The sequence below is a fragment of the Actinomadura sp. NPDC048021 genome, assembly GCF_040653135.1.
Lineage (GTDB): Bacteria > Actinomycetota > Actinomycetes > Streptosporangiales > Streptosporangiaceae > Spirillospora > Spirillospora verrucosospora.
In genome coordinates, this window is the sequence record NZ_JBEZJQ010000023.1 from 55,945 (window position 1) to 112,280 (window position 56,336).

51 protein-coding genes, 1 tRNA gene and 2 pseudogenes (2 of these 54 only partly in view) are annotated in these 56,336 nt (G+C 73.0%); 34 read left to right on the top strand and 20 right to left on the bottom strand.

The genetic code is table 11. The annotated features are described in order from the left end of the window. On the bottom strand, positions 1-867 hold the 5' portion of the coding sequence (locus tag AB0C87_RS31415; RefSeq protein ID WP_360580825.1) for a DUF222 domain-containing protein. Its footprint begins 630 nt before the window's first position; 867 of the gene's 1,497 nt are visible here — the first part of the coding sequence; its start codon is at positions 865-867; its stop codon lies off the left edge, out of view. Positions 868-1,130: 263 nt separating this feature from the next. Here AB0C87_RS31415 and AB0C87_RS31420 point away from each other — a divergent pair, with 263 nt between their 5' ends. Continuing rightward, a complete protein-coding gene (locus tag AB0C87_RS31420) occupies positions 1,131-1,787 on the top strand; it encodes a hypothetical protein (RefSeq protein WP_360580827.1) in 657 nt (218 codons plus the stop codon). 443 nt (positions 1,788-2,230) lie between these two features. On the opposite strand, the gene AB0C87_RS31425 is transcribed toward AB0C87_RS31420, so the two are convergent. Genes AB0C87_RS31425 through AB0C87_RS31435 form a run of 3 tightly spaced genes read right to left on the bottom strand, consistent with a single transcriptional unit; the run spans position 2,231 to position 3,461 of the window. Continuing rightward, positions 2,231-2,416 (bottom strand): DUF397 domain-containing protein, encoded by a 186-nt coding sequence (locus AB0C87_RS31425; RefSeq protein ID WP_360580829.1) that lies wholly within the window; start codon positions 2,414-2,416, stop codon positions 2,231-2,233. After that, positions 2,413-2,610 carry a DUF397 domain-containing protein gene (locus tag AB0C87_RS31430; RefSeq protein WP_360580831.1) on the bottom strand — a complete coding sequence of 66 codons (198 nt, stop codon included), beginning with the start codon at positions 2,608-2,610 and terminating at the stop codon, positions 2,413-2,415. The genes AB0C87_RS31425 and AB0C87_RS31430 overlap by 4 nt, the downstream gene beginning before the upstream one ends. After that, positions 2,607-3,461, bottom strand: coding sequence for a helix-turn-helix transcriptional regulator (locus AB0C87_RS31435; protein ID WP_360580833.1), 855 nt, complete (start codon positions 3,459-3,461; stop codon positions 2,607-2,609). The genes AB0C87_RS31430 and AB0C87_RS31435 overlap by 4 nt, the downstream gene beginning before the upstream one ends. A 234-nt stretch (positions 3,462-3,695) precedes the next feature. Between AB0C87_RS31435 and AB0C87_RS31440 the strand changes: the two genes are divergently transcribed. Continuing rightward, positions 3,696-4,172, top strand: a complete 477-nt coding sequence (locus AB0C87_RS31440) for an ATP-binding protein (protein ID WP_360580835.1) — start codon at positions 3,696-3,698, stop codon at positions 4,170-4,172. After that, positions 4,169-4,543 carry a VOC family protein gene (locus AB0C87_RS31445; protein ID WP_345178598.1) on the top strand — a complete coding sequence of 125 codons (375 nt, stop codon included), beginning with the start codon at positions 4,169-4,171 and terminating at the stop codon, positions 4,541-4,543. The genes AB0C87_RS31440 and AB0C87_RS31445 overlap by 4 nt, the downstream gene beginning before the upstream one ends. A gap of 91 nt (positions 4,544-4,634) precedes the next feature. Here the strand turns inward: AB0C87_RS31445 and aceE are convergent, their stop codons facing one another. Next, complete coding sequence (gene aceE / locus AB0C87_RS31450; RefSeq protein ID WP_360580837.1) at positions 4,635-7,424, bottom strand: pyruvate dehydrogenase (acetyl-transferring), homodimeric type; 2,790 nt, start codon at positions 7,422-7,424, stop codon at positions 4,635-4,637. Between the two features lie 319 nt (positions 7,425-7,743). On the opposite strand from aceE, the gene AB0C87_RS31455 reads away from it, so the two are divergent. The 6 genes from AB0C87_RS31455 (at position 7,744) to AB0C87_RS31480 (ending at position 11,265) form a co-directional block, all read left to right on the top strand. After that, positions 7,744-7,941: a DUF1918 domain-containing protein gene (locus tag AB0C87_RS31455; protein WP_360580839.1), complete on the top strand. Its 198-nt coding sequence runs from the start codon at positions 7,744-7,746 to the stop codon at positions 7,939-7,941. 73 nt (positions 7,942-8,014) lie between these two features. Next, positions 8,015-8,422: a YjbQ family protein gene (locus AB0C87_RS31460; RefSeq protein ID WP_345178594.1), complete on the top strand. Its 408-nt coding sequence runs from the start codon at positions 8,015-8,017 to the stop codon at positions 8,420-8,422. Positions 8,423-8,752: 330 nt separating this feature from the next. Further along, positions 8,753-9,181: a DUF3052 domain-containing protein gene (locus AB0C87_RS31465; protein WP_185026216.1), complete on the top strand. Its 429-nt coding sequence runs from the start codon at positions 8,753-8,755 to the stop codon at positions 9,179-9,181. 19 nt (positions 9,182-9,200) lie between these two features. Continuing rightward, positions 9,201-9,668: a peroxiredoxin gene (locus tag AB0C87_RS31470; RefSeq protein WP_345178593.1), complete on the top strand. Its 468-nt coding sequence runs from the start codon at positions 9,201-9,203 to the stop codon at positions 9,666-9,668. Positions 9,669-9,749: 81 nt separating this feature from the next. Further along, entirely contained in the window at positions 9,750-10,100 is a 351-nt protein-coding gene (locus AB0C87_RS31475) for a hypothetical protein (protein WP_185026212.1), read from the top strand. Positions 10,101-10,206: 106 nt separating this feature from the next. Then, complete coding sequence (locus AB0C87_RS31480) at positions 10,207-11,265, top strand: ion channel (protein ID WP_345178591.1); 1,059 nt, start codon at positions 10,207-10,209, stop codon at positions 11,263-11,265. A 162-nt stretch (positions 11,266-11,427) separates the two neighbouring features. On the opposite strand, the gene AB0C87_RS31485 is transcribed toward AB0C87_RS31480, so the two are convergent. Then, a complete protein-coding gene (locus AB0C87_RS31485; RefSeq protein WP_345178679.1) occupies positions 11,428-12,378 on the bottom strand; it encodes a phosphoribulokinase in 951 nt (316 codons plus the stop codon). Positions 12,379-12,557: 179 nt separating this feature from the next. Between AB0C87_RS31485 and AB0C87_RS31490 the strand changes: the two genes are divergently transcribed. Next, positions 12,558-13,214 (top strand): response regulator transcription factor, encoded by a 657-nt coding sequence (locus AB0C87_RS31490; protein WP_185026208.1) that lies wholly within the window; start codon positions 12,558-12,560, stop codon positions 13,212-13,214. Continuing rightward, complete coding sequence (locus tag AB0C87_RS31495) at positions 13,211-14,359, top strand: GAF domain-containing sensor histidine kinase (RefSeq protein WP_360580842.1); 1,149 nt, start codon at positions 13,211-13,213, stop codon at positions 14,357-14,359. Before AB0C87_RS31490 ends, AB0C87_RS31495 begins: the two co-directional genes overlap by 4 nt. 62 nt (positions 14,360-14,421) lie before the next feature. Here the strand turns inward: AB0C87_RS31495 and AB0C87_RS31500 are convergent, their stop codons facing one another. Continuing rightward, a complete protein-coding gene (locus tag AB0C87_RS31500; RefSeq protein ID WP_360580843.1) occupies positions 14,422-15,600 on the bottom strand; it encodes a saccharopine dehydrogenase NADP-binding domain-containing protein in 1,179 nt (392 codons plus the stop codon). 210 nt (positions 15,601-15,810) lie between these two features. Here AB0C87_RS31500 and AB0C87_RS31505 point away from each other — a divergent pair, with 210 nt between their 5' ends. Beyond that, entirely contained in the window at positions 15,811-15,987 is a 177-nt protein-coding gene (locus AB0C87_RS31505; protein WP_345178588.1) for a hypothetical protein, read from the top strand. A gap of 21 nt (positions 15,988-16,008) precedes the next feature. On the opposite strand, the gene AB0C87_RS31510 is transcribed toward AB0C87_RS31505, so the two are convergent. Next, positions 16,009-16,893, bottom strand: coding sequence for a LysR substrate-binding domain-containing protein (locus AB0C87_RS31510; RefSeq protein ID WP_360580845.1), 885 nt, complete (start codon positions 16,891-16,893; stop codon positions 16,009-16,011). A gap of 210 nt (positions 16,894-17,103) precedes the next feature. Between AB0C87_RS31510 and AB0C87_RS31515 the strand changes: the two genes are divergently transcribed. The 12 genes and pseudogenes from AB0C87_RS31515 (at position 17,104) to AB0C87_RS31570 (ending at position 24,827) form a co-directional block, all read left to right on the top strand. Beyond that, positions 17,104-18,537, top strand: a complete 1,434-nt coding sequence (locus AB0C87_RS31515; protein ID WP_345178586.1) for a form I ribulose bisphosphate carboxylase large subunit — start codon at positions 17,104-17,106, stop codon at positions 18,535-18,537. 1 nt (position 18,538) lies between these two features. Then, the gene (locus AB0C87_RS31520; RefSeq protein WP_353832770.1) at positions 18,539-18,967 is read left to right on the top strand and encodes a ribulose bisphosphate carboxylase small subunit; all 429 of its coding nucleotides are present in this window, start codon (positions 18,539-18,541) and stop codon (positions 18,965-18,967) included. Then, positions 18,964-19,962 carry a CbbX protein gene (cbbX, locus tag AB0C87_RS31525; protein ID WP_345178583.1) on the top strand — a complete coding sequence of 333 codons (999 nt, stop codon included), beginning with the start codon at positions 18,964-18,966 and terminating at the stop codon, positions 19,960-19,962. Before AB0C87_RS31520 ends, cbbX begins: the two co-directional genes overlap by 4 nt. A 115-nt stretch (positions 19,963-20,077) precedes the next feature. Then, on the top strand, positions 20,078-20,986 hold the full coding sequence (locus AB0C87_RS31530) for a PAC2 family protein (protein WP_345178581.1): 909 nt from the start codon (positions 20,078-20,080) through the stop codon (positions 20,984-20,986). A 64-nt stretch (positions 20,987-21,050) separates the two neighbouring features. Continuing rightward, entirely contained in the window at positions 21,051-21,470 is a 420-nt protein-coding gene (locus AB0C87_RS31535) for a CBS domain-containing protein (protein ID WP_345178580.1), read from the top strand. Next, positions 21,467-22,102: a dienelactone hydrolase family protein gene (locus AB0C87_RS31540; protein ID WP_360580848.1), complete on the top strand. Its 636-nt coding sequence runs from the start codon at positions 21,467-21,469 to the stop codon at positions 22,100-22,102. Before AB0C87_RS31535 ends, AB0C87_RS31540 begins: the two co-directional genes overlap by 4 nt. Before the next feature lie 168 nt (positions 22,103-22,270). Then, complete coding sequence (locus tag AB0C87_RS31545) at positions 22,271-22,663, top strand: nuclear transport factor 2 family protein (RefSeq protein ID WP_345178577.1); 393 nt, start codon at positions 22,271-22,273, stop codon at positions 22,661-22,663. Between the two features lie 212 nt (positions 22,664-22,875). Continuing rightward, positions 22,876-23,103, top strand: a pseudogene (locus AB0C87_RS31550) (AraC family transcriptional regulator); the annotation flags it as partial. A 211-nt stretch (positions 23,104-23,314) separates the two neighbouring features. Further along, on the top strand, positions 23,315-23,533 hold the full coding sequence (locus AB0C87_RS31555; RefSeq protein WP_360580901.1) for a helix-turn-helix transcriptional regulator: 219 nt from the start codon (positions 23,315-23,317) through the stop codon (positions 23,531-23,533). Positions 23,534-23,610: 77 nt separating this feature from the next. Next, positions 23,611-23,736, top strand: a complete 126-nt coding sequence (locus tag AB0C87_RS31560; RefSeq protein ID WP_360580903.1) for an aldehyde dehydrogenase family protein — start codon at positions 23,611-23,613, stop codon at positions 23,734-23,736. 43 nt (positions 23,737-23,779) lie between these two features. After that, positions 23,780-24,616: pseudogene (locus AB0C87_RS31565) on the top strand (aldehyde dehydrogenase family protein); the annotation flags it as partial. A gap of 136 nt (positions 24,617-24,752) precedes the next feature. Beyond that, a tRNA-Val gene (locus AB0C87_RS31570) sits at positions 24,753-24,827 on the top strand. A 56-nt stretch (positions 24,828-24,883) separates the two neighbouring features. On the opposite strand, the gene AB0C87_RS31575 is transcribed toward AB0C87_RS31570, so the two are convergent. From AB0C87_RS31575 to AB0C87_RS31585, 3 genes are all read right to left on the bottom strand, one after another. Further along, positions 24,884-25,429: a tyrosine-type recombinase/integrase gene (locus AB0C87_RS31575; protein ID WP_360580851.1), complete on the bottom strand. Its 546-nt coding sequence runs from the start codon at positions 25,427-25,429 to the stop codon at positions 24,884-24,886. Positions 25,430-26,493: 1,064 nt separating this feature from the next. Then, positions 26,494-27,411: a hypothetical protein gene (locus AB0C87_RS31580; protein WP_360580852.1), complete on the bottom strand. Its 918-nt coding sequence runs from the start codon at positions 27,409-27,411 to the stop codon at positions 26,494-26,496. Positions 27,412-27,767: 356 nt separating this feature from the next. Continuing rightward, a complete protein-coding gene (locus AB0C87_RS31585; RefSeq protein ID WP_360580854.1) occupies positions 27,768-28,100 on the bottom strand; it encodes a hypothetical protein in 333 nt (110 codons plus the stop codon). A gap of 1,146 nt (positions 28,101-29,246) precedes the next feature. On the opposite strand from AB0C87_RS31585, the gene AB0C87_RS31590 reads away from it, so the two are divergent. Beyond that, entirely contained in the window at positions 29,247-29,924 is a 678-nt protein-coding gene (locus tag AB0C87_RS31590; RefSeq protein WP_360580856.1) for a hypothetical protein, read from the top strand. A 206-nt stretch (positions 29,925-30,130) separates the two neighbouring features. After that, a complete protein-coding gene (locus tag AB0C87_RS31595) occupies positions 30,131-30,748 on the top strand; it encodes an SMI1/KNR4 family protein (RefSeq protein ID WP_360580858.1) in 618 nt (205 codons plus the stop codon). Between the two features lie 33 nt (positions 30,749-30,781). On the opposite strand, the gene AB0C87_RS31600 is transcribed toward AB0C87_RS31595, so the two are convergent. After that, positions 30,782-31,744, bottom strand: a complete 963-nt coding sequence (locus AB0C87_RS31600; RefSeq protein WP_360580860.1) for a hypothetical protein — start codon at positions 31,742-31,744, stop codon at positions 30,782-30,784. A 385-nt stretch (positions 31,745-32,129) separates the two neighbouring features. Between AB0C87_RS31600 and AB0C87_RS31605 the strand changes: the two genes are divergently transcribed. Continuing rightward, positions 32,130-32,570 (top strand): hypothetical protein, encoded by a 441-nt coding sequence (locus AB0C87_RS31605; protein WP_360580862.1) that lies wholly within the window; start codon positions 32,130-32,132, stop codon positions 32,568-32,570. A 115-nt stretch (positions 32,571-32,685) separates the two neighbouring features. Here AB0C87_RS31605 and AB0C87_RS31610 read toward each other — a convergent pair whose 3' ends face one another. From AB0C87_RS31610 to AB0C87_RS31620, 3 genes are all read right to left on the bottom strand, one after another. Beyond that, positions 32,686-33,270 (bottom strand): DUF1877 family protein, encoded by a 585-nt coding sequence (locus tag AB0C87_RS31610; RefSeq protein WP_360580864.1) that lies wholly within the window; start codon positions 33,268-33,270, stop codon positions 32,686-32,688. A gap of 94 nt (positions 33,271-33,364) precedes the next feature. Continuing rightward, positions 33,365-34,051, bottom strand: coding sequence for a DUF899 family protein (locus AB0C87_RS31615; RefSeq protein WP_353832759.1), 687 nt, complete (start codon positions 34,049-34,051; stop codon positions 33,365-33,367). A 114-nt stretch (positions 34,052-34,165) separates the two neighbouring features. Continuing rightward, the gene (locus tag AB0C87_RS31620; protein ID WP_360580866.1) at positions 34,166-35,545 is read right to left on the bottom strand and encodes an alpha/beta hydrolase-fold protein; all 1,380 of its coding nucleotides are present in this window, start codon (positions 35,543-35,545) and stop codon (positions 34,166-34,168) included. 76 nt (positions 35,546-35,621) lie between these two features. On the opposite strand from AB0C87_RS31620, the gene AB0C87_RS31625 reads away from it, so the two are divergent. Continuing rightward, positions 35,622-36,581, top strand: coding sequence for a helix-turn-helix domain-containing protein (locus AB0C87_RS31625; protein WP_353832758.1), 960 nt, complete (start codon positions 35,622-35,624; stop codon positions 36,579-36,581). A gap of 44 nt (positions 36,582-36,625) precedes the next feature. Here AB0C87_RS31625 and AB0C87_RS31630 read toward each other — a convergent pair whose 3' ends face one another. Further along, complete coding sequence (locus AB0C87_RS31630) at positions 36,626-37,678, bottom strand: right-handed parallel beta-helix repeat-containing protein (protein ID WP_353832757.1); 1,053 nt, start codon at positions 37,676-37,678, stop codon at positions 36,626-36,628. Between the two features lie 422 nt (positions 37,679-38,100). On the opposite strand from AB0C87_RS31630, the gene glnII reads away from it, so the two are divergent. Beyond that, positions 38,101-39,114: a glutamine synthetase GlnII gene (glnII, locus tag AB0C87_RS31635; protein WP_345178555.1), complete on the top strand. Its 1,014-nt coding sequence runs from the start codon at positions 38,101-38,103 to the stop codon at positions 39,112-39,114. A 282-nt stretch (positions 39,115-39,396) separates the two neighbouring features. Further along, the gene (locus tag AB0C87_RS31640; RefSeq protein ID WP_360580868.1) at positions 39,397-39,912 is read left to right on the top strand and encodes a hypothetical protein; all 516 of its coding nucleotides are present in this window, start codon (positions 39,397-39,399) and stop codon (positions 39,910-39,912) included. Here AB0C87_RS31640 and AB0C87_RS31645 read toward each other — a convergent pair. The 3 genes from AB0C87_RS31645 to AB0C87_RS31655 form a co-directional block, all read right to left on the bottom strand. Beyond that, on the bottom strand, positions 39,893-40,720 hold the full coding sequence (locus AB0C87_RS31645) for a hypothetical protein (protein ID WP_360580870.1): 828 nt from the start codon (positions 40,718-40,720) through the stop codon (positions 39,893-39,895). The genes AB0C87_RS31640 and AB0C87_RS31645 overlap by 20 nt on opposite strands. A 66-nt stretch (positions 40,721-40,786) precedes the next feature. After that, positions 40,787-41,230, bottom strand: coding sequence for a universal stress protein (locus AB0C87_RS31650; RefSeq protein WP_345178550.1), 444 nt, complete (start codon positions 41,228-41,230; stop codon positions 40,787-40,789). Between the two features lie 32 nt (positions 41,231-41,262). Continuing rightward, positions 41,263-42,993, bottom strand: a complete 1,731-nt coding sequence (locus tag AB0C87_RS31655; RefSeq protein WP_353832755.1) for an HD domain-containing protein — start codon at positions 42,991-42,993, stop codon at positions 41,263-41,265. Positions 42,994-43,269: 276 nt separating this feature from the next. On the opposite strand from AB0C87_RS31655, the gene AB0C87_RS31660 reads away from it, so the two are divergent. The 4 genes from AB0C87_RS31660 to AB0C87_RS31675 are packed head-to-tail and all read left to right on the top strand — an operon-like array spanning position 43,270 to position 55,940. Further along, a complete protein-coding gene (locus AB0C87_RS31660; RefSeq protein ID WP_360580872.1) occupies positions 43,270-49,998 on the top strand; it encodes an SDR family oxidoreductase in 6,729 nt (2,242 codons plus the stop codon). Continuing rightward, on the top strand, positions 49,995-54,254 hold the full coding sequence (locus tag AB0C87_RS31665) for a beta-ketoacyl synthase N-terminal-like domain-containing protein (RefSeq protein ID WP_360580874.1): 4,260 nt from the start codon (positions 49,995-49,997) through the stop codon (positions 54,252-54,254). The genes AB0C87_RS31660 and AB0C87_RS31665 overlap by 4 nt, the downstream gene beginning before the upstream one ends. A 40-nt stretch (positions 54,255-54,294) precedes the next feature. Further along, complete coding sequence (locus tag AB0C87_RS31670; protein WP_353833302.1) at positions 54,295-55,506, top strand: nucleotide disphospho-sugar-binding domain-containing protein; 1,212 nt, start codon at positions 54,295-54,297, stop codon at positions 55,504-55,506. A gap of 44 nt (positions 55,507-55,550) precedes the next feature. Continuing rightward, entirely contained in the window at positions 55,551-55,940 is a 390-nt protein-coding gene (locus AB0C87_RS31675; protein WP_345178541.1) for a RidA family protein, read from the top strand. Positions 55,941-55,952: 12 nt separating this feature from the next. On the opposite strand, the gene AB0C87_RS31680 is transcribed toward AB0C87_RS31675, so the two are convergent. After that, positions 55,953-56,336, bottom strand: the 3' end of a protein-coding gene (locus AB0C87_RS31680) for a DUF87 domain-containing protein (RefSeq protein WP_353833301.1). The gene runs 2,328 nt beyond the window's last position; 384 of the gene's 2,712 nt are visible here — the last part of the coding sequence; its start codon lies off the right edge, out of view; the stop codon is at positions 55,953-55,955.

A 56,336-nucleotide genomic window follows, 5' to 3' on the forward strand; every position in this document is an offset into this window, starting at 1 on the left:
GGCGAGGCGACGCGCCTGAGCTGCCGGGATCGGGGTGCCGTCGGCGAGGCGGGCGGGTGCCTGGCCGCCGGTGAGGGTGTCCAGGTCGCAGATGAGGGTGACCTTGGTTGCTTTGTGTCCACCGGCCAGGACGCTGCTCAGTGCGGCAGCCGTCCGCTCGGCCGAGTCTCGGTGGTCATCGGGCCCGGCGGGTTTCGTCAGCGGGCCCAGGGTGCCGTCCCAGACGGCGGCGTCCTCGGCGTTCAGCCAGCCGTTGATGTAGCGGCCGCCGTCGAGGGAGCGGGTTCCGGTGATCCAGGACCGCTCATACCCGCGCTGCACGTCATCGGGAGCTGTCTCCTGCCCGTCGCGTTCGGCGATGACCTCGCGGATCCGCCGTCCGAGCACCGCCACCTTCCCCGCCGAGAACCCCTGCCCGACCTTCTCCAGCAGCAGCGTCTCGGCCCTCGCGCAGTCGTCATCATCCAATCGGGCGACGGCGTCGGCCACCGTTGAGGCGTACCCGTAGGACAACTCACCGCTTGAGAGCAGGGCGGACACGGTGGGGAGCCGGTGGAGTTGGCGGGCCAGGTTGACGCGTTCCTTGGCGCGCGCATCGCGCATGCCCAGCCGGGACCGCAGCCACGTCTGCGTGGACGGAAACCCCCACCGGTGCGTCTCGCCGGTCGCGTCGACCTGGGCGATGAACCCGGCCAACGCGGCTTCGTGGGCGTCGGACGCTGCGGCTAGCGTCTCGGCGAGTTTCATGCACGCCGCAGCGGACTCGGGGGCGGGGCGGCTGGCGAGTTCGGCGGCGATCGCGACGGCGGCGTCCACCAGTTCCTGGGTGGACGCCACGCCGAGATCCATATCCGTGACCGAACACATGCACAGAGTATATCGAGCAGGTGTGCTAATAGATGCGAAATTGAAGACCGATTATTGTTACTGCGAGGATAGGCGAAATCCGTAGAAGGTGGAATCTGATGTGCATGCTTATGGAAGTCGGGCATTCCTCTTAATGTGACCAACGCCTGAGGGTTCTGTCGCGCCTACCGGAAACGTTTCCCGATGAGCTCCGCCAACGTCCGCACCCACGCCCGTTCCGTGTCGATGGGGTGGGTAAGACTGGGGACCTCAGCCGAGAAGCCGTGCCAGTCCTGCGGATCGCTGTCGTCGTCCTCCGGCTCATGGCGATGGCGTGGAGGGGCGGAGGCGTTCCTGGCGCCAAGCTCGGACGCGGGGCGATGATGGTCTTTGTGCGTGTTGAGGACGACCTGCTCTGGGAGGCCGCCGACCGGAACGGCTGGGGCCTACGGTGGCTCCGCCATGTCGTGGCAGCGGCCGCCCTCGCCGGCTTCGGCGGCCTGCTATGGCTGGGCGGCGAGCCGTTCGTCTCCGTCGCGGCGTTTTGCGGAGCATCGCTCCACGCGATCTGGAGCACCGCCTACTGGCTGCGGGACCGACGGCGCTTGGTCCGGGTGACCGTCGTCGACGACGGCATGCGCCGCATCCGCTTGCACCGCGCCAACGGGCGGACCGCCGACCACGACCCCCGCATGGTGCACACGGTGCACATCACTCACCGAGGTCACGACTACGACCCCGACCATCCGTCGCTACTCGGCCCGGGAGCGGGAACTGCGACACTGCGGCTGCGGATCGCGGGCCGGCAGTTCACCAGCCGTTGGGCCGGGCTCAACTCCGCAGAGCTTGATCGGGTGGAGCAGTCCTGGCGCACCGTCTGTCCGGAGGCCGCCATGGATGGCAAACGCATACCGGGGAAGTTCGCGGGCTACTCCTACTGACCCTTGGCTGCTCAGATCAGTCTCTGCTGAGTAGTCGAGGCCGAACTGCGGGCTACGCCTCCGCCACCGGGTGTCGATAGGCGCTGCCGCTGGTGGACGGGTCGCTGGCAGGGCGGCCGCGGCGCAAGACCTCGCCCCCGGACGTGCCCGGGCCTTCCACGAGCGCGGCCAGCGTGGCGGCACCCGCGGGACGTTGCCGGGCGAACGGGGACCTTCGGTGTGACATTCCGCTGGCGCTGAGCTTCCTGGGCACCGAAGGCCAGACCGCCTACTCCTGCCTGGAGCGTGTCTTCGGGGACGTCTGCAGGACGTCCGGCCGGCGGTGCCGAAAGACGAGGACGAGCGCCGTGAGCCCGTCGGTTTCAGCTCCGGTGGGCTCGGGTCTCGCCACTTTTGCGGTGGCCGCGCTTCGGCGCTGCTCCTGCGCTAGCGAGTTGTGGTGGTCATGGCCGGGATGCCAGATGGGCCAGGAGACTGGTGAAGCGTTGGCGCGTGAGGGTGAGGTGTCCGGCGGCGGGGTTCTTGCTGTCGCGGATGCCGATGTGGCCGTTGAGGTTGGCAACTTCGATGCACTCGCCTTCGTCTGGGCCGCTGTGGGTGCTCTTGCGCCAGCAGGGCGGGGTGGTCATGGCCGTGCGGCGAGGCGGGTGATGAGGGCGGCGAAGGTCTGGCGGGTGAGGGTGAGGTGTCCGGCGGCGGGGTTCTTGCTGTCGCGGATACCGATGTGGCCCGTCAGATCGGCGACCTCTACGCATTCATTCTCGTGGGCGCCGCTGTGGGTGCTCTTGCGCCAGTGGACCCGGGTTGATTCGGGGGTGTTCATGGTCGTGACGCTATCTCGTGGATGAGCCTTAGCGAAGCGGTCCTACTTAGGGCCGCTGAGAGCAGCCGTTCGAAGATCTCCTCATGGGCTGCGACCTCGTTCTCGTCCTCTACGAAGACGCTTTTGGTGAGTTGATCGCCCACGCACACGGTGAGCCGTCCAGGTGGTCGCAGCGAGAGGAGATGGAACGGTGTGATGAGGCCGAGGTACTCGCTCGCTCTGCTGGGCAGTACGCGGAGATCGACGTGATCGAGCCGAGCGGCACCAGCCAGCCTCTGAACCTGCGCATGCATGATGGCGACATCGCCACCGACCTGATTGTGAAGTACGGCCTCCGCGATGATCGGCACGTAACGGGGCGGGTCAGGACGACGCAGCACTCGCTGGCGAGATATTCGAAAGTCGACCAGCGTCTTGATCTTGTGCGGGTGTTTGGCGTTTCCAAGCGCGATGATCTTTCGGGCGTAGTCGGGGATCTGGAGGAGCCCTGGGACGATATTGGACTGGAAGGTCCGAATCTCGGTTGAGTCCTCCTCCAAGCTGGCCAGGTCGAGAGCAGCGGCCGAGATCCTGTCCTCGTACGTTCGTTCCCAGTTGCCGGGCTTGTGGGTGGCGAGGTGGAGGAGGGATTCGCGGAGGGGGCCGTCTTCGATCTCGTAGAGGTCGAGTAAGTCGCTGAGTTCCTCGGGGGCGATGGCCTGGAGGCCGTTCTCGACCATGCTCATCCAGCCCTGGGAGCGGCCGAAGCGGCGGGCCACGGTGGCGACGGTCAGGTTGTGGTGGTCGCGGGCTTTGCGGAGCGCCGAGCCGATCCGGCGCTGGCGAACGGTGGGGGCGTTCCCGGAAGGCATCTTTCAAGGGTGTCACCGAGTGTGGCGATCCGTACACGGAATGGCGGCCGGTTGAACGTTCAGTCGGAGAACGTTCATGCCCCAGGACACGAGGGCTTCGGGCGGTGAGTGTGGCGGGCGACTCCGAATCGAAGGGAGGCGCACGATGGGAGCGCCCGAGACGAGAAGGACCCCGCCGAGACGGGAGGCGCCGCCCACTTCGGCCCGGCGTGGAGTGTCGTGGGTGGCGGGGTGGTGAGCGGCGAACTCGTCGTGCTTGGCGCGGTGACGCTGCCGGGCGTCCACCGGTCGGTCCGGAACGCGCGGCGATTTCTGCGGGACATGCTGCCCCCTGGGCATCCTGTGCTGGACGATCTGATGACGGTCGGGAGCGAGACCGTCTGCAACGCCATCGCCCACACGGCCTCGGGTGACGGCGGCTGGGTCACGGTGAGCCTGCTGGTGAGGGACGGCGTTCACCGCCTGGAGGTCGCCGACGACGGGGCGGACGGCAGACGCCCCCGCGTAAAGGCGGAGGACGGGTCCGAGAGCGGGCGCGGGATGCGGGTCGTCGAAGCCCTCTCCGACCGCTGGGGGTACCGGACGGACGGCGACCGCACGGTGGTGTGGGCGGAGTTCCGGTTCGCGAAGTCTTTTGAAAACTCCGACAGGGGGCTGTCGCGGGCCTCTTCCACGCTGAGGGCAGCAGCGTTCGAAGGAGGAGACCAATGACCGTTCCCGCGTTCAACACCGTCACGTGGTTCCAGGTGGGCACCGACGCGCCGGAGGAGGCCCGCCGCTTCTACGGCGACATGTTCGGCTGGAAGTTCGCGCTCGACCCCGACGGCGACGGCTACGACCTGGTCAGCTACCCGGGCTCCGACGTGCCCTCCGGCGGCATCTCCCACGAGCCGGACGCGTCCCGCAACCACGCGATGTTCCTGGTCCTCGTGGAGGACGTCGACGCCGCCTGCGACCAGACCGTGAAGTCCGGCGGCAAGGTCGCCATGCCGCCGCTGAGCACGGGCAACGGCCTCAAGTTCGCGTACCTGCAGGACCCGTCCGGCAACACCTTCGGCGTCTTCACGCCCGCGTCGTCCTGACGCCGGACGCGGAAGGGCCCCGGGGAACCAACCCCGGGGCCCTTCGCGCGCGAGCCGGTGATCGCGGCCTACACCTCCGCGATCACCGGGCTCAGGCGTCGCCGCCGGTGTTGCTCTCGGCGCTGCCGACGCCGCCCGCGAAGACGTCGCTGACCTCGGCGTTCAGCCGGTAGCGCCGGATCGCCTCCGTCAGGGTCTCCGGCTTGATCTCGCCGTGGCGGGCGAGGCGGGTGAGCACCGCGAGGACGATCGACGCGGCGTCCACGTGGAAGAACCGCCGGGCGGCGGCGCGGGTGTCGGAGAACCCGAACCCGTCCGTGCCGAGGGAGGTGTAGTCGCCGTGCACCCACGGCGCGATCTGGTCGGGCACGGCGCGCATGTAGTCCGACACCGCGACGATCGGCCCGGCGACGTTGTCGAGGACCCGGCTGACGTACGGGACGCGCTGGTCGGCGTCGGGGTTCAGCAGGTTCCAGTCGTCGCACTCGCGGGCCTCGCGGGCCAGCTCGTTCCACGACGTGGCCGACCACACGTCCGCGGCGACGCCCCAGTCCTCGGCGAGCAGCCGCTGCGCTTCGAGGGCCCACCGGCCGCCGACGCCGGAGGCGAGGATCTGCGCCCGGGGCGCCTCGCCGTTCCCGGAGGCGACCTCCGGGGCCGCCTTGTGCCGGTACAGGCCCTTGAGGAGCCCGTCGACGTCGAGGTTCTCGGGCTCGGCGGGCTGCTGGTAGGGCTCGTTGTAGACGGTGAGGTAGTAGAAGATGTCCTCGCCGTGGGGGTGCTCCTCGGACGACCCGTACATGCGCCGCAGCGCGTCCTTCACGATGTGGGCCAGCTCGAACGCCCACGTCGGGTCGTAGTGGACGCACGCGGGGTTGGACGCCGCGAGCAGCGGGGAGTGGCCGTCGGCGTGCTGGAGGCCCTCACCGGTGAGCGTCGTGCGGCCGGCGGTGGCGCCGAGCAGGAACCCCCGGCCCATCTGGTCGCCGAGCGCCCACATCTGGTCGCCGGTCCGCTGGAACCCGAACATCGAGTAGAAGATGTAGACCGGGATCATGTGCTCGCCGTGGGTGGCGTAGGCGGTGGCCGCCGCGATGGTGGAGGCCATCGACCCCGCCTCGCTGATGCCCTCGTGGAGCATCTGGCCGCTTTCGGCCTCCTTGTACGACAGCAGCAGCTTGCGGTCCACGGCGTCGTAGGTCTGCCCGTGCGGCGAGTAGATCTTGGACGTGGGGAAGAGCGAGTCCATGCCGAACGTGCGGTACTCGTCCGGCGCGATCGGTACGAACCGGGCGCCGATGTTCTCGTCCTTGATCAGGTCCTTGAGCAGCCGGACGAACGCCATGGTCGTCGCGATGTTCTGCTTGCCGGACCCCTTCCTCAGCTCGCTGTAGACGGGGTCGCCCGGCAGCTTGAGCGTCTTGGCCCGCACGACCCGCTTCGGCAGGAACCCGCCCAGGGCCGCGCGGCGCTCGCGCATGTACTGGATCTCTTCGGAGTCCTCGCCGGGGTGGTAGTACGGCGGCAGCGGCTGCTCCAGCGCCGAGTCGGGGATGTCCAGGTAGAGGCGGTCCCGGAACTCCTTCAGCTCGGCCTTGGTGAGCTTCTTCATCTGGTGGGTGGCGTTGCGGGCCTCGAAGTCCGAGCCGAGCGTCCAGCCCTTGATGGTGTGCGCGAGGATCACGGTCGGCTGCCCGACGTGCTCGCGGGCCGACTTGAACGCCGCGTACACCTTGCGGTAGTCGTGCCCGCCGCGCGACAGCTTGCGCAGGTCGTCGTCCGACAGATGCTGGACGATCTTGCGCAGCCGCGGGTCGTCGCCGAAGAACTTCTCCCGGATGTACTCGCCGGACTCGACGGAGAACGTCTGGAACTGGCCGTCGGGCGTCGTGTTCATCTGGTTGACCAGGACGCCGTCGACGTCCTGCGCGAGCAGCGGGTCCCAGTCGCGGCCCCAGATGACCTTGATGACGTTCCAGCCGGCGCCGCGGAAGAACGACTCCAGCTCCTGGATGATCTTCCCGTTGCCGCGCACCGGGCCGTCGAGCTGCTGGAGGTTGCAGTTGACGACGAAGGTGAGGTTGTCGAGCTCCTCGCGGGCGGCCAGGCCGATCGCGCCGAGCGACTCCGGCTCGCCCATCTCGCCGTCGCCGAGGAACGCCCACACGTGCGAGCGGGACGTGTCCTTGATCTTGCGGTTGTACAGGTACCGGTTGAACCGGGCCTGGTACACCGAGTCGATCGCGGTCAGGCCCATGGACACCGTGGGGAACTCCCAGAAGTCCGGCATGAGCCGCGGGTGCGGGTAGGACGACAGGCCGCCGCCGGGGTGCGAGTGCTCCTGCCGGAACCCGTCGAGCTTCTCCTCGGGCAGCCGTCCTTCGAGGAACGCGCGCGCGTAGATGCCGGGAGCGGCGTGGCCCTGGATGAACACCTGGTCGCCGGACTCGCCGTGGTCCTTGCCGCGGAAGAAGTGGTTGAACCCGACCTCGTAGAGCGAGGCGGCGGAGGCGTAGGTCGCGATGTGGCCGCCGACGCCGAGTTCGGGGCGGTTCGCCCGCGACACCATGATCGCGGCGTTCCACCGGATGTAGGCGCGGATGCGCCGCTCCACGTGCTCGTCGCCGGGGAACCAGGGCTCCGACTCCGGCGGGATCGTGTTGATGAAGTCGGTGCTGCGCAGGCCGGGCACCCCGACCTGGAGTTCGCGCGCCCTCTCCAGGAGCCGCAGCATCACGTAGCGCGCCCTGCCGCGGCCCTCGGTCTTGATGACCGTGTCCAGCGACTCCAGCCACTCCCGGGTCTCGTCCGGGTTGATGTCGGGCAGCTGGCTCGGCAGCCCGTCGCTGATGATCGAAAAGCGTTGACGTCCGGAAGCCACGGGGTCCCCTCTGTCCTTACCGTCTGTGCAGGTCAGACCTGGGCCGCCGCGCGGGAGGCCGCCGGTCCCGGCAGACTGTTCGTCGCCTTGGTATGTGATCCATCGTCGCCGGTTATCACGGCTAACGCATCTCTACCAATCAGTAACCATCCTCCCCGGTCAGGACGGGGACCGACCCGGCCGGAACCGCCTTTTTCACTCGGCCGGGAGATTCCCTCCGGCGGAGGGCGGGGAACGTATGAGGCGGGGAGCGAACGAGCGCTCACATGCCCGGCGCGGTCCGTCCCGGCGGCGGGCCGGCGAGCTTGGGGGTGGAAGGATGAACGGAAAGACCGGAGACCGGCTTCACGTGCACGGCAACGTGGTGGGGCAGCCCGACCGGACCGGCGAGATCATCGAGGTGCGGGGCCCGGACGGCGGCCCGCCCTTCCTGGTCTGCTTCGACGACGGCCACGAGGGGCTGGTGTACCCGGGGCCCGACGCGGTCATCGAGCCGCGCGCGAAGGCGTCCCGCTAGGTGCGCGCCGCCGGCCGCGGATCCGTCCGGGCGCGGATGCGTCCGGGGCCGCGGATGGGGTAGACACGGGACCATGGAGAGCACCGTGGTCCGGGTGGCCACCGGTACCGGCGAGGCCGTGCACGACATCACGGCGGAATGCGAGCGCTTCGCCGCCTCGGCGGGCGGCGACGGGCTGCTGCACGTCTTCGTCCCGCACGCCACCGCGGGTGTGGCGATCATCGAGCTGGGCTCCGGCAGCGACGACGACCTGCTGGCGGCCCTGGGCGACCTGCTGCCCGCGGACGACCGCTGGCGGCACGCGCACGGATCGCGGGGGCACGGGCGCTCGCACGTCATGCCCGCGCTCGTGCCGCCGTTCGCGACCCTGCCGGTCGTCGGCGGGCGGCTCGCGCTGGGGACGTGGCAGTCCGTGGCGCTGGTCGACCTCAACGTCGACAACCCCGACAGGCAGGTCAGGTTGTCGTTTCTCAAAGGATGAGCGCAGCGAACCGGGGGGTGTGGGGGGTCGTCCCCCCACAAGGAGCAGAGATGAGTAGCGTTGGAGCTGTGGAGGGGCGTCTCCTTCGCAGTGCGGGAATGAGCAGCGCGAACCCTCCGGGGGTCACCGTGGGTGGGCGCCCTGTGACGGGGATCTTCGTAATCGGGCCAATGGGGCCACCAAAAGCCGGGAAGACACTTGCGCAAGGGGCCCACACTTGTGTGGACTGTCCGGCAAACACCGCACAGGTGCGGACGGGCCACCCGTCCCGGGGGGCCGAGAGCCATACGGGCACGGACCGTGCGGACTGACGACAATGGGAGGACTTTCGTGAGCGCGACCGCGGGTCAGGCGCAGTCTGAGCGCAGCCTGGCCGAACGGCTCGGCCTGAAGGCGGGCCAGGTGGTGCAGGAGATCGGCTACGACGAGGACGTCGACGAGGAGCTCCGCCGCTCCGTCGAGGAGCTCACGGGGAACGAGCTGGTCGACGAGGACTACGAGGACGTGGTCGACATCGTGCTGCTGTGGTGGCGCGAGGAGGACGGTGACCTGTTCGAGGGCCTGACCGATGCCATGATCCCGCTGACCGGGGGCGGCAACATCTGGCTGCTGACGCCGAAGGCGGGCCGCGACGGGCACGTCGAGCCGAGCGACATCGGCGAGGCCGCGCAGACCGCCGGCCTCTCGCAGACCAGCAGCGTCAGCGCCGCCAGGGAGTGGTCCGGCACGCGGCTCGTCGCACCCAAGGGCCACAAGTAGAGCCGGGGCTGGAGACGATTTGTCGGTCAACGTAGGCGACGCCGCGCCGGACTTCGAACTGAAGGACCAGCACGGCGCGCCGGTGAAGCTGTCGGACTTCCGCGGCGGCAAGAACGTGATGCTGGTGTTCTATCCGCTGGCGTTCAGCGGCGTCTGCACGGGAGAGCTGTGCGCGCTGCGCGACGAGCTGTCGAGCCTCGTCGCGGGGGCCGGCGCCGACGTGCAGGTGCTCGCGGTCTCGGTCGACTCGATGTTCGCGCTGCGGGCCTGGTCCGACCAGGAGGGCTTCAGCTTCCCGCTGCTGGCCGACTTCTGGCCGCACGGCGGGACGGCGCAGCGCTACGGCGTGTTCGACGAGGCCAAGGGCGTGGCGCTGCGCGGCACCTTCATCATCGACACCGAGGGCGTGGTCCGCTGGAAGGTCGTGAACGCGATCCCGGACGCACGCGACATCGACGAGTACCGCAAGGCGCTCGCCGGGCTCTGAGCTGAACGGACCGGTTCCGGCACACCTCACGGCCCTCGGGACCGGGTGGCCGGAACCGGCCCCCGCACCCCTGGAGGTGTGATGCCCTGCTTCCGCTGCGGGGCGCGGCAGACCGACCCCGTGCGCGGCGCGAGCCCGTGGAAGCGCGGGGTCCGGGCGGACCACCAGGTCCTGATCTGCCCCCGGTGCCAGGCCGTCCACGACTGGGCGGACGCCCTGGATCGCTGCTCGGAGTGCGGCTCGGCCGCGCTGGTGTGCCGGCTCGGCGAGGTGGAGTGCCGCGACTGCGGCCACACCCGTGACGCCGTCCGGGACGAGCCGGGCACGGCCGATCTCGTGCATTCGGGCGCCCAGCCTCCCGCCGACGGCGGCCTCTCCGAGGAGGTCGCGGCGGCGCTGTCGCGCGTCCTGAAACGAGGCCCGGCCGCCTGAGGGGCGCGCCGTCCCGCCGGACGGAGGATCCGACGTGGCCTGACCTGGCCCTTCACCGGGCATATCGGGCTTGACGCGGCATTTTGCCCGGTGCCACGCTTCGCGAATGCCGATCGTGCTGATGCGCCTGGTGCACCGGATCACCGGGCGGACGTGGCGCGCGCCCGCGCTCGTCCTCCTCACGGCCTTCGCGGTGGGCTGGCTGCTCATCGCGGTGTTCGAGGAACCGGGCGCCGACATCAAGAAGCCCCACCAGTACATCTGGTACTTCCTGGTCAGCGGCACGACCACCGGCTACGGCGATCTGTCCCCGACCACGGTCGGCGGCCGGGTCGGCGGCGTGCTCATCATGGTCGCCGGGCTCACCGCCGGGCTGGTGATGTTCGCCGAGCTGACGCTCTGGATGGGGAAGGGACGCATGATGAGGGCCAACGGCCAGGCGCGGCTGCACCGGCGGCGGCACATCGTGATCGTCGGTTACGAGCGGGACGGGCTGGTCGCCATCATCCGCCAGCTGCGCGGCGACCCGCAGTTCGCGAAGACGCCGGTCGTGACCGTCTTCTGGCCGGGCGAGCTGGCGGGGGAGAACCCCGACCCGGAGCTGTACGACGTCGTCGCGTTCGACGACACCGCCTTCGAGCGGGCGTGCCTGGAGCAGGCGCGGACGGTCCTGGTGGTCGGCCGCACCGACGACGAGACGGTGCGGGTGATGCTGACCGTCGAGGCCTACCTGCGGCGCAACGGCGACCCGGCCGTCCACCTGCTGGCGGGGGTGCGCGACGGCGGCCGGCGGGCCGAGATCACCGAGGCCCTCCGGCTGGTCGGCGAGAACATCGAGCCGGTCGACATCGACGATCCCGCGGTGACCGCGGTCGCGATCCGCAACCCGGGCATCGCCGCGATCTACCACAACCTGGCCAGCACGCTCGACAGCGACGGCACCCTCTACCGCGTGGACATCCCCGAGGACGCCGGCGAGTGGGCCCGCCTGGACGTGGCGATCTCCCTGCTGCGCCGGGGGAGCACGCTCCTCGCGGTGGGCGACTCGCACCGTCCGGACGCCCGCTTCCGCCTGGCGCCCGCCCCCGACGAGAGGATCCGCGGCGGCCAGTCGCTGGCGGTCGTCGCCACCCACCGCCCCGAGATCCCCTGGCACGAGCTGTAGGGGCCGGGAGGACGCCCCTCGCGCCCGCTGAGGGCGCCCTCCCGGCTGCCGCGGGCGTGCGGCCCGGGGCACAGGTCCAGGCCCCGGGGCCTCCCCGCACGCACGCGGAGTCTCATGTGCGTCTCTTGCTGGGGCGCCCCCCACGCCCCCCGTTCGCTTCGCTCATGCTGCTTGGCGCTGGTCGGCGTCCAGCAGGTGGTACAGCAGCAGCAACTGGGTGATGGCGAGCGGGTCGCTGGTGCCGGTGTCGCCGATGCGGCCGAGGGCGTCCGGGTCGGGCAGGGCGGTGCCGGCCCGGGGGCCCAGGCGCTCCCAGATGGCCTTCTTGACCACCTGCGACTCCTCCGGCGAGACGTAGCCGTGGACGTGCAGCGCGTCCACGGGGCGGCCGTCGGTGTCGCGGTGGAGGCGCAGGTGCAGGGCGGTCCCGGTGTCGCCGGGCCCGCTCTCCAGGACGTCGGCGAGCTCGGGGTGGTCGATGGTGGGGCGCAGCAGCAGCTCGGCCGACAGCGGGGTGCCGGGCGGGTCGAGGCGCCCGGCGACGGGCGCGAACCGGACGACGATGTCGGCGTGCTTGCGCTGCGGGCGGATGTAGGCGGCGCTCTCGGGCTCGCGGCGCGCCAGCTCCGCCTTCACCTGCTCGGGGCTGTAGCCGCGCTTGTCGCAGTCGCGCCTGACCTTCCAGGAGTGGCGCAGCGGCTCGGGCGGGTCGAGGTAGACGGTGATGTCGAAGCAGGCCCGCGCGAGCCGCGTGTGCAGCGGGAGCAGCCCCTCGACGATCACGAAGTCGCGGGGCTCGACCAGTTCCGGCCGGACGAGCCCGCCGGTCGCGTGGTCGTAGACCGGCTTCAGGATCGGCTCGCCCATCGACAGCAGCTGGAGGTGCTGCTCCATGATGTCGATGTGGTTGCAGTCGGGGTGCAGGGCCGTGAACGGCTTCCCGGCCCGCTCGGCGCGGTCGTAGCGGTGGTAGTCGTCCACGCAGACCGCCGTCATCCGGTCCGCCCCCAGGCACCGCACAAGCCCCCTGGTCAGGGTGGTCTTGCCCGCCGCGCTGTCCCCCGCGATGGCGAGCATGACGGGGCGGCGGCCCGACCCGCGCGCCCGGAGCATATGCACGATCCGATGGGGCACTGACTCCTCCGTCCTGCGGAATCCGGTTTTCGCTGTGCAGCGTAGGCCGGTCGGCGCGGCGGCTCGTCCCCCATTCAGGGGAGAGCGGGGGTGAAACCGCGGGTGGCCCGTCCCGATAGGGGCTACTGGTGAGTAGCTTTGGTTGTTATCGTGCCGGGATGGGTGTCCCCGTACGCGTCGTCCTGGTCGACGACCACGAGATGATCCTCGCCGGGCTGACCGCGATGCTGGCCGGGTTCTCCGGCCGGGTGCGCGTCGTCGGGCAGGCGGGGACGGGGGACGAGGCGGCCCGGCTGGTCACCGCGCTGCGCCCGGACGTCGTCCTGCTGGACGTGCGGCTCGGCCCCGAGAGCGGCCTCGACCTGTGCCGCCTTATCACCGGGCGCGTCCCGGAGGCCCGCGTGGTGTTCCTGTCGGTGTACGACGACGAGCAGTACGTCTTCGAGGCGCTGCGCGCGGGGGCGGGCGGCTACCTGCTCAAGCGGGTCGACGGGCCGGAGCTGGTCCGGCGGCTGGAGGAGGTGGCGCAGGGCGAGACGGTCATCGACCCGACGCTCGCCGGGCGGATGGCGGTGACCGCGGCGCGGCTGACCCGCGGCGAGTTCTGGCCGGGCGCCAACCGCGGCCTCACCCAGCGCGAGAGCGAGGTGCTGTCGCTGCTGGTGGGGGGCCTGTCGAACAAGGCGATCGCCGCGCGCCTCGTGCTCAGCGAGGAGACGGTCAAGAGCCACCTGCGCGCCCTGTACCGCAAGCTGGAGGTGGCCGACCGGTCGGCGGCGATCGCCGTCGCGCTGCGCGAGGGGCTGTTCCGGTGACCGGCCCGCGGCCGCTCGAACTGCTCGCCGGGCGCGGGAGCGACCTGCTCGTGCGCGTCGCCGGCGTGGCCTGCTCCGACCGCGAGCTGCCGCGGATGGCCGAGAAGCTGGCCGAACTCGTCGTGCGGTCCGCGCGGGCGCTGACGTTCTGCGACGTGTACGTCCTGGACGACGAGGAGCGCGTCCTGGAATGGCGGGGCGCGCCCGTCCCGCTGGGGGAGGGCGAGGTCGGCCGGGTCGCCGCCCACGGCCGCGCCCGCGCCCACCCGGACGGGCGGGGCGCCGCGATCCCCGTGCACGGCGACGGCATCGTGATCGCCGTCGTGGACGTCCGGTCCGCCGGGCCGTGCCCGCCCGACGACGTCGCGCTCGCCACCGCGCTCGCGGGGCTGTTCGCCCCGGTGCTGTCGTCGTGCCGGCGGCTGCGGACCGCGCGCGAGCGCGAGCACGCGGCCGAGCGGTTCGCCGAGCGGGCCGTGGAGGCGCAGGAGGCCGAGCGGTCGCGGCTGAGCCGGGAGATCCACGACGGCATCGCCCAGCGGCTCGCCAGCCTCGGCTTCCACCTGTCGGCGGCCGAGCGGGCGCTGCCCGAGCACCATCCCGAGGGGCTGGCGCAGATCATGATGGCGCGCCGGCTGTGCGAGCTGGCGGCGGCCGAGACCCGCGCGGCGATCGGGGGGCTGCGCCCGCCCGTCCTGGACGACCTCGGCCTGTCGGCGGCCCTCGCCACCCTGGCCCGGGAGGCCGGGGACGGCTCCGCCGCGCGGGGCGCGCTCGACGTGACGGTGACCGTCGACGGCGAACTGGAGGACGAGCTGCCCGACCACGTCCAGACCGCGCTGTACCGGATCGCGCAGGAGGCGGTCGGCAACAGCCTGCGGCACGCGTCGGCGAGCCGCGTCGACCTGCTGCTGGAGCACTCCAGCGACCGGGTCCGGCTGGAGGTGGCCGACGACGGGTGCGGCTTCTCGATGCGGGACGTCCTCGCGCGGGGCGGCCGGGGACGCCGCCCCGACTCCTACGGGCTGCGCGGCATGCGGGAGCGGGCCGAACTGCTCGGCGGGCGGGTCGCGGTCACGAGCCGCCCCGGCGTCGGGACGACCGTCGAGGCCGTCATCCCCATCCCCGGCCGCGGCCGTCCCTGAGATCACGCCGTCTCTGAGGCCGCGCCGTCTCTGAGGCCGCGCCGTCTCTGAGGGGCCGGTGCTCAGCCCGCGTCGAGGACGCGGAAGGTGATCCCGGCCTTGACGAGCCGGTCGACCAGCGCGTCGCCCATCGCGGCGGCCGTCGTGACCTGCCCGGACGTCGCGGGCAGGTCGTCGTGGGCGAGGCACAGCGCCGACTCGGCGAGCATCTTCGCCGTCTCGGTGTACCCGGGGTCGCCGCCCGCGACCTCGGTCACGACGCGCCTCCCGCCGCCCTCCCCGACGAACTTCACGCTGAACCAGTTGCGGGCGCGCCGCTCCTCGGACGGCCCGTCGCCGGGCGTGCGGAGCCGCAGCAGGAGGCTGCGGGTCGGGGGGAGCGCGGCGAGGGCGAGCAGGGCGCCCGAGCCCGCCGCCATCCCCGCCGCGGTGGCGAGCCGCTTGACCGCGACGTAGTGGCCGTAGGAGAAGTCGGGACCGTACCGGTCGAGGGCCGCGGCCGACCGGACCACGATCTGCGGGTCGATGGTGGGCAGCGGCAGCGTCCAGCCGCCCCCGACACGGGCCTTCGGCGCCGGGCGCCGCGAGATCCGCACGCTGCGCCCGGCGGGAGGCTCCTCCACCTTGCGACGCTCGCGCTCGGCGCGCACCATGCCGGCGGCGTCGCCGAAGATGCCGACGGCCGAGTGCAGGGTGCCGCCCGAAGCGTCCCCGCGCACCCGCAGGAACCCCTCGACATGCAGGGGGACACCCTCCGGGAGCTGCTTGACCGTGAAGTACACGCCGAGGTCGTGCGGGATGGAGTCGAACCCGCAGGCGTGCACGATGCGGGCCCCGCTGCGCACCGCGGCGTCGTGGTACTTCACGTACATCCGGTCGACGAACGTGGGCTCGCCGGTGAGGTCGACGTAGTCCGTCCCAGCGCGCGCGCACGCCGCCACCAGGGGCTCGCCGTACTTCACGTAGGGGCCGACCGTCGTGATGACGACCCGCGCCGACTCCGCGATCTGCTCGATCGACGCCGCGTCTGTGGTGTCGGCGTGCAGCAGCGGCAGCTCGGCGCACGCCGGGTCCAGCTCGGCCAGCCGGTCGCGCACGGCCGCCAGCTTCGCCTGGTTGCGCCCCGCCAGCGCCCAGCGCGTGCCGGGATCGGCGTGCCGGGCGAGGTACTCGGCGGTGAGGGCGCCGGTGAAGCCGGTGGCGCCGAACAGGACGACGTCGTACGGGCGGTCGGCGGTCATGAAGGCCCCTTTCACGGTTCCGAACACGATTCTGACGCGATCGGGGCCGTTCATGCGCGCCGCAGCGCCGATGTGAGGGACCGCACTGTGAGGACGGTGTTGTGAAGACGGTGTGGTGAAGACCGTGTGGTGAAGACCGCGTTGTGAAGACCGCACCTGCGAAGGGCCGTGCTCCTCTAGGGTTGCTCCGATGATGCGGATGGTGGGGGTATGACGGGGCTCGCCGTGGCGATGGACGTCGTCGCCGCGGGCTTCCTCCTGAGCTTCGTGGTCCTGCTGACGCGCCGGAGCGCCGCCCCGTCCGGCGAGGGCGGTCGGTCGGCCGCGATGATCCTGATCGCCGTCAGCCTGGCCCTGCTGTCGGTATCCCTGTGGAGCCTGCCGTGATCACTGTGGAGCCTGTCGTGATCACTGGGGGGCCGTAGCCGCAGCGGGCCGCCAGCCGGGCGCCTCCAGCAGGTGCCGGACGAACAGCAGCGTCGTCGCGGTCGGCGCCGCGCCCGCCACCGCGTGCCACGGCCGGTCCAGCGGCATCCCCGGCGCGTCGATCACCACGAGCCGCCCGGTGTCCAGCTCCGCGCCGACGGCGTCCCGCGAGACCAGCGCCGCGCCGAGCCCGGCCGCCGCGCCCGCGATCACGGCGCCGTTGGAGCCGAGCACGAGCCGCGGCGGCGCCGCCTCGCGCTCGGCCAGGTAGGCGTCCGCGCTCGCCCGCGTCCCCGACCCGGGCTCGCGCATCACCCACGGCGTGCGGGCCAGGGCGAACCCCGCAGCGAGCTCCGGCGCGCCCACGACGACCAGCTCGTTCGGCCGCCTCGCCAGCACGGTCGCCGCGACGCCGGCGGGCGGGCGGCCCGCCAGCACGAGGTCGGCCTCGTGCGCGGCCAGGCTGCTCCACACCTGGCGGCGCGGCCCCACCTCCAGGGCCAGCTCGACGTCCGGCCAGCGCGCCCGGAACGAGGCCAGCAGCTCGGGCAGGACCTGGTCGGCGGCCGTCGTCACCGCCGCCAGCCGCAGCGGCCCGCGCCCCGGGTCGGCCGCGCCGCGCGCCGCCGCCCGCCCCTCCTCCAGCAGCCCGAGCACCTGCCGCGCGTACCCGGCGTAGACCGCGCCCGCGCCGGTCAGCCTGACGCCCCGCCCCTCCCGCGAGACGAGCGGGACGCCGAGCTCCCGGGTCAGCGCCGCGACCGCCGCCGACACCGCCGACTCGGTCACGTACAGCCGCCGCGCCGCCGACCGCACAGACCCGGTGTCGGCGAGCGCGACGAGCGCCCGCAGCCGCGCCTCCGTCACGTCCGGCCTCCTTGTTCAAGCGAATGCTCAAGGGTCACCGTAGAACACTTGATGGACATCGCAAGTGTTGGAAGGCGATTCTCGGACGCGTCACGGTTCCACGTGGCCGGGACGCGGCGCTCCACCCCGATCCCCTGGGACATGCCGTCCTCCACCGGGTCGGCGCGCCGCGTCCCGCCACATCCAGGCTTCGGCTGAAGGAGAGCGGCGATGAGCGCGGGCAGATGGTCGGCGGGCGTGATCCCCTACGCGGAGATGGGCTACTGGCGCCCGGACTACGAGCCGAAGGACAGCGACATCCTCGCCGCCTTCCGCATCACGCCCCAGCAGGGCGTGCCGCCGGAGGAGGCGGGCGCGGCCGTCGCGGGCGAGTCGTCCACCGCGACCTGGACGGTCGTGTGGACCGACCGGCTCACCTCCTACGAGAACTACCAGGGCAAGTGCTACAAGGTGGAGCCCGTCCCCGGGCAGGGCGACCAGTTCATCGCCTCCATCGCCTACGACCTCGACCTGTTCGAGGAGGGCTCGATCGCGAACCTGACGTCGTCGATCATCGGGAACGTCTTCGGGTTCAAAGCGCTGAAGGCGCTGCGCCTGGAGGACATGCGGATCCCGGCCCACTACGTGAAGACGTTCCAGGGCCCGGCGCACGGCATCGTCATGGAACGCGAGCACCTCGGCAAGTTCGGCCGCCCCCTGCTGGGCGCGACCGTCAAGCCGAAGCTCGGCCTGTCGGCCCGCAACTACGGGCGCGTCGTCTACGAGGCCCTCCGCGGCGGCCTCGACTTCACCAAGGACGACGAGAACATCAACTCCCAGCCGTTCATGCGCTGGCGCGACCGCTTCCTGTACTGCATGGAGGGCGTCAACCGGGCGCAGGCCGCGACGGGCGAGGTCAAGGGCCACTACCTCAACGTCACCGCCGCGACGATGGAGGACATGTACGAGCGCGCCGAGTTCGCCAAGGAACTCGGCAGCGTCATCGTGATGATCGACCTCACGGTCGGCTACACGGCGATCCAGTCGATGGCCAAGTGGGCGCGCAGGAACGGCGTCATCCTGCACCTGCACCGCGCGGGCCACTCCACGTACACGCGGCAGAAGACCCACGGCGTGAACTTCCGCGTCATCGCCAAGTGGATGCGCCTCGCGGGCGTCGACCACATCCACGCCGGGACGGTCGTCGGCAAGCTCGAAGGCGACCCCAACAGCGTCCGCGGCTACTACGACACCCTCCGCCTCGACCGCGTGGAGGCCGACCCGGTGAAGGGCCTGTACTTCGACCAGGAATGGGCGTCGATGCCGGGCACGATGCCCGTCGCGTCCGGCGGCATCCACGCCGGGCAGATGCACCAGCTCCTGCACTACCTGGGCGAGGACTCGATCCTGCAGTTCGGCGGCGGGACGATCGGCCACCCGATGGGCATCGCCGCCGGGGCCGCCGCCAACCGCGTCGCGCTGGAGGCGATGATCAAGGCCCGCAACGAGGGCCGCGACTACCTCGCCGAGGGCCCCGACATCCTGCGCGCCGCCGCCAAGCACAGCCGCGAGCTGGACGTCGCCCTGTCCACCTGGGGCGACATCACCTTCACCTACGAGTCCACCGACACCCCCGACGCCGCCCCGACCCCCGTGAGCGTGTGACATGCGGATCACCCAAGGCACCTTCTCCTACCTGCCCGACCTCACCGACGACGACATCGCCAAGCAGATCGCCTACGCCCTGGACCAGGGGTGGCCCTGCTCGGTCGAGTTCACCGACGACCCCCACCCGCGCAACTCCTACTGGGAGATGTGGGGCCTGCCGATGTTCGACCTCACCGACCCGGCCGGCGTCCTGTACGAGGTCAACGAGTGCCGCAAGGCCTACCCGGACCGCTACGTCCGGCTCAACGCCTACGACGCCCGCTACGGGCGGCAGACGACGGCGCTGTCGTTCATCGTCCAGCGCCCGGCCGAGGAGCCCGGCTTCCGGCTCGACCGCACCGAGACCTCCGACCGGCGCGTCCGCTACACGCTGCACCCCTACGCCCTCGACCGTCCCGAGGGGGACCGCTACGGGGCGGGACGTTGAGCGAGCGCCCCGGCCCGGAGACGCGGCAGGGCTTCGGGACACGGCAGGGCTTCGGGATGCGGCAGAACGGCTCCCCGGCGGATCCCCAGGAGGCTCCCGCGGCGGAGCCGCTCCCCGCCGGCGCCCGCGTCGACCTCGCCAAGGAGCGCGCCGACTCCCAGGTCGACGCCGTCCTCACGGCCCTGGACGCCGAACTCGTCGGCCTCGCCCCCGTCAAGACCCGCATCCGGGAGATCGCCGCGCTGCTACTCGTCGACCGCGTCCGGGCCCGGTTCGGCATCGAGTCGGGACGCCCCAACCTGCACATGTGCTTCACCGGCAGCCCAGGGACGGGCAAGACGTCCGTGGCCGTCCGGCTCGCCGAGCTCCTGCACCGCCTCGGCTACGTCCGCCGCGGCCACCTGGTCTCCGTCACCCGCGACGACCTCGTGGGCCAGTACGTCGGCCACACCGCGCCCAAGACCAAGGAGGTCCTCAAGCGCGCCATGGGCGGCGTCCTGTTCATCGACGAGGCGTACTACCTGTACCGGGCCGAGAACGAGCGCGACTACGGGCAGGAGGCCATCGAGATCCTCCTCCAGGTCATGGAGAACCAGCGCGACGACCTGGTGGTCGTCCTCGCCGGCTACAAGGACCGCATGGACTCCTTCTTCGCCTCCAACCCCGGCATGAGCTCCCGCATCGCCCACCACATCGACTTCCCCGACTACGAGCCCGCCGAGCTGGAGGCCATCGGCCGCCTGATGATGGACCGCGAGGGCTACGCCCTCGCCCCCGAGACCGAACCCGTCTTCCGCGACTACCTGGCCCGCCGCCGCGCCCGGCCCCGCTTCGCGAACGCCCGCTCCGTCCGCAACGCGATAGAGCGCGCCCGCCTGCGCCACGCCAACCGCCTCCTGGCCCATCCGGGCGAGGTGGACCGCGAGGCCCTCACCACCCTGCACCCCGAAGACTTCCTGACCAGCCGAGTCTTCGAGGAGGCCCGCCTGCGCTGACGGCCGCCCCACCCGAGCCGTCCACCGCCCGCGGCCCGGCGGGTGCCGGAGGCCCCGGCACCCGCCGCACCGCAGTGGATAGTCTGTCTGAGGACATGTAGAGGTGGGGGAGAAGTTGCTTAACCCAGAGGATCTGTACGAGCTCGACTCCGATCTGCCGGAGATGACGGGTCCGGTGCTGCTGCACAGCCTGGACGGCTTCGTGGACGCGGGGTCCACCGGGCAGCTTGTGCGGGAGAACCTCCTGGAGGCGCTGGAGCACCGCGTCATCGCCCGTTTCGACGTCGACTCCCTGATCGACTACCGGGCGCGCCGCCCGCCGATGACGTTCGACCGCGACCACTGGGCCGCCTACGAGGCGCCCGAGCTGGTCGTCCGGTTGCTGCACGACGAGGTCGGCAGCCCGTTCCTGATGCTGTCCGGGCCGGAGCCCGACCGGCTGTGGGAGGGCTTCACCGCGTCCGTCGTGCACCTGGTGGAGCGGCTCGGCGTCGGCCTGGTCGTCGGCTTCCACGGCATCCCGATGGGCGTCCCGCACACCCGCCCCGTCGGCACCACCTCGCACGCCACCCGGCCCGAGCTGATCACCCGCAACTCCTGGTTCGACAAGGTGCAGGTGCCGGGCAGCGCCGCGGGGCTGCTGGAGCTGCGGCTCGGCGAGGCGGGCCACGACGCCGTCGGGTTCGCGGTGCACGTCCCGCACTACCTGGCGCAGTCCGCCTACCCGGCCGCCGCGGTCGCCGCGATGGAGGCCGTCGTCTCCGCGACGGGGCTGGTCCTGCCGGTCGACGGGCTGCGGGAGGCGGCCGCCGCCACCGACGCCGACATCGCCGAGCAGGTCGACGGCAACGACGAGGTCGAGAAGGTCGTGCGGGCGCTGGAGCAGCAGTACGACGCGTTCGCGGGCGCCGCCGAGCGCGACAACCTGCTGGCCGAGTCGCAGGACATGCCGACCGCCGACGAGCTCGGCGCGCAGTTCGAGCGTTTCCTCGCCGAGCGGGAGGGCCCCGACTCGCCCGCCTAGACCTGCCGCGGCCAGACATATCCCGTCCGCCGCTGGGTACGCGAGCCACCGAGGGAGGTCTCGCATGGGCCAGAAGGTGAACGAAGTCATGACGCCCGCGCCCGTGGCGGTGTCCCCGGACACGACCCTGGTCGAGGTCGGGGATCTCATGCGCCGGCACGGCATCGGCGACGTCCTGGTGGTCCACGAGGGGCGGCTCCGCGGCCTGGTCACCGACCGCGACATCGTCGTCCGCGCCGTGGCCGAGCACCGGGACATGTCCCGCACGGCCGTCGCCGAGATCTGCAGCACCAACCTGATCACGGTCGGGCCCGGGGCGGACGCCGACGAGGCCGTGCGGCTGATGCGGGCGCACACCGTCCGCCGGCTCCCGGTCGTCGACGGCGACCGCCCGATCGGCATGGTGTCCATCGGCGACCTCGCCGTCCAGCGCGACGAGCGCTCGGCCCTCGCCGACATCAGCGCCGAGCCGCCCAACACATGATCACGCTGGGGCTGCCCGACGCCGAGCTGGCGGGCGACCTGGACATACCGGACGGCGCGCGGGGCGTCGTCCTTTTCGCGCACGGCAGCGGCAGCTCCCGGCACAGCCCCCGCAACCGCGCGGTCGCCGCCGGCCTCAACGCCGCCGGCCTCGGGACGCTCCTCATCGACCTGCTCACCGAGCCCGAGGAGGAGGCCGACCGGCTCACCGCCGCCCTCCGCTTCGACATCGACCTGCTCACGCGCCGCCTCGTCGGCGCGGTCGACGGCCTCGCCGAAGGGCTCGAATCCGCCCCCCACACGGCGGGCCTCCCCATCTGCCTGTTCGGGGCGAGCACCGGCGCGGCCGCCGCGCTCGGCGCCGCCGCGGCCCGCCCCCGCATCGCCGCGGTCGTCTCCCGCGGCGGGCGCCCCGACCTGGCGGGCCCGTCCCTCGCACGGGTCCGGGCCCCCGTCCTGCTGATCGTCGGCGGGCGCGACACCGAGGTCCTGGAGCTGAACGAGCGGGCGCACCGGAGCCTCGCCTCGTCCGAGGTGCACGTGATCTCCGGGGCGGGCCACCTGTTCGAGGAGCCCGGAGCCCTCGAAGAGGTCACCGCGCAGGCCGCCGACTGGTTCGGCCGGCACCTGTGACGCACGACGTCATCGTGGTGGGCGCGGGCCCCGCGGGCTCGGCGGCCGCGAACCACCTCACGCCGGCGTCCTGACCGTGCCGCGACGGACAAGCACTGTTCGGGCAGAGCAAAGAACCACGGCACTCTGAGACGCTGGACTTGCTCCTTGACACCGGGAGGACGGCACATGAGCGAGGCGTACGACATCGTCAAGGCCCACTACGCGGCCTCGGAACGCGGCGACCTGGCCGGCATGGTCGAGAAGTTCGCCGAGAACGTGGCGTGGACCGAGATGGCCGGGTTCCCCTACGCGGGCACCTACGTCGGGACGGACGCCATCAAGGCCGGGGTCTTCGGCCGCCTCGGCGCGGACTGGAAGGGCTTCCGCGCCGACCCCGACGAACTGGTCGACGGCGGCGACGGGACCGTCGTCGCGATCGGCCACTACTCGGGCACCCACCGCGCGACCGGCAAGGGGATGCGCGTCCGGTTCGTCCACGTGTGGCGGGTGGAGGACGGGCTGATCACCGGCTTCGAGCAGTTCACCGACACCCACCTCGTCCGCGAGGCCATGACCTGAGCCGCCGCCCCGTCCGGGACCGGCGCGCCCGGCCCGGACGGGGCACCATGTGGACGGCAGAAGCCTGATCTGGGGAAACGCGCATGTCCACGCTCATCGCGACATCGGACCTCCCGGCCGCCGACCGGTTCGACCACTGGCGGTCCGCCGTGACGGACGCGTTCGTGCCGCTGCGCACGGAGACGTCCCGTCCCGAGCGCTTCGACGGCCGCATGCGCTGCGCCGAGCTGGGCGCGCTCACGGTCACCGACACCGCCCGCCCCTACACGCTGGCGTTCGACGACCCCTACCGGCAGCTCGTCCTCATGCTCCCGCGCCGCCTGCTGCACCTGCCGGAGGAGGCCGTCGCCGGGATCACCGCCACCCGCGTCTCCGGCCGCCGAGGCGTCGGCGCCCTGCTGTCGGCGCTCCTCGTCCAGCTCGCCGGACGCCTCGACGAGATCGGCGATCAAGGCTTCCGGCTCGGCGACAACATCGTCGACCTCCTGGCCACCCTGCTCGCCGAACACCTCGACGCCCCCGCGCCGGACGCGCGGCGCCGCACCCTGACGCTGCGTCCGCGCCTACATCGAGCGCCACCTGGACGACCCCGACCTGTCCCCGGACACCATCGCCGCCGCACACTACGTCTCGTCCCGCCACCTCTACAACCTGTTCCGCGAGGAGGGCACGACGGTCTCCGCGTGGATCAGGGAGCGCCGCCTGGAGCACTGCCGCCGGGACCTGCGCGACCCCCTCCAGCTGCACCGTCCCGTCAGCGCGATCGCCGCGGGCTGGGGCTTCGTCGACGCCGCGCACTTCAGCCGCCTGTTCAAGGCCGCCTACGGGGCCACCCCCCGCGAGTACCGGGTCACCGTCCTACGGCCCTAGACAACCCCCGTACCGCCACGCACAAGACCGCACGGACACCGAACCCCAAGCTAAGACGCACGCAGACCCGCCTTTTCATCAACGGGGAATGGTCCGCCGCGGCGGACCATTCCCCGGTCTCCCTCCCCGACACCCTCCACTACGTCCGCCGCGAGCCCGTCGGCGTCTGCGCGCTGATCACCCCGTGGAACTCCCCCTCATGATCGCCGCCTGGAAGCTGGCCCGGCCCTCGCCTGCGGCAACACGGTGATCGTCAAACCGGCCGAGCAGACGCCCCTCACCACCGTCCGCCTGGTCGAGCTCTGCGAGCGCGCGGGCTTCCCGCCGGGCGTGGTCAACCTCCTCACCGGCGGCCCCGCCACCGGCCGCGCCCTCGCCGCACACCCCCGCGTCGACAAGATATCCTTCACCGGCTCCAGCAGCGTCGGACGCGAGATCGTCCAGGCCTCCGCCGGCAACCTCAAGCGCGTCACCCTCGAACTCGGCGGCAAGGCCCCCAGCATCATCGCCCGCGACGCCGACATCGACCAGGCCGTCGAAGGCAACCTGCAGGGCGCCCTCCTCAACAGCGGCCAGGTCTGCGCCGCCTACACCCGCCTCTACGTCGACTGCCGCCGCGCCGACGAGTTCACCGAGAAACTCGCCGCCGCCTCGTCCCTCCGCCTCGACCCCGGCCTCGACCCCCGCACCCAGATCGGCCCCCTGGTCACCCTCGACCACCTCGACCGCGTCGACGCCCACGTCCGCACCGGCCTCGCCGAGGGCGCCGAACTGGTCACCGGCGGCGCCCGCGCCGACCGCCCCGGCTTCTTCTACCCGCCCACGGTCTTCGCCGGCGTCACCGACACCATGACCATCGCCCGCGAGGAGATCTTCGGCCCCGTCCTGGCCGTCCTCGCCTACGACGACCCCGACGCCCTCGCCGCCTGCGCCAACGACACCGACTTCCGCCTGGCCGCCTCCCTCTGGACCCGCGACCTGTCCACCGCCCACCGCCTGGCCGCCGATATCCGCGCCGGCGCCGTCTTCGTCAACATGCCCCCCGTCCCCGACCCCGCCGCCCCCTGGGGAGGCTTCAAGTCCAGCGGCTGGGGCCGCGAGATGGGCCCCTACGCCCTGGACGCCTACACCGAACCCAAGGGCGTCTGGATCCACTGCCCTCCTGACCCTGCCGCTTCGCGATCGCCCCCAAGAACCAGGTACGCTTTCCCGGCAACGCGGGCGCGTAGCTCAGGGGTAGAGCACTCGCCTTACAAGCGAGTGGCCGCAGGTTCGAAACCTGCCGCGCCCACCAGCCAAAAGACCCCGTTTCCAAGATCGGAAACGGGGTCTCGTGCCACTAGCGTGCCATTAGCCCACGATCGCGAGCGCTCCGGCCGCCCCATCGTCGTCATCCGGGTCGGCTTTGTTGATCTTTTCGTCCATCGCTCGGGCGATCGCCCGGTTACCGCCCGCCGTCCGGTGCTGGTAGATCAGCGCGGCCCGCACGCTGTCATGCCCCATCCGCTCCATGAGGTCACGCAGCGTCGCGCCGGACTCGGCCGCGAACGTGTTGCCCGTGTGCCGGAGGTCGTGAAAGTGCAGGTGAGGAACGCCCAGCTTGGCCACCGCCTCACCCCAATTGGACGCCCGCCGGAAGTTCGCCCGCCGCAGGACCCCGCCGCGCTTGCCGGTGAAGATCAGCGCTTCGGGTTCCGAGCCGGTGAGGTTGCCGAGATGCCGCCGCAGCTCCGGGATGATCGCTCGGGGGAGTGCCACCGTCCGCAGCCCCGCACGCGATTTGGGCGGCCCGATGACCAGCTCACCGGTGTCCAACTCGACTTGCGCTTGCCGGACGGTGACCGTCCCGGCGTCGACGTCAGGCCGCCTGGAATGTGAGGCGTGGGCGCCGGTCACCGGACGGCCACGCCGGGCCGCGCGTCCTGCTACTCCCGCCCCGCCCTGCCAGCCGCCGGCGGTCACCGGGTCGTGCCGCCGCCTCAGGGTTCTCCGCGACGCTCGCGGTGACTCCTCAACGAACTGCGCACCGCCACCACAACCAAGCCGATCCAAGTTCCAGCGAGAGCACCCATCAGGCCAGTTCCTAGGGCACTGTCGGAAGCCTCGTAAGTCTCGGCCCCCCACAAAGCTCCGACCAAGCTATAGCCCCCCAGCAAGGCCCCTAGCAGGCCACCAGTTATCAGCCCCACGAGCGCGCCACGCAGGGCATCCCTCCAACAGCGAGCACAAATCCCAACGAGAGCGCCCATCAGGCCTGCACCCATCCCACTGTTCCAAGCTCCGAAATTGTTAGTGGCCCCCCACAACGTTCCTAACAGGCCACCAGCTATCAGACCCACGAGCGCACCACGCATGACACCCCTTCGACGGCCGAGGAGGCAACCAGTCTCCGGCCGGTCCCCAAAGCCGTCAAAGGCAACGCCTCCGGCGGGGGGACTCCGGCTGTGGGAAGCACGGGGCGTGTCCGTGACGGTCGCCGGAGGGCGAGGGCCGGCCTGAGCCGCTTTCCGTCTGCCGTCGTCCCGATCGGGGATCTACCAGACCAGGGCCAGGGGTGAAGGTCGTTGGTCCGGTGGGGCGCTCCACCTTCACCCCCTACCCCTGGCCCGGCATCGCCGCGCTCGAGGCCGCCTTTCGGTGCGCGGACTGTCCCAACTAACGTCCGGCCTAAGCGTGTTGTCGATCGTGGTGTTCTCCGATTGGTGCCAGCGGCCGACCCTCAGCGTGCCGGAGGTGGGGGCGCGGCGGTCGGGCAGGAAGTCTGCGCCCGGTCGTGCGGCCCGGTAGGTCGGGCTGGTCTCCAAAAGCTGTGAGGCCATCGGAGACGGCAGTCTTCTCTCGCGGGTGGGCTTCCACCAAAAGTGGAGGGCTCTGTGCGGGTCGTGGTGCTGTACGTCGCGCGGAAAGGGTAAGGCGGGAGGGGATGCCCCTCCCGCCTCTATTCGGTAAATGGTGCGATGTCAGGTGACATCCCCACGTGCCGCCCTCGACCAGACGTCGAGCAGGCGAGCCGCCGACCCGCCGACCGGTCCGATGCTGTCCCGCAGCGTCTCGGACGCCGGAAGCCGAGCATTGGCCACCGCCGATACCGCGAGCGCGGCATCGTCGATGGTGGACGAACAGACCTTGAGCAGATGGTCGGGAAGCTTCAGCGCGGGATCTGTGCACCCCACGAGAGGTGTGCCCACGGCGGCGATCAGGGGGAACACCGTTCCCGGAATCCCGATCGTCGCCTCAGCCCGTGCCGAGGCGTTCAGCGACGGAACCTGGCTGATCTCATACCGGGCCCACAACGCGGGGTTCTCCCTCGGGTGCAGACCGACCATGATCCGCTTACCGGCCGTCCGCAGCTTCTCTGCGGCCGCCAGCAGGAGAGCGGTGCCGGGCGCAGCCTCCCCGGTCGAGTCGGGGCGGGTGACGCTCGTCAGGACCAGTACCAGCCCCGGCTCGGGCACCCGCTCCGGCAAATCGTCGGTCTGCGGGGAACCAACGACGGTCACCGTCCCCCGTGCCGTGCCGAGATAGCCGGCGAACGCATCGGCCGCCGCCGGTGACGCGGCGGTGATCTTTCGCAGCCGCGGGCGCAACTTCTGTGCGCCAACGGCTTGCCGCGGTCCGAGATAGGCGAGCTCGCTGGCGGCCAGGGGCAGCTTCGGAAACCCACCGGCGACCTCCACCGGCCAGTCATCGGCCCCGGCGACCACGAGCAGGTCAGCGGTCGGAGCAGTTCGTGGTGTCGCGGTCGGCACCGGATCCCCGGGCTTGATCCGCGACTTGTCGGGCACCACCTGAGTCAGCTGCCAGCCGCGCCGTTCGGCCTCGGCGAGCAGTGGCCGCACGTGGTAGGTGGCCCAGGGCTCATTCGTCGCTATCAACACCTGAAGCGCTGTGTTCGCCCTGGCACATGGTGATCGTGACATGCTCTTTCCTCTCTTTTGGCAAGGTCGACCCCTCTTGGGCCGCGTCTATAACTGTCAGCGAAGTCGCCGGGAACGCCAGAGGGAGAGGAGGAATGCGTGCCATGACAGCCTGAACGGCCGTCGTCTTCACCGTGGCGGGCTCCAGGTCATGTCTTGCGTCGCTCGGGTGATCGCCCGGCTGCCGCGGCCGTCCGGTGCTGGTAGTTCAGGCGGCCCGCACACCGTCATGGCCCATCCGCTTCATGAGGTCGCGCAGCGTCCCCGGACTCGGCCGCGAACGTGTCGCCGGTGTGCCGGGGTCCTGCAGGTGCAGGTCAGAAGCGTCCTGTGGCCACCGTCTCACCGCACTTGGACGCGCGCCGGAAGTTCGTCCGCCGCAGGACACCGTCCTTATCGAGGGAACGGTGGGGGTGCTGCGCGAGAACGCGGGAGCTGTGAGGCGAGATTTGTGGACAGGGTGCGTGCGCTGTCCCGCCCTGATCTTGGCCGCGTTCTATCCCCTCGCGGTCCTTGTTGGACGCCGCCGGTTGGTTCGCCCCGCCGGCGGCGCCGCTCTGGCCGGTGCCGCAGGCTCCCGCATCCTCGGCGATGACCACCACGATCAGCACGACGAAGACGATGATCGCCAGGACGCCCGACGCCGGCATCCACACCACCTGCGTCGAACCTGGATCGTGGGCACCCCTTCGCTGGCCTGCATTTGTCCAATTCGGTTACTCTGCTGGTCACGAGGTTCCGGCGCGCCAATTTACTTGTTGATCCCCACTTCGCAACAGATGAGGGGGAAGCAGTAGATAAAACGTAGTGCCGTGGGGTGCGATGGCCTACCATATCGGCAGTTCTTGATCGACAGACCTTGGCGGGGGCTGTTCTGGCCGTGCAGTCAGATAACACCGGAGAGGCAGTTCAAGCGCCTCCATGGCAGCAGAACCCGCCGCTCCCGCACCTCTGGCCTCCGGGAGGTTCGCCTGATTTTCCACGCATTTATTCCACTCCCCGTCAGGGCGGGTGGCCCATTCACGACCTCGGCCCGCTCCTGGCGCGCGGTGGCCCGCCGTGGTGGTTTCTGGGCTGCCGTGGGGGCGCCGGGACGAGCACGCTGCACGCCGCCGTCCCTGGCGGGATGGACGCGGGCCATTGGTGGCCGGTGTGCGCTCCCACGCCCGTTCGCGTCGTCCTGGTGACCCGGTCGTCGGCCCATAGGCTGCGTGCCGCGCAGACCGTGGCCTGGCAATGGACGCAGTCCCCGCAACTGCGGGCGGTGCGACTGCACGGCCCTCGTCGTCGACGCACCGGGCCGACGACCAGAACCGCTGCGAGACCTGCTCGCTCTGGTTGCCGGCGGCGTACCGAAAGTGTGGGATCTGCCCTGGGTGGAAGCGGTCCGGCTCGGCGACCCCCTGGTCAGATCTCTCTCTCCGCCGAATACGCGGCATTGGCCGCAGACCTGCACAGCGTCAACGGAGGATTCAATGCTTGATGTCGTCTCCGCGACGGCGGCCGTCACTGATCACCTCCAGGCCCTTGTCGGGGCGGTCCCGGACCCGGGGCAGGTAACGGCCCCGCCCGGGGCCGGGCGGATGGCGATCTCGCATCGCCGCGGCGAGGGCGGTGAGCGCGCCCGGGGCCTGGTCTGGGCCTCGCCGCGTGCATCCTTGCAGGCTCGGCGTCCCACGTTCGTCGGTACGCCGATGGGGAGCTAAGGCGTGACCCAGCCCCCTAGCGCCCAGCCCCCTGACTCGTTCTCTTCCAGCCCTGAGCCCCCTGGAGTGTTCCGGCGGCCGGGGTTGCTGGTGGCTGCCGGGTTCATGGCCGTCATCGTGGTCCTCGGCGTGGTCGTCGCCGTAGCGGGCTCCGGTTCGGAGAGTCTCGACGACTCAGCGCCTCCCGTCCCCGCCTCGCCGCTCGGGGCAGGGGGCGGCAAACCGCTGGGCTGCCGGCCGACCGACACCAGTCAGCAGGTGCCTGTCTCGGCTCCGCCCGGCGTCACCTGGGAGCTGTTCCAGGCGATCGCGCTCCCGACCTCGGCGACCGCCGGTCCGCTCGTCCGGCAGGGCGGGCAGCGCAGCTGCTACGCCCGCACTCCGGTCGGCGCGATGATCGCCTCGTTGCAGATCAGCGCCCGCCTCACCTACTCCGCCCGGTGGAAGGCGTTCCTCGCGCACCAGGTCGTGGACGGCCCCGGAAAGGTCGCGCTGGCGCGCGAGCGCGCCGGTACGGGCGCGAGCCCGCCGCTGCCAGCGGGCGGAGTAGCGCAGGTGGCCGGGTTCAAGTTCATCACCTATGGGCCCGATACCGCGGTGGTGAGCCTCCTGACACGCCTGGACCCCTCCACGTATGTGGAGGGCACCTTCACCGTCAGGTGGCAGGCGGGCGATTGGCGGTTGGAGCTGCAGCCGGACGGGACTCCCAACGCCGCAGGGCCGAAGCGCTCCTCCCTGTCCGGATACGTCGCCTGGGGTGGTGCGTAAGGTGACCGCTCCCGCAGATCCCAGCGACAGGTGCGGCCTCTTCGACGTCACCTGCAACGCCGAGCAGCAGGTCGGTCCGGCGCCCACCGGGCCTTCGCCACCCGTCGGCCTTATGCCGAGTTGAGTCGGCGAGGTTGCCAGCGAGCTGGTCTTGCGGGGGGCGCGGCGACGCTCAGTTGTCGGGGGTGTTTGGCAGGGTTCGCGGCGTGATCAGTGCCCCGCTCGTGGAGTCGTTGCATCGGATTGACGTGTGGCTTGCCGAGCACGCTCCGGCCAGTTATCGGACGCTCAACCCTCCGGCCACCTCCGAGCACATCAGTGACGCCTTCACCCGGATGGGCGTGCCTGTGCCGGTTGACCTGGCGACTCTGCTGCTGCGCCATAACGGGACGACCGACCCGGAGATCGGGCAGGCGAACCGAAAAGGCATCGCCCACTTCCTGCCCATGTGGACAAGACTGCTGTCTCTGGAAGAGATCGAGGACGACTACGACGGTCACATGCAGGTCCTTGGAGACCCTGAGGAAGACGAGGATGACGACGGTTCGGATCCGTGGTGGCATCCCTCGTGGGTGTGCTTCGCCTCCAGCACAGACTCGGGGGTTCACTGGGCCGTCGACCAACGCGCTGGGGGACGAGCGATCCGTGAGTGGGACCGCGTCGAGTCGTCCGAGGGCTTCTCCTCACTTCCGGTGATGATGGCCGCTATTGCCACCAACTTGGAGACCGGGCAGAGCCTCTTTCGGCACCGCAGACACCTACCCCAGGTCTCGGAAGACGGTGTACTCACCTGGGACGTCGGTCCCGCGAAGCTCTCTGGCTGACCGCACTCGCGGGGCGGTCAAGGGAGCCCTGGGTCACCACTTGTTGGACCAGTAGATGGCGTCCATGGCCACGCGGATGGGCGGTGCGCCGTTCCGGATGTGCGTCCAACCGGCGTCGTTGAGGCTGTAGTTCAGCGGGTAGTGGCCCGAGACCTTGTCGCGCAGGTCGCTGTGCCGGAGGCCTGCGATCGGGGCGTAGCGCACCCGGTGCTGGGCTCCGATGGACTGGGGCGCTGCGCTGGACGAGTTGACCGCCTGGTCCCGGTCGGTGGCGACCAGCGTCCAGTCGGTGCCGCCCTCGGCCTGGGGCAGTCGCGTGCCGATCCAGTTCATGAACGCGTTCGTCCCGCTCATCTCCTGGCACTGCTTGTTCGACGTGCAGAACGCCGAGACGATGGCGCCCTGGTGCGGCGTGCCGAGCGTGACCACGTCTTGGATCAGCAGCTTGGGCGGCCAGCCCGGCTCGTGGCGCGCGTAGCCGGCGATCGCGGCGCGGGCGACCAGGCCGCCCATGGAGTGCGCGACGATGTCGACGGTCTGGCCCTTGGACGAGTAGTTCCTGTAGATGTTCTGGGCGAGATTCCTGCCGAGATCCTTGATGGACGTGTTAGTCGACCCCTTGGCGATCCGCACGCAGTTCTTCGGATCGTCGGTCGAGTAGTAGCCGACCCGGTGGAATTTGCCCGTCCAACCCCAGCCGCGCATCGCTTTCACCGCGCTGCTCCACTTGTCGGCGCATCCGGTGTCGGTGACCGTCTGCCGATATCCCCTGATGAGATAGACGGGCGTGTTCGCAGAGTCTCCGCCGACGCGGGTGGCGCCCGCTGCGATCTGCGCGGCGGTCAGGCTCTGGGCCGCCTGGGCGGTCTTGCTGCCCCCGGCGCTCAGCTCGGTCTCCTGAACGGGCGTCGCGTCGCATGACACCAGGGCCAGGCTGGTCGTCATGACGAGGCCGGCGGCGGCGAGGGCGGCCTTGCCCGGGACGGCGATTCCCATTGTTCATCTCCCCTTCGGCAACTCATGGAGAAATTACTCGGCGCGAGTCAGGGGCGTGGAGGGCTGAAGGGCCTCAATGCGTGAAAGAGATTTTGGGGCCCTAGGGCCCTGGTGGTGTGGATCCCGGACTGTTTTGCGGGACCATTTGTGTATTTCCGGATTTGTCGCCAGATGCCGCGCCTGAGCGTCAGATTCGCCTGGAGTCGGAGACGGCCCATGGAACGCCAGGGAAGAAGTCCTCCGGCTGTTCGTTGATCCTGATTACCGGGTTCCCGACAGCCGTCATCTCGGTCTACGGGTTCTTTCGTTCTCGCCCGGCCCCGCAGACGCTGACCCTCGGGGGTTGTCCGGCGGGTCGGCGGAAGGACGGTACTCCGGGACGCCCGTGATCGCCACGGGTGTCCACGCAAAGGAGACCGATTTCATGAAGCCTCGCTTTCCCCTTGCCGGTGTCGTCCTCGGCGTCTTCGGCGGCGTCACCCTCAGCGGCGTCGTCGGTGGCATCCTCGGGGGCGGTTCGGCCGGTGTCGTCGCCGGCATCGTCGCCGTCGTGATCGGCGTCCTCTTCGCCGACACGACCGCCAGCGACGAGTCGTGGAACGTCATCGGCGGCCTCGCCAGGGGCATCGCCTACACCGTCGCCTGGGGCATCGGCGGCGCCATAGCCGTCGGCGTCGGAAGCCTCCTGACCGGGGGCCTCCTGGGCTTCCTCGGCTTTCTCGGGGGAGTCGTCGGCGGCATTGCCGGTGGCTTCGTCGGCGGGGGCGCCGGTGGCGTCCTCGTTCGCGGAGCCGTCCACGGCGTCGTCCGCCTGAAGCGTCACTAGCTCGCCCGCAGGGTGCATGGTGCCCTGCGGGTGTGCAACCGGGGGTCGGCCTACCCGGCCGGTCCCTGCATCCACTGGTCCCGTGGCTAAGGCCACGGGACCAGGACACTCCCGGTCAGACGATTTCCTTGATGACGGCGTTGCCTGCGGTCGCGGCGCGAGCATAGAAGTTTCGGACGGTGTCGAAGGTGTTCGCGAGGACGCCGTGTTCCACCATGTCCCAGGATTCGCCGCTCTGCAGCCTTCCCCAGCCCTCGAACGAGTAGGGCTGGGTCTCTCTGAGGAATGCGTGCCGGTCACGGATCAGCGCGTCGCGGTCCAGGCCGCGGAGGAAGGCGTCCACCGCGCGCACCCGGTTGGGGCGCAGGAGGCGCGGGACGTGGAGGAGGGAGCCTTCGCCGGTTTCGTTCATGACGAGGCCGCCCATGACCGCGTCGCGGGCGGGCGGGTCTCCGGAGGCGCGCTCGTAGTCCTCGTTCGGGCGACCGGTCAGCAGGACGTGGAGGGCGTCCCAGGCTCGGTGGGTGTCTATCTCCTCCAGTTTGCCCAGGGAGCCGGACGGGTCGTAGCCGAGCTCGACGGGCAGGTCGTCCCAGATGGTCCGTAGCCGCCTGAGGCCCGCGTGCAGGCCGTGCGGATGATCGAGCAAGGCCGCGACCTCGGCGCCGTCGTACCTTGTCAGCCACATCCAGTAACCCATGGCCCTCCACTCTCACACGGCGGGTCGTAGGCCTCGGGATCATGCCCCGCCCCGGGCGTCGCGTCGAAGGCTTTTCCCGGGGCGGGCGGTGCTGTCAGGCGTCCTGGCCGTAGCGGGCGGCTATCTCCTCGGAGCTGGGCCAGCGGGAGTAGGCGGGGGACTGGGGCCAGCCTTCGGGGACGTCCTGCCACTCTTCCTGGCGGCCGTAGGGAAGCAGGTCGATCAGGGGGAAGGTGTGGCTGAGCTGTTCGGTGCCCCGGCCGTTGGTGTGCCAGGTGCGGTAGACGGTGTCGCCGTCGCGCAGGAAGACGTTGACCGCGAAGCCGCCGCCGGGAGGCGCGCCCACGTCGGTGCCGAACGGGCTGTTCGCGGTGGAGTACCAGGTCATCTTGTTGCCGACGCGTTGCCGGTAGGCGAGGGCCTCCTTGATCGGGCCCTGGGTGACGACGACGAACCGGGCGTCGTAGGCGTCGAGGAACTCCAGCCGGGTGAACTGGGACGTGAAGCCGGTGCATCCCGGGCACTGCCATTCCTCGCCGGGGAACCACATGTGGTTGTAGACGATGAGCTGGGACCGGCCGTCGAAGATCTCGGCCAGGCTGACCGGGCCGTCCTCGCCTTCCAGCGTGTAGCCGGGCATCTCGACCATCGGCAGGCGGCGGCGCTGGGCGGCGATCGCGTCGAGTTCGCGGGTCGCGGCCTTCTCGCGTGCGCGCAGCTCGTCGAGGTGGCGTTGCCAGGTCTCGGCGTCCACGACGGGCGGTAGTGCCTTGGCGGTCATGGCTCCTCCAGGATCTGCAGGGTGTTGGAGTGTGGACTCAGCCGCGTCGCCGAACTCATCGCACAGAGGCCATGGTTCGCCCCCGCGGACCATGGCCTCTGTGGGTGGAGCCTGTTACGGACGCAGGTAGCGGCCCGGGTGGTACTGGATGAAGGACGGAGTCGTGGGCTGCAGGCCGGGCTCGGGGTCTGTGTCGAAGACCGTCTGGGCGTCAGGGGCGAGCGTGGCGGCGAAGCGGTTGAGCGCCGCCGGCCGGGTGTCGGGCCAACCGGCGGTGTCGATCCGGGTGAGGAGCGCTCGCAGGGTCGCGATCTCCTCGGACGCGGTGAAGGAGCAGTGGTAGCCGCGGTCGACGTAGAGCTGCCTCAGGTTCGCCGGGTTGCGCACCTGGGCGGCGTACCGGCGCTGGTTCTCCGGCGGGACGTTGCCGTCGCCCGTGGAGTGGAGGGTGACGACGGGCCAGGGCGTGCGGCCGGACGGGGTGCCGTAGCGGTCGAGGTAGCGGACGGCGGCCGGGTCGGCCGTGATGCGCGGCGCCGCGTTCAAGCGCGCGAGGTCGTCGCGGAGGCTCAGACCGGCCTCACGGTAGGCGCGCTTCACCAGGGACTTCTGGCTGGAGCGGGCGAAGAGCGTCCGGTAGTCCACGCCGGTGTTCCAGGACGGGTTCCCGCCCGCGAGCTTCTCGATGTCGGCGCGGTTGGCGCCCCAGAAGGCCCCCCGGTCGTAGGCGGCGTAGTAGACCTGCTGCTCCACCTGGCCGGCGACCGTGTCCGGTGCGGGCGCCCGGGACGTGTAGCGGCCGGGGATGTCCGCGAGGGCGGCGGCGAGGGCGAGGCGGGCGCGTCCGCCGGGGGTGCCGAGGGCGGTCCCGAGGGCGCGGCGGGCGCCCGAGGTGTTGGCCTGCGGGTCCTTGACGCGGACCAGTTCCAGGTCGGGCGCCAGGAGCGTCTTGATCGCGTAGTTGGTGTCGAGGGCGCTGTTGAAGTGGCCCGTCGTGCCGCCGAGCACCCCGCAGAGGGAGGCCACCCCGGCGAAGCGGCCGGGGTTGCGCTCGGCGAGGAGCACCGAGGTCAGTCCGCCGGCGGACGAGCCGGTGGAGACGGTGCGCCTGGGCTTCCCGACGTTCGCGGTGAACCAGTCGAGCAGGTCGATCTGGTCCCTGAGCCCGGATTCGACCACCCCCCAGCCGCGCGACACGCGGAGCTGGGAGGCCGCCAGCGCGTACCCGTGGTCCAGCAGCCACTGCTTCGTGGCCGGGTGGTTCGTCAGCGAGATCTCCGAAGGCGCGGGGTACTCCAGGCTGTACGCGCCGTGGCTCCACAGCAGGAGCGTCCCGTTCCAGCGGGCGGGGACCTCGACGCGGTAGGGGACTCCGTTGATGTCGCCCTCGCGCACGCTCGTGCCGTCGTCGGCGCGGACGGGGAGGGCGACCGCGGTCAACGCGGCGAGCACCATCAGCGGAACGGTGCGGCAGAACAGGCGGAGTCGATTCATGACCCGCACCTTCCAGTACGTTCCACGGCGAGTGCAATGATTTAAGAAATAGGTTAAATGTCGTATTCTCCGACCCATGCTGCGGCTCTGGCTCGACTATGAGGACCTCACCCGGATCCGCATCACCCCGGGCCTCTCGCCGCTCGCCCAGACCGTTCTCGGCGCGCAGGCCCTGCGCGGGGTCGGCCCGGAGCCGATTCCCGGCCCGTGGCGGTCGCGGACGCGCGCGCGGCTCACCGGCCCGTCCCGCCTGCTGCTCGATCTGGTGCCGCCCGGGCGCTGGGTCCCCGACTTCCTGACGCCGTACACGCTCGTGCCCGGGTTCGAGCCGGAGCTCGACGCCGTCGCCTCGACGCCCGTCCGGCGGATCCGCGAGGAGTTGGAGCGGTCCTACGGTCCGCGGCCGCCGGTCTCGTGGCTGCCCCGCCTGGCCGGCGGCGACGGGGAGACCATGCGGACCCTCGTCCGCGGGCTCCGCGACTTCCACCGGGTCGCGCTGGAGGACTCCTGGTCCGGCCTCAGCGACCACCTGTGCGCCGAGGCGTCCCGGCACGCCAGGACGATGGCCCGCGACGGGATCGGCGGCCTGCTGGGGAGCCTGCATCCCGCCGTCCGCTGGACGTCCCCGGTCCTGGAGATCGAGACGCTGCGCGACGGCGACGTCCGCCTCGGCGGGCGGGGGCTGCTGCTGATGCCCTCGGTGTTCGTCACCGGTCCGCGCGTCCTGGTCGGCGGGGACGGCCCGGCGACCGTGGTGGTCCCCTCGTCCCGGCCGCTCAGCGGGACGGGCGACACCCTGCCGCAGGTGTTCGGCCGGACCCGGGCCGCCGTGATCCGGCTGGTCGGCGCGGACGGGGAGCTCACGACCGGCACGCTGGCGGCCCGGCTCGGCGTCAGCGCGGCGTCCGCGTCCCAGCACGCCACCGCCCTGCGCGGCGCGGGCCTGCTCACCAGCGAGCGCCGGGGCAAGACGGTGCACCACGCGCTGACGCCGCTCGGGGAGCGGTTCCTGCGCGGCGGGGAACCTCCGGAGTGAGAGGACCCCGCTCCCGGACGGGGAGCGGGGTCCTCGCCGGAGCGTCAGCAGAGGCCGCGCGGGTCCGAGGTGCGGCACCTGTTGCCGATGAAGCGGTTGGTCCTGCTGCCGCTCCGGTCGACCAGGTCGAAGGGGGCGTTGCCCTTCGCGAGGTTGAACTTGATCAGGTTGTGCCGGGCGGGCTCGCCCTTCGGGCTCGGGAACAGCACGATGCCGCCGGAGTAGGGCAGCCTGCCCCGGTTCCCGAGCACGGCGTTCTTCTCGATCGTGTTGTGGTCGCCGCCGAAGACGAGGACGCCGGTGCCGCCGAGCGGCGGGACGTCCTCGTGCTGCGGGCAGAAGCGGTTGTTCTTCGCGATCTTGTTCTTCCAGAGCTTGGTGTCGCCCTGGCCGCCCTTCTGGTCGTCGTTGACGAGCGCGGCCCCGGTGCAGTTGCCGACGAGCTCGTTCTCCCAGGCCTGGACGTGGCGGGCGTGCCGGACCAGCAGGCCGATCGCGTTCCCCGAGGCGTGGTTGTAGGCGACGACGGTGCCGCGCGCGTTCTGGATGTCGCCGACGTAGAAGCCCGCGTCGGCGGAGTTGTCGATGGCGCGGTTCTTGACGAAGCGGCCGCGGGTGGAGCGGAACTCCGTGATGCCGTACTCGCCGTTGCGCGCCGCGAGGACGCGCTCGACGGTGAGGCGGTCGGTGTACAGGCCGTACACGCCGCTCTGCTTGAAGCCCCGGACGCTCAGGTTCTTGATCGTGACGTCCCTGACCGGGTGCTTGCGGTGGCCGATCACGCAGATGCCCTGGCCCGCCGCGCCGGCCTTGGCGCAGTGGTCCCTGCGGCCCGGGTGCAGGACGGTCCTGTCGCCGTCCCCCTCGATGGTCAGGCGCTTGCGGACGAGGACGCCTCCCTCGTAGGCGCCGGCCTCGAGCCGGATGACGTCGCCGGGCCGCGCGCGGTCGACGGCCTTCTGGATCGAGTGGCCCGGCCGCACGATGTGGATCCGCCTGCCCTTGCCGCCGTCGGCGGCGTGCCCGGCCGGTGCGAAGGACGCCAGCCCCGCCAGCGCGACGGCCGTACCGAGCGAGGCCGCGAGAGTCCGCCTCATCCTTTTTCCCCGTTCTGTTGCCAATGGTGGGGGCGCGCCGGAGTGGCGCGTCCTCGCTCATCTTGAACAGAAGAGATGGCACGACCGGGTGAGCGAGAAGTAAAGAAACATCCGAGGGTTTCGACAAGTGAGTGGGAAGCGTCTGATAAATGGTGGCACGCCATTTTATGGGATGTTAAATACCGATTTGGGTGGTCGGGGGCGGCGTCCGCGCGGCGTGTCGGGCGGTGTGCCGGACGGCGTGTCGGGCGGTGGGTCGGACGGAGGGAGCGGCGGTGCGGCGCCGGTGTGAGCAACGTCTCAGCAGGTCGTCTCGCGTGTTACACGCCGTTCACAAATGGGCAACAGACGCGAAATGCCCAGTTGGCACGTTCTGTGAGGCCGAACCCGCAAAGGCCCGGCAGCGAACGAAGGGACCGACGTTGAGCTACAAGGCCGAGTACATCTGGATCGACGGCACCGAGCCGACCGCGCGGCTGCGGTCGAAGACGAGGATTCTCGCCGACGGCGCCGAGCTGCCGGACTGGGGGTTCGACGGGTCCAGCACGAACCAGGCGCCCGGCGACCACTCGGACTGCGTGCTCAAGCCGGTCTTCTCCTGTCCCGACCCGATCCGGGGCGGTGACAACAAGCTGGTGCTGTGCGAGGTGTACCTCGTGGACGGCACCCCCCACGAGACCAACACCCGCGCCAAGCTGCGGCCCGTGGCCGAGCAGTTCGCGGCGCAGGACTCCTGGTACGGCATCGAGCAGGAGTACACCTTCTTCAAGGACGGTCGCCCGCTCGGCTTCCCGGAGCGCGGCTACCCGGCCCCGCAGGGCTTCTACTACTGCGGTGTGGGCTCGGACGAGGTGTTCGGCCGCGACATCGTCGAGCAGCACATGGACGCCTGCCTGGCGGCGGGGCTGAAGATCTCCGGCATCAACGCCGAGGTCATGCCCGGCCAGTGGGAGTTCCAGATCGGCCCGGCGGGGACGATCGAGGTCGGCGACCACCTGTGGATCGCCCGGTGGCTGCTGTACCGCATCGCCGAGGAGCACGACGTGTCCGCCACCCTCGACCCGAAGCCGGTCGAGGGCGACTGGAACGGCGCCGGCGCGCACACCAACTTCTCGACCAAGGCCATGCGCGAGGGCTACGACGCGATCATCGCGGCGTGCGAGGCGCTCGCCGAGAAGGCGCAGGAGCACGTCGCCGGGTACGGCGCCGACATCGAGCGGCGGCTGACCGGCATGCACGAGACCGCCCCGTGGAGCGAGTTCAGCTACGGCGTGTCGAACCGCGGCGCCTCGGTGCGGATCCCGTGGCAGGTCGAGGTGGAGAAGAAGGGCTACATCGAGGACCGCCGCCCGAACGCCAACGTCGACCCGTACGTGGTGACCCGCCTGATCACGGGCACCTGCTGCGCGGCGCTGGAGAAGGCCGGCCTGGTCTGACGATTCCGGCGAAACGGATCCCCGGGAAGCGCGGCTTCCCGGGGATCCGCCGTGTTCTGCCATAAGGGGGAACGCGGCCAAACATCTGCAAAATGGTGAGGTTGGGCGAATTCCTTGCTGCGGCGACGGGTAGCACACCTACGTCGCACCGGGGGAGGGAACATGCCCGACTCATCCTTCGGGCGGAACTCCGGAGGCCTGCCGGGCAGGCACGCCGGCCGCCCAGCGCCACGGCCGTGGGAACGCTCGTTCCGCTGTCCTTCCGCGGCGCGGCGGCGGCCGATGGAGGCGCCGCCCCGACGGTACGAGGACTTCGTCGCGCTGCACGAGGAGATCTCCAGGGAGGGCTCCGGCGCGCCGCTGCGCCCGCTGTGGTGGACGGGGGTCTCCGCCGCGCTGGTCGGCGGGGGCGCGGCGTTCGCGGTGACGATCGGGCTGCGGTCGGCGTTCGGCGTCGAGGTGCCGGTGTTCGCGGGCGGGCACACCGCGGCGGCGCCCGCCGCGACGAGCTACGCGCTGTGCGCCGCGGCGGCGGTGATCCAGGCCACCGCGCTGATGCACCTGCTGCTGTCGTCGGCGGCGCGCCCGGTCCGGGCGTTCGCCTGGATCGGCGGGATCGCGGTCGCGCTGCTGGCGATCCTGCCGCTCACCCTGCACGCCCGCCTCGACGCGGCGCTCGCCACGTCCGCGATCAACCTGGCCGGCGGGTCGGCCGTGGTGGCGCTGCTGTGCGCCGTGGTCGCGGCGACGTCCCGGCAGTCCCCGTGGGACCGCCCGTTCAGACGCGACCGACCGTGATCGTCAGCGGGCCGGGCGCCGCGGTGGAGACGACCCGGACGTGCCGCAGGCGCCGCCGCACCTGGACGTCCACCGGCTCGTCCGGCGCCAGCAGCCGCACCTCGCGGTGCATCCCGGAGAAGCCGAGGCACAGCGAGACGTCCCAGGTCCCGCGCGGCAGCGGGTCGTCGACGAACGCCCGCGTCGCGGGAATCACCGCCCGGTAGCCGAGCCGGTCCGGGCGCTCCTCCAGCATCGCGATGACCTCGTAGACGTGCCGCGAGCGGCGCTCGGTCATGATCAACGTCCCGGACACCGGCCTGCCGCTCCGCCGCACGTCCAGATGCCCGGCGACGACGATCTCCTCGCGCTCCTCGTTCCAGCTCAGCGTGTCCGCCGCGACGGATCCGGCGACGTGCGAGCGGCCGCCGACGTCGATCGCGAGGGCGCCGCCGGCCCCGAAGTAGACGATCACCGTGCAGGAGTCGGGCAGGAACCGCCGCAGGGGCGAGGCGTCCAGGCCGGGCGCTCGGCCCGGGCCGAGCGGGACGACGGAGGTCTCCATCGGCGCGCCGACCGACAGGCTCACGTCCCACAGCCCGCCGGGCAGCGGGTTCCCGCCGGCGAGGGTCGCGACGTCGACCTCCGCCTCGAACGCGACGCTCCCGTCCCCCTCGCAGGCCGAGGCGGGCACGCGCAGGAGGCCGTCGCCGTCGCGCTCGCGCAGGAGCAACTCGATCTCGCGGACGGCGCCGCCGGGTTCGAGGGTGCCGGCCAGCCGGAGCGCCGTCCCCGCCCAGCCGATCTCCGTCAGAAGAGGATCCGCCATCGCCGCCTCCGCCCCGGTCGCCGCCGTCCTCCCCGCCCTTCCCCGCGAGCGGGGGCCGAACCGGGGTCAGGGCACGACGGTCACCGGCCACCGCCCCGCCTTGACCAGCCGGACGGCGACGGACCCGATGAGCCGGTGCCCGGCCTGCGCCGACGCGCCGACGATCACGGCGTCCGCGCGGGACTCGTCGGCGACGCGGGCGAGCACGGTGTAGGCGTCGCCCAGCTCGGTGACGAGGTCGTAGCGGACCTGCTCGCGCCCGGCGGCGGCCTCCAGCTCGGCGCGGATCTGCGCGGTGACCTCCTCGGCGGTCTCGCGCAGCGCGGCGGCGCCGCCCGGGGTGAGGGTGCCCATCGAGGCGACCGACGTGACGTGCACGACGACGAGCCGGGCGCCGGCGCGGCGCGCGAGGCCCCACGCGTAGGCGCCGGCGCGCAGCGACGTCTCGGAGCCGTCCACTCCGGCCACGATCACCTTCGGTCCGTCGACGCCGTACTCGAACGGTCTCATGCGATCACCACGGGACCAGCGTAATCGGCGGTTCAGGGCCGGACGAACCGGGCCAGAAGGTCGTCGAGGCCGAGGGCGCCGGTGCCGAGCGCGCCGTACATCGCGTCGGCGTCGCCGTAGCCGAGGTCGCGGGCGACGGCCAGGGAGTCGCCGCGCGCCTCGGCGGCGAGCAGGTCGACGCCGCGCTCCGCCAGCGCCCGGACGAGGCGGCGCCGGCCGGCCTCGGCGTCCTCCTCGGCGCGGCGCAGCGCGAGCCGCTGCTGGATGCGGACGCGGGCGGGCACCGAGACGGCGAAGCCGAGCCAGTCCTCGGACGGGGCGCCGGCCGGGTCGGTGAGGATCTGCACGACGTTGCCGCTGCGGATCTGCACCGACATGGGCGCGAGCCGGCCGTTGACGACGGCGCCGATGCAGCGGTCGCCGGTGCCGGGGCCGAGCGCGTAGGCGAAGTCGAGCGCGGTCGCGCCCGCGGGCAGCGGGACGATGTCGCCGCGGGTGGTGAACGCGGCGACGTTGCCGGCGGCGAGGTCGGCGCGGAGCCGGTCCAGGAACTCGCCGGACGGCGCGTCGGACTGCCAGGCCAGCAGCCGGCTCAGCCACACCAGGTCGCGGCGCTCGGCGACGGTGGGACCGGTGTCGCGGCCCGCGTCCCGGATGTGCGCGACGATGCCGTACTCGGCGACCGGGTGCATCGCCTCGCTGCGGATGATCACCTCGAACGGGTCGCCGTCCGGGCTGATCACCCGGGTGTGCAGCGACCGGTACAGGTTGTCCTTCGGCGTCGCGATGAAGTCGCGGACCTGCCCGGCCACCGGGTGCAGCGCGGCGTGCACGGCCCCGAGCGCGATGTAGCAGTCGCTCTCGGCGCCGTCCACCACCAGCAGCAGCCGCGCCGCCTCGCACGGCCGCAGCCCGGCCAGGCCGCCGCCGAACGACTGGTGCACCGCGTACAGGTGCGACGGACGGACCTCCACCCGCGCCCTGACCCGGTGCTCGGCGAGCGAGGGGCGCAGCAGCGCCGTGGCGGGCCCGAACGTGCGGCCCGCCCCGCTCAGCGCCGCCCGGACGGCGCGCCGCGTCGCCTCGTGCGCCCCGGGGTCGCGGGCGGCGAAGGCGAGGTCGTCCATCTCCCGCTTGAGGACGTGGATGCCGAGCCGCTCCGCGAACGGGACCAGCAGCTCGTGGGACGCCTGGGCGTAGCGGGCGCGCTTGTGCTCGGGCTGGTGGCGCAGCGTCCGCAGGTTGTGCAGCCGGTCCGCCAGCTTGATCACCAGGACCCGGAGGTCCGCCGCCGCGGCCAGCACGATCTTGCGGAACGTCTCGGCCTCGGCGCGGTCGCCCCAGCGCCGGCCGTCCAGCTTCGTGACGCCGTCCACCAGCACCGCGATCTCGTCGCCGAAGTCGGCGCGGACCTCGCCGAGCGTGTACGGGGTGTCCTCGACGGTGTCGTGCAGGAGCGCGGCGACCAGGGTGGTGGTGTCCAGCCCCATGCCGGCGAGGATCAGCGCGACGGCCAGCGGATGGGTGATGTACGGGGCGCCGGACTTGCGGAGCTGCCCGCGGTGCATGCGCTCGGCCACCGTGTACCCGCGCAGCAGTTCGGCCTCGGCCGCTCCCGGGAGGGCGCCGCCGGGGTGGGCGGCGCGGTGGGCCGCGAGCAGGGGGGCGAGGGCGGCCCGCACGGGGTCCGGGCCGCCTCCCGCCGCCTCCCGCCGCCGCGCGGGGAGGCGGAACCGTCCCGTCGCCGGATTCAGCGTCGCCATCGCGCCCCCGCCTGGCCCGTCCGCGGCACACCGCCACGGACTGTGATCGCCATTATGCGCGATGTGGCCGCGGCGGCGGGAGACCCAGGCCGGGGCCACCTCCGGCCCCCGCCGCGCGTCAAGGGACGTTCCAATCTCCTTCGCCGGGCCGCCATCAACGCGCCCCCGGGTGTGTCGTCCCCGTGATCATGCCGTCGCCGACCGTAGTGTGGCGCTCCGTTGTTGCGAGCCGCGCCGGTCACGCGCCGGACCGCGCGGGACGTCGGGGGGCTGTGCATGGCGGGCAGGGGCGGGCGGGACGCAGGCCGGGGCGAGCGGCCCCGGACCGAGATCATCGGGGTCGCCCCGTTCGGCCGGCCCGCGCCCCACCTCGCCGTCGCCGTCGCCCGCGCGGGCGGCACCGGCGTGCTCGACCTCGGCGCCGACCGGGCGCCCGGGCTCGCCGCCCTCGCCGACGTCGGCCGCTGGTGGAAGGGCCCGTTCGGCGTCCGCGTGCCCGCCGGGTGCCGGATCCGGCCCGACGAGGTCCCCGCGGCCGCCGCGACCGTCCTGGTCGACGCGCCCGTGCTGCTCGGCGGGGCAGCGCTGCTCGGCGGGGCAGCGCAGCTCGGCTCGCCGGCGCCGGGGGCGGACGGCGCGCCGGACGTCGCCGGGTTCGCCCGCGGGCGCCGCCTGCTGGTGGAGGTGGTCGACCCGGACGAGGCCGCCGCCGCGATCGCCGCCGCCCGGGAGATCACCGACGACGTGGGGCTGGTCGCGCGGGGCGGCGAGGCGGGCGGGCGCGTCGGCGAGCCGACCGCGTTCGTGCTCCTGCAGCACCTCCTCGCGGGCGCCGGTTCCACGGCGGACGCGGACGTCCCGGTGTACGCGGCCGGCGGGATCGGGCCGCACTCGGCCGCGGCGGCGGTGGCCGGGGGCGCGGCCGGGGTCGTCCTGGACGTCCAGCTCGCGCTGGTCCGGGAGGCGGAGCCGTCCGCCGACATCGTCGCCAGGCTGTCGGCGATGGACGGCACCGGGACGGCGGTCGTCGACGGGCACCGCGTCCACCCGGCGCCCGGCGCGCCCGGGTCCGGGCAGCGTCCGCTGCCCGTCGGGCAGGACGCGCCGCTCGCCGCCTCGCTGGCCGGGCGGCACAGGACCGCCGGGGGAGTGGTGCGGGCCGTCCGGGAGCAGATCGACCTGCACCTGCGGGCCGCCGTGCGCTCCGAGCCCCTCGCGCCGCGCGCCGAACCGGCCGTCGTGCAGGGCCCCATGACGCAGGTCAGCGACACCTCCGCGTTCGCCGGCGCCGTCGCGCAGGACGGCGGCCTGCCGTTCCTCGCGCTCGGCCTGACGGACCCCGACCGGGTGCGGGAGCTGCTGCGCGAGACCGCCGACCGGCTCGGCGGGCGTCCCTGGGGCGTCGGCGTCCTCGGGACCGCGCCGCCGGAGCTGCGGGAGGCCCACCTCACCGCGATCCGCGAGGCCGCCCCGCCCTACGCGATCATCGGGCCCGGCGGCCCGGCGAAGGCCGCGTCACTGGAGGCCGCGTCACTGGAGGCGGCGTCACTGGAAGCAGAGGGGATCCGCACCTACCTGCACGCCCGGTCGCCGGAGCAGCTGGAGCGGTTCCTGGCCGAGGGCGCGCGCAGATTCGTGTTCGAGGGCGCCGAATGCGGAGGGCACGTCGGACCGCTTGCGAGCTTCCCGCTGTGGGACGCGCAGGTCGAGCGGCTGGAGGCGTTCGGCGGCGACCCGCGTGAGCTGTCGGTCATGTTCGCGGGCGGCGTGCACGACGCGCGGTCCGCCGCGATGGTCGCCGCGCTCGCCGGGCCGCTGGCCGAGCGCGGCGCCGACGTCCGCGTGCTGATGGGCACCGCGTACCTGTTCACCGCCGAGGCGGTCGCGGCCGGCGCGATCCTGCCGGGCTTCCAGGACGTCGCGCTCGGCTGCGGCGGGACGGCCCTGCTGGAGACCGCGCCCGGCCTCGTGACCCGCTGCGCCCGCACCCCCTACGTCCGGACGTTCGAGGAGACCCGCCGCGAGCTGGAGCAGGTCGGCACGCCGCGGCGGGAGGTGTGGCGCCGCCTGGAGAAGCTGAACCTCGGCCGCCTGCGCGTCGCGAGCAAGGGCCTGCGCCGCGGCACCCCGGTGGACGACGGCGTCCAGCGCGCCGACGGCCTCTACATGATCGGGCAGGTCGCCGCGCTGCGGTCGGCCCCGACCCGGATCGCCGACCTGCACGAGCAGGTCACCTCGGGCGCGACCGCCTTCCTGGCCGCCCGCGCGGCCGAGCTGGGCGTCGCCGGACCCGCGGCGAGCGCCGGCGCGGCCCGCCCGGCCGACGTCGCGGTCATCGGCATGGGCTGCGTCTTCCCGGGGGCCTGCGACACCGGGAGCTACTGGGCGAACATCGTCGGCGGCGCCGACGCGGTCACCGAGGTCACCCGCTGGGACCCGCGGATCCACTACTCGCCGTCCGGGGAGGGCGCGACGACGTCGAAGTGGGGCGGCTTCATCCCCGACGTCCCGTTCGACGCGCTCGCCCACGGCATCCCGCCCGGCGCGCTCGGCGGCGTCGACCCGGTCCAGATCCTGTCGCTGGAGGTGGCGTCCCGCGCGCTGGCGGACGCCGGGTACGCCGACCGCCCGTTCGACCGGGCCCGGACGTCGGTGGTCTTCGGCGCGGCCGGGGGCGGCGATCTCGGCACCGCGTACGCGATGCGCGCGACGCTCCCGTCCTACTACGGCGGGGTGCCCCCGGGCCTGGACGAGCGGCTGCCGCGCCCGACCGCGGACTCCTTCCCCGGCGTCCTCACCGGCGTCATCGCCGGCCGGATCGCGGACCGGCTCGACCTCGGCGGCACGGCCCACACGGTGGACGCCGCGGGAGCCTCGTCGCTGGCCGCCCTCGACGCCGCCTGCAAGGAGCTCGCCGCCGGGACCAGCGACATGGTGCTGTGCGGCGGCGCCGACCTGCGCGCCGGCGTCCAGGACTACCTGCTGCCGGCCTCGGCGGGCGCGCTTTCCCCGTCCGGGCGCTGTGCCGCGTTCGACTCGTCCGCCGACGGCGTCGCGCTCGGCGAGGGCGTCGGGTGCGTGGTCCTCAAGCGCCTCGCCGACGCCGAACGCGACGGCGACCGGATCTACGCCGTGGTCAAGTCGGTCGCCGGGGCCGCCGGCGGACGCGCCCCCGACCTCGCCACACCGGGGTCCGAGGGGCAGCGCCGCGCCCTCGAACGCGCCTACGAGCGCGCGGGCGTGGCACCCGCCTCCGTGGGGCTCGTCGAGGCGCACGGAGCCGGAGCCGAGGCGGACGACAGGGCGGAGCTGGCGGCCCTCGCCGCGGTGTTCGCCGGGGCCGCGCCGGGCAGCGTCACGCTCGGCTCGGTGAAGTCGCAGATCGGGCACACCGGGTGCGCCGCGGGCGTCGCCGGGCTCATCAAGACCGCGTACGCGCTGCACACGGGCGTGCTGCCGGGGACGCTGCACCTAGCCCGGCCGAATCCGGAGTGGGCGCCGGACGGCCCGCTCGCGTTCGGCGGCGCCGCCCGCCCGTGGGCCGCCGAACCGGGCGGGCGGTTCGCGGGGCTCAGCGGCTTCGGCGTCGGCGGCGCGCACTTCCACGCCGTCCTGTCCGGCTACGACGGCGCCCCCGAGCCGGTGTCCGGGCTGGACGAGTGGTCGGCGGAGCTGTTCCTGATCCGCGGCGCCGACCGCTCCGCCGCCCGCGCCGGGATCGACCGGCTCTCGGCGCTGCTGCCCGCCGGGCCCCGGCTGCGCGACCTCGCCAGGACCGCCGTCTCGCTCGAAGGCCCGGTGCAGGCGGCGCTGGTGGCCTCAAGCCTGGAGGACCTCCGGGACAAGCTCGCTCTCGCGGCCGCGTTCCGACCGGCGCCGGGCGTCTTCCTGCCCTCCGGGGAGCCGGGGCAGGTCGCGTTCCTGTTCCCCGGCCAGGGCCAGCGGCCCGGGATGCTCGCGGACCTCTTCGTCGCGTTCCCCCGCCTCCAGCGCCTGCTGCGGCACGCCGGCGGACGGTACGCGGCCGCGATGTTCCCGCCCGCGGCGTTCACCCGGTCGGAGTCCCGCCGCCGCCGGGCGGAGATCGCCGACACGCGGGTCGCGCAGCCCGCGCTCGGCATCGCCGGGCTGGCCGTCCACCGGCTGCTGACCGCGGTCGGCGTGCACCCCGACCTCGCCGCCGGGCACGGCTGCGGCGAACTCGTCGCGCTCTGCGCGGCCGGCGTGTTCGACGACGCCGACATGATCGGCCTGAGCGCCGCCCGGGCGGAGGCGGTCCTCGCGGCGGCAGGGCCCGGCGGGGGCGCGGCGGCGACCGTGGGAGCGACGCCGGAGCAGGTGCTTGACGCGTTGGGGGAGACGTTGGGGGAGAGCGGCGACGTCGCCGTGACCCACCACAACGCGCCCCGCCAGGTCGTGATCGCCGGGACCTCCGCGGGGCTGGACCGCGCGCTGCGCGTCCTGGCGGAGGCGGGCCTGCGCGCCGAGCGGATCCCGGCCGCGTGCGCGGCCCACGGCCCGCTCGCCGCCGCCGCGCCGGAGGGCCTGCGCGCGGAGCTGCTCGGCCGCGACCTGCGCTCGCCCGCTTTCCCGGTCTGGTCGAACGCGACGGCGGCGCCCTACGACACCGACCCGTCCGAGCTCGCCGCCGTCCTCGCGGGGCAGCTCGCCGCGCCGGTCCGCTTCGTCGAGCAGATCGAGGCGATGTACGCGGCGGGCGCCCGCACCTTCGTCGAGGCGGGCCCCGGACGGTTCCTCACCGGCCTGGTCGCCGCGATCCTCGGGGACCGGCCGCACACCGCCGTGAGCTGCGACGCGCCCGGCGGCGGCGCCCTGACGGGGCTGCTGCGCGCGCTCGCCGAGCTGGCCGCCGCGGGCGTCCCGGTCGACCCGCTGCCCCTGTTCGCCGGGCGCGACGCCCGCCCGCTGCCCGCCGAGCCCGCCCCGGCGCCCGGCTGGATCGTCAACGGCCATCTCGTCCGCACCGCCGACGGCGCGTACCCGGCGGGCGCGCTCCGGCCCGCCGAGCGCGTCGAGGGCCCCGGCCCGGGCGGCTCGGAGGCCGCCGTCCTGGAGTACCTGCGCGCGAGCCGCGAGGTGATCGCAGCGCAGCGCGAGGTGGTCCTTCGGCACCTCGCGGCCCCGGCGGGACGGGACGCTGCGGCGCGGTCCGTCCCCGCGCCCCGTCCCGTCCTGCCGGGCGAGACGCTGCCCGCCCCGAACGCGGCACAGGACGCGGCGCGGGACGCGGTACAGGACACGGCGCGGGACGCGGTACAGGACGCGGCGCGGGAAGGAGTGCAGGACGCTTCGGACGACGCGCCGGAGGAGCGGCCGCCCGCCGATGGCAGGCGGGACGTGCACGCCGCCGCCGGCGCCGTGATCCGCGCCCGCACCGGCGACGACCGGGAGAACGCGCCCGCGGAGCCGCGCCCCACCGTCCCGGAGCCCGCCGCGCCGGAACCCGCGGCGCCCGAGATGGCCGTGCCGCCCGAAGTGACCGTGCCGCCCGAGACGACCGTGCCGCCTCCGGCGCGGCAGTCCGCCCATGTGGGGGCCGCGGACCTGTCCGGTCGCCGCCCCGCGCCGCGCGTGTCGCGGCAGATCCCGCGGATGGTCGAACTGGAGGCGCTGCCGGCGCCGCCGGAGTCCGGGACGGGGTTCGCGGGCCGGCGCTTCCTGATCGTGGACGACGCCTGCGGCGTCGCGCTCGAACTGGCCGACCTGCTGGAGCGGCACGGCGCGCAGGTGCGCGTGCCCTCGGACGTGGACGGGCCCTGCGACGGGCTCGTCCATCTGGCGGCGCTCCGGCCGGGGGCCGCGCCCGTGCTGCCCCAGGCGTTCGCGGGCGTCCGGCAGGCGCTGGCGGGCGGGCTGCGGTGGCTCGTCTTCGCCAGTGGCGCCGGCGGGACGTTCGGGCACCGCTTCGGCGGCGGCGCCGTCGGGGACCCCGGGCCGGGCGCGGGCCTGGCGGGGCTGGCCCGGACCATCGCCCGGGAGTACCCGGAGATGCTCGTCCGCGCGCTGGACGTCGACACCAAGGACACCCCGCGCGCGATCGCGCAGCGGATCCTGGCCGAGCTGCTGACCGCCGACGCGCCGGTCGTGGTCGGGCACGAGGGCGGCCGCCGCAACGCCCTGGACCTGATCCCCGCCGGGCCGCCCGGCGGGAAAGCGGCGGCCGGGCCGGACCTCGGGCCGGACGGCGTCGTCCTGCTGACCGGGGGCGCGCGGGGCGCCACCGCCCGGGTCGCGCTGGAGTTCGCCCGGACGAGCGGCTGCCACGTCGAGCTGGTGGGCCGCACCCCGGAGCCCGAGGGGGAGCCGGAGTTCCCCGGCGCCGAGGACGAGGCCGGGCTGCGCCGGGCCCTCGTGGCGCACGGCGAGGAGCAGCCCGCCGAGATCGAGGCGACGGTCCGCAGGCTCCTGGCCGAGCGCGAGATACGCCGGACCCTCACCGCCCTGAGCGGCCACGCCGCCTCCGTGCGGTACCACGCGGCGGACGTGCGGAAGCCGGCCGCCGTGCGGGCCGTGCTGGACGACGTCTACCGGCGGCACCGGCGGCTGGACGGCGTCGTCCACGGCGCCGGCCTCGCCGGGGACCGCCTCGTCCGCGACACCTCGCCCGAGTCGTTCGCGCGGGTGTACCGGACGAAGGTGGACGGCGCCGCCGCGCTCGTCCAGGCGGTCCGTCCCGGCCTCGGGTTCTTCGTCGTCCTCGGCGGCCTCGCCGGCGAGCACGGCGACCGCGGGCAGGCCGGCTGCGCGGCGGCCGGGGACGCGTGCGGCACGCTCGCGCACGTGTGGCGGAGGCGGCTGCGCGGACGGGTGCTCGTGGCCGAATGGGGCCCGTGGGCCGACGGCGCGGTGCCGCCCGAGCGGGCGCGCGAGCACGCGCGGCACGGCGTCGGCCCGATCGATCCGGACGCCGGGGCGGCGGCCCTGCTCAGGGAGATCGCGCACGGCGACGAGACGCGGGTCGTGCTGACGGGGACGCTCCGGTGAGCGAGGCGGGGGAGCCGATCGCGATCGTCGGCGCCGGGGCGCTGTTCCCCGGCGCGGGCTCGGCGGCGGAACTGTGGCGCAACGTCCTCGACGGCGTCGACGCGATCGGCGACGTGCCGCCCGGCCGCTGGGACCCCGCGCTCTACTACGACCCGGGCGCGTACGGGCGGGAGCCGGAGAGCGACCGGTTCTACTGCCGGCGCGGCGGGTTCGTGGACGAGCTGGCCACCGTCGACCCGGCCAGGTTCGGGATTCACCCGGCGGCGGTGCGGGGCATGGAGCCCGACCACCTGCTGGCGCTGCGCGCGGCCGGGGACGCGATCGCGGACGCGGGCGGCGCCGAGCGGCTGCCCGACCGGTCCCGGATCGGCGTCGTCCTCGGGCGCGGTGGCTTCATAACCCCCGGCGCGGCGCGGGTCGACCAGCGGGTCAGGACCTCCCACCAGGTCGCCGCGATCCTCGGCGAGCTGGTGCCCGAACTCGGGCCGCGGCGCCTGGCGGAGATCCGCCGGGCGTTCTGCGAGCGGCTCGGCCCCGACGATCCCGACGCCTCGGCCGGGCTGCTGCCGAACTTCGCCGCGGCCCGCGTCGCGGACCGGTTCGACCTGCGCGGCCCCGCCTACACGCTCGACGCGGCGTGCGCGTCGTCGCTGCTCGCGGTCGAGCACGCCGTCCGGGCGCTGCGCGGCGGGCAGGCCGACGCGATGCTCGCGGGCGGCGTCCACCACGCGCACCACGCCACGGTGTGGAGTGTCTTCAGCCGGCTCCGCGCGCTGAGCCCGAGCGAGACGATCCGGCCGTTCGACCGCGCCGCCGACGGGACGCTCCTCTCGGAGGGGACGGGCGTCGTCCTGCTCAAGCGGCTGTCGGACGCGCGGCGGGCCGGGGACCGCGTCCACGCGGTGATCCTGGGCGCCGGATCGTCCAGCGACGGGCGCGCCGCGAGCGTCCTGAGCCCGATGGTGGACGGGCAGGTCCTCGCGGTCGAGCGGGCGTGGCGGGACGCGGGCCTGGACCCGGCCGCCCCCGGCGCGGTGGGGCTGATCGAGGCGCACGGCACCGGCGCTCCCGCGGGCGACGAGGCGGAGCTGGCGACGCTGCGCCGGGTCTTCGGCGCCGCCGGCCCGCCGATCGGCCTCGGCACGGTCAAGTCGATGATCGGGCACGCGATGCCGGCCGCCGGGATCGCCGGGCTGCTCAAGGCCGCGTTCGCGCTGCGCGACGGCGTCCTGCCGCCGACGCTGCACGTCGACGACCCGCATCCGGCGCTGGACGGCGGGCGGCTGCGGCTCGTCCGGGAGGCCGCGGAGTGGGCCCGGGAGGGCGGCCCCCGCAGGGCGGCGGTCAACGCGTTCGGGTTCGGCGGCGCCAACGCGCACGTGGTCCTGGAGGAGCCGCCCGCCGCCCGCAGGCCGCGGCGGCGCAGGCTCGACGCGCCGCCGTCGGACGAGGGCGTCCTGCGCCTGGCCGCGCGCACGCCCGAGGAACTGTCCGAGGCCCTGGCCGCCCCTGACGAGGAGCTCCTCGCCAGGGTCCGCGACGACGTCCCCGACCTTCCGTGCCGTCTCGCCATCGTCGGGCCGACGCCGCGCAGGCTCGACCTGGCGCGCGCCCTCGTGCAGCGCGGGACCGCCTGGCGGGGACGCAGCGACGTGTGGTTCGCGCCCCGTCCCCTCCTCGCGGGCGGCGGGCGGCTGGCGTTCCTGTACCCCGGGTTCGAGGCAGCCTTCGACCCACGGGTGGACGACGTCGCCGCGCATTTCGGCATGCCGGCGCCCGCGCTGACCGGCCGCACGGATTTGGCGGGGCACGCCGCCGACGTGCTGCGCGCCGGCCGCCTGCTGACCGCGGCGCTCGGCCGGCTCGGTGTCGAGCCCGACGTCGTCGCGGGCCACAGCCTCGGCGAGTGGACGGCGATGACCGCCGCCGGCGTGTGCGACGCGGACGAGGTCGAGGCGCTCCTCGCCGCGCTCGACGGCGAGGCCCTGGACGTCCCCGACGCCGTGTACGCGGCGCTCGGCTGCGGCGCGGCCCGGGTGCGGGAGGCCGTGGGCGCGCGGTCCGGCGTCGTCGTCAGCCACGACAACTGCCCGCACCAGTCGGTGGTGTGCGGCCCGGCCCGGGAGGTCCGCGAGGTCCTGGGGCGGCTCGCCTCCGAAGGGGTGCTCGGCCGGGAGCTGCCGTTCCGGTGGGGTTTCCACACCCCGCTCGCCGAGGCGTACGAGAAGCCGCTGCGGCGCTCGTTCGAGGCGCTGGACATCCGCGAGCCCCGCGTCCCGCTGTGGTCGGCGACCGCGGTCGCGCCGTTCCCGCGCCGCCCCGCCGAGGTCCGCGAGCTGGTCGCGCGCCACCTGCTCGAACCCGTCCGGTTCGGGGACCTGGTCGAGGAGCTGTACGGCGCGGCGCACGTGCGGGCGTTCGTCCAGGTCGGGCCGGGCGGCCTCACCGAGTTCGTCGCCGACCGCCTCGGCGGCCGCGAGCACCTCGCCCTGGCCGTGAACGTGCCGAAGCGCGACGGGATGGCCCAGCTCCGCCGCGTCGTCGCCGCGCTGTGGACCGAGGGCTACGGCGCGTCCTCGCCGTCCCCGCCCTCGACGACGGGCATGCGCCTGGACCTCGGGACGCCGCTGGTCAGCCTGGACGGGGCCGTGGAGCCCGTCCGGCTCGGCCGCGGGGTTCCGCCGCTGCCCGCGGACGACCCCGTGCTGGCCGAGCTGGAGGCCCTGCTCGACGACGCCGCGAGCGGGGCGCACTCGGTCCTGGAGGCGCTCGGGGGCGGGCCCCCGCCCTCGCCCGTCCCGGGCGAGGACGTCTCGCCGGTGGCCGCCGAGCTGAACGTCTCCCGCGTCTTCTCGGTCGAGTCGATGCCGTGGCTGCGCGACCACTGCCTCGTCCCGCAGCCCCCCGACTGGCCGGACATGGCCGACCGGTTCCCGGTCGTCCCGCTGGCGGGGCTCCTGGAGGTCATGGCCGACACGGCGCGCGAGCTCCTGCCCGACCTGGTGGTCGTCGGGTACGAGAACGTCCGCGCGGTCCGCTGGCTCGTCGCGGCCCCGCCGACGGCCGCCGACATCCGCGCCTACCTGATCGAGTCGGCGGGGCGGCCCCGCAAGGTGAAGGTCGTCGTCAACGGCCACGCCGACGGGACGGTCCTGCTCGCCGAGCGCTACCCGGCGCCGCCCCTGCCGGACCGCACGCCGCTGAGCATCGAGGGGCCCCCCATCGTCACCGCCGAGCGGCTCTACGAGGAGCGCTGGATGCACCACGGCCCCCTCTTCCGCGGCGTCACCGAGATCACGGCGCTCGCGGAGGACGGCGTCCGAGCCGTCCTGACCTCGCTGCCCACGCCGGGCGCGCTCATGGACGGCGCAGGGCAGCTCTGCGCCCACTGGATCCAGGTGTACGGCGACACCAACCAGACCGTCTTCCCGGTGGGGATCGAGCGGGTCGCCCTCTACGGGCCCACCCCGTCCCCGGGGGAGAACCTGGACACGACCATCTGGAACCAGTCCCTCACCGACACCACCATGCGCTGCTCGGCGGAGATGGTCACGGAGAGCGGGAGGGTGTGGGGGCGCGTCGACGGATGGACGACCCACCGCTTCTACACCGACGAGGCGCTCTGGCGAATGAAGTTCACCCCCGAGGTGTCCGGAACGGGGGAGCTGCAACCCGGCCGCTGGTGCCTGGCCCGCAAGCGGTGGGACGGCACCGCGTCCCGCGACCTGCTGATGCGCCAGTACCTCTGCGCCTCCGAGCGCGCCGAGTACGAGGCCCTTCCCCCGTTCGCGCAGGGGCCGTGGCTGCTCGGACGGATCGCCGCCAATGACGCCGTCCGCCACCACCTGTGGCGCGAGGGCCACGGGCCGCTGTTCCCCGCCGAGCTCACCGTCCGGGACGGCCCGGACGTGACGGGGCCGTTCGAGGAGCCGCTCACGCTCGCGATCGCCGCGGACGCCGACCTGGGCGTGGCCCTGGTCAGGCCCGGCCGCGAACCGGCCGGCATCGGGCTCGCCCCGAACGGGGAGGGCGCGCGGATCCGCGCCGCCAAGCAGGCGGTGCTCCAGGCGGTGCTGCGGGGCACGGGCACCGGAACCGACCGCCCCGAACTGGTCGTGACCGTCGCCGACGCCGAACGGCTCCTGATCGCGGCGGGCGGCACGGTCACCACGGTGGAGACCCGCGAAGTCGAAGGACACGTCGTGGCCTGGACGGCCGCGTCCGGCGCGACGGACATGGAGGAGAGCCGAGTATGAACGACGTCGACCAGCCCCGGACACCGGCGGGAGCCGCCCGGTGAGCGCCCGCCGTGTCCGGGTGCCGTCCCTGCTGGGCGATCCCGGGGTCGCGCGGGCGTGCACCTCGCCGCGCCGCTTCCTGTTCGCGGTCCCGCCGCTCGCGGGGCACGTCGCCGCGGTCGCCGCGGTCGCCGCCGAGCTCGCCCGCCGCGGCCACAAGATCGCCTGGACGGGCCACCGCCCGTCCCTCGAACCCCGGCTGCGCCCCCGCTCGCGGATCTTCAGCGCCCTCGACGACGGCGACGCGGCGCGCCTGTGCGACGACCGGATCCGGGGGCGCGGTCCCGCCGACCCGCGCTTCTGGGAGGAGTTCCTCGTCCCCCTCGGCCACGCGATGCTGCCCGGCGTCGAGACGGCGGTCGACCGGTTCCGCCCGCACGCGGTGGTCGGCGACCAGCTCGTCCTCGCCGCGCCCGTCGCGGCCCGCCGCCGCGAGATCCCCTGGGCCACGGCCGCGGCGACGCCCGCCGAGTTCACCCGCCCGCTCGCCGACCGGCCGGAGGACGAGCGGCGGGTGCGCGAGCGGATCGGCGGGTTCCAGCTCGACCACGGCATCGACGACCTGCTCGACCTGCGCTTCTCCGACCACCTCGTGCTGGTCTTCGCCACCGGCGCGCTGCTCGGCGACATCTCCTTCTTCCCCGACCACTTCGCCTTCGTGGGGCCCGTCCTCGGCCGTCCGGCGCCGAGCGCGTTCCCGTGGGACCGGCTGGACGGCCGGCCCGCCGTGCTCGTCTCGCTCGACACCGCCGACGACCTGTCACGCGAGCGGTTCTTCCAGGCCGCCGCCGAGGCCGTCCGCGAGCTGGACGTCCAGGCGGTCTTCGCGGCGCCGGCCGCCCTGGTGGGGGACGTGCCGCCGAACGTCATCGTCCGCGACCAGGTTCCCCGGCCCAAGCTCCTCGAACGGATGTCGGCGGTCGTCTGCGACGGCGGCTACGGCGCCGTGTGCGAGTCGCTGGCCCACGGCCTCCCGCTCGTGGCCGCGCCGGTCCGCGACGACCAGCCGATCATCGCGGGGCTGCTGGAGAAGGCGGGCGCGGGGACGGCGGTCCCGTTCGACGCCGTCCGTCCGGACGGGCTGCGGGCCGCCCTCGCGACCGTCCTGGCCGACGGGCCGCACCGCGCCGCCGCCGGGCGCGTCCGCGACTCCTTCGCCGCGGCGGGAGGCGCCGCCGAGGCCGCCGACCGCCTGGAGAAACTGGCCTGACCCCGCGGGCGGCCGGGATCCCGGAGCGCTCCATACTTGCGGCCATGACGGAACGACGCGCGATCCTCAGCGGTTCGACCTTCGAGGAGCGGATCGGGTACGCCCGCGCCGTGGTGGACGGCGACCGGGTCCACGTCTCGGGCACGACCGGGTTCGACTACGCCACCATGACCATCTCCGACGACGTGGTGGAGCAGGCCGAGCAGTGCCTGCGCAACATCGAGGCCGCGCTCGCGGAGGCGGACTGCACGTTCGCCGACGTGGTGCGCGTCCGGTACCTGCTGCCCGAGCGCGCCGACTTCGAGCCCTGCTGGCCCGTCCTGCGGCGCCGCTTCGGCGAGGTGCGGCCGGCCGCGACCATGCAGGTGTGCGGGCTCGCCGACCCCCGCATGAAGATCGAGATCGAGGTCGACGCGCGGAGGGCGGGCAGGTAGGGCGGAGGCGGCCTAGCCGGCGGCGACGAAGGAGTCGAGGAGGCCGCCGAGGTTGCCGAGGGGGGACGCCGCCTCGCGGAGGCGGTCGGGCCAGTCGGGGTCGGTGCGCTGAGCGCCCACCGCGGTCTCCAGCCCGTGAGAGGAGCCCCACAGCGCGAGATCGCGGGCGGCGACGTCGCGCTGGTCGCGGTCCCACCAGGCGCTGACGGCGCGGAACTGCGCGGCGAGCGTGTCACCGGGGATCGCGCGCCCGTAGCGGCTCTCCCACTCCCCGCTCCGCGGATGGCGCCCGCCGTCGGGAGCCGCTCGCCGCGCCTCCCCGAGCTCCTCCAGCAGGAGGCACCAGCGGTACGGGGCGGCGAAGAACTCCACCTCGTCGGCGGCGCACGCGCTTCC

Bases quoted from the DNA above. Each gene is read 5' to 3' on its own strand.
- AB0C87_RS31425 (WP_360580829.1), bottom strand. From the start codon at position 2,416: ATGACCACCCCGCCCTGCTGGCGCAAGAGCACCCACAGCGGCCCAGAC.
- AB0C87_RS31430 (WP_360580831.1), bottom strand. From the start codon at position 2,610: ATGAACACCCCCGAATCAACCCGGGTCCACTGGCGCAAGAGCACCCAC.
- AB0C87_RS31435 (WP_360580833.1), bottom strand. From the start codon at position 3,461: ATGCCTTCCGGGAACGCCCCCACCGTTCGCCAGCGCCGGATCGGCTCG.
- AB0C87_RS31445 (WP_345178598.1), top strand. From the start codon at position 4,169: ATGACCGTTCCCGCGTTCAACACCGTCACGTGGTTCCAGGTGGGCACC.
- AB0C87_RS31455 (WP_360580839.1), top strand. From the start codon at position 7,744: ATGAACGGAAAGACCGGAGACCGGCTTCACGTGCACGGCAACGTGGTG.
- AB0C87_RS31460 (WP_345178594.1), top strand. From the start codon at position 8,015: ATGGAGAGCACCGTGGTCCGGGTGGCCACCGGTACCGGCGAGGCCGTG.
- AB0C87_RS31475 (WP_185026212.1), top strand. From the start codon at position 9,750: ATGCCCTGCTTCCGCTGCGGGGCGCGGCAGACCGACCCCGTGCGCGGC.
- AB0C87_RS31480 (WP_345178591.1), top strand. From the start codon at position 10,207: ATGCCGATCGTGCTGATGCGCCTGGTGCACCGGATCACCGGGCGGACG.
- AB0C87_RS31485 (WP_345178679.1), bottom strand. From the start codon at position 12,378: ATGCTCCGGGCGCGCGGGTCGGGCCGCCGCCCCGTCATGCTCGCCATC.
- AB0C87_RS31490 (WP_185026208.1), top strand. From the start codon at position 12,558: ATGGGTGTCCCCGTACGCGTCGTCCTGGTCGACGACCACGAGATGATC.
- AB0C87_RS31500 (WP_360580843.1), bottom strand. From the start codon at position 15,600: ATGACCGCCGACCGCCCGTACGACGTCGTCCTGTTCGGCGCCACCGGC.
- AB0C87_RS31505 (WP_345178588.1), top strand. From the start codon at position 15,811: ATGACGGGGCTCGCCGTGGCGATGGACGTCGTCGCCGCGGGCTTCCTC.
- AB0C87_RS31515 (WP_345178586.1), top strand. From the start codon at position 17,104: ATGAGCGCGGGCAGATGGTCGGCGGGCGTGATCCCCTACGCGGAGATG.
- AB0C87_RS31520 (WP_353832770.1), top strand. From the start codon at position 18,539: ATGCGGATCACCCAAGGCACCTTCTCCTACCTGCCCGACCTCACCGAC.
- AB0C87_RS31535 (WP_345178580.1), top strand. From the start codon at position 21,051: ATGGGCCAGAAGGTGAACGAAGTCATGACGCCCGCGCCCGTGGCGGTG.
- AB0C87_RS31540 (WP_360580848.1), top strand. From the start codon at position 21,467: ATGATCACGCTGGGGCTGCCCGACGCCGAGCTGGCGGGCGACCTGGAC.
- AB0C87_RS31545 (WP_345178577.1), top strand. From the start codon at position 22,271: ATGAGCGAGGCGTACGACATCGTCAAGGCCCACTACGCGGCCTCGGAA.
- AB0C87_RS31585 (WP_360580854.1), bottom strand. From the start codon at position 28,100: ATGCCGGCGTCGGGCGTCCTGGCGATCATCGTCTTCGTCGTGCTGATC.
- AB0C87_RS31600 (WP_360580860.1), bottom strand. From the start codon at position 31,744: ATGGGAATCGCCGTCCCGGGCAAGGCCGCCCTCGCCGCCGCCGGCCTC.
- AB0C87_RS31610 (WP_360580864.1), bottom strand. From the start codon at position 33,270: ATGGGTTACTGGATGTGGCTGACAAGGTACGACGGCGCCGAGGTCGCG.
- AB0C87_RS31615 (WP_353832759.1), bottom strand. From the start codon at position 34,051: ATGACCGCCAAGGCACTACCGCCCGTCGTGGACGCCGAGACCTGGCAA.
- AB0C87_RS31620 (WP_360580866.1), bottom strand. From the start codon at position 35,545: ATGAATCGACTCCGCCTGTTCTGCCGCACCGTTCCGCTGATGGTGCTC.
- AB0C87_RS31625 (WP_353832758.1), top strand. From the start codon at position 35,622: ATGCTGCGGCTCTGGCTCGACTATGAGGACCTCACCCGGATCCGCATC.
- AB0C87_RS31630 (WP_353832757.1), bottom strand. From the start codon at position 37,678: ATGAGGCGGACTCTCGCGGCCTCGCTCGGTACGGCCGTCGCGCTGGCG.
- AB0C87_RS31640 (WP_360580868.1), top strand. From the start codon at position 39,397: ATGGAGGCGCCGCCCCGACGGTACGAGGACTTCGTCGCGCTGCACGAG.
- AB0C87_RS31645 (WP_360580870.1), bottom strand. From the start codon at position 40,720: ATGGCGGATCCTCTTCTGACGGAGATCGGCTGGGCGGGGACGGCGCTC.
- AB0C87_RS31650 (WP_345178550.1), bottom strand. From the start codon at position 41,230: ATGAGACCGTTCGAGTACGGCGTCGACGGACCGAAGGTGATCGTGGCC.
- AB0C87_RS31655 (WP_353832755.1), bottom strand. From the start codon at position 42,993: ATGGCGACGCTGAATCCGGCGACGGGACGGTTCCGCCTCCCCGCGCGG.
- AB0C87_RS31660 (WP_360580872.1), top strand. From the start codon at position 43,270: ATGGCGGGCAGGGGCGGGCGGGACGCAGGCCGGGGCGAGCGGCCCCGG.
- AB0C87_RS31675 (WP_345178541.1), top strand. From the start codon at position 55,551: ATGACGGAACGACGCGCGATCCTCAGCGGTTCGACCTTCGAGGAGCGG.